The organism is Enterococcus cecorum DSM 20682 = ATCC 43198 (assembly GCF_000407565.1).
Taxonomy (GTDB): domain Bacteria; phylum Bacillota; class Bacilli; order Lactobacillales; family Enterococcaceae; genus Enterococcus_E; species Enterococcus_E cecorum.
Genome location: NZ_ASWI01000003.1, coordinates 1 through 57,671, shown reverse-complemented (window position 1 = coordinate 57,671; position 57,671 = coordinate 1). Strand labels below are relative to the sequence as shown.

Genomic DNA, 57,671 nt, shown 5'->3' with positions numbered 1-57,671 from the left:
ACGGGATTGTCGGTGCGGTTGCGGTGATTGCCGGAATTATCCTGTACTTCAATCGCAAACCGATCCAAAAATTAATGGGAAATATTCATTAAAAATAAAATGCCATTCTCGCAATTACGTGAGAACGGCATTTTTTATTATTTACGATACATATCAAAACGTCCGGTGTGCAGCGAACGAATATTTTCAGCACCAGGCAAAGCAGGCAGATTCTCTATCGAACTTTATCGATACGTCAATTCAAAAGGGGCAAATACTGGTCAATGAAAGCAAACTCTTGTATCATAAAAGAAAAACAGTGAAGAAAAGAGTGTAAGTATGACAAGATTTTATTTTTTACGACATGGTATTACTGAAATTAATGAACAACGGCGCTTTAATGGGGGACGTGTGGATTCGCCATTAACACCAGAAGGCATCGAACAGACGAAAAAATTGCGACCATTTTTTGCTAATTTACGTTTTGATACGATATATGTTTCCCCACAATTTCGAGCCCAAACCACCTTGCAATTAGCTGTTAATCCAAATCAATATGTGGTAGATGAACGTTTGCGTGAGTTTTATTTTGGCGATTGGGAAGGGATCCCGTTTGAAGACGTCCCAAAAGAAACCCGCCAACTTTATCGTAATCATCCAGAAGCTTTCCCGACTGCTGATTATCAGATGGAATCTTATGAAGAAGTTTTCGCTCGTGGTAAGGCTGTTGTTGATGAGTTAGCAAGACGTTTTCCAGATGGTCATGTGCTAATAGCCGGTCATGGTGTTCATTTGACGTTGTTAATTCAATGTTTATTAGGGAATGGTATCGCTGATTTTCGTAAAGATGGCTTACTACCTAATGCGAGTGTGACGATTGTGGATTATCAGTTACACACACCACAGGCACAACTGATTCAATGGGCAATCACGGGTAAATAAAAAAGCACCCTAGCAAGAAAATTTTGTACCGACCCCAAAAAGTTAGACCATAAAATCTAACAATTGGAGGTCGGTATTTTTATGTCCAAATATTCTTTTGAGTTTAAAAAGCAAGTTGTAAATGCTTATCTTAATGGCGAAGGTGGTTATACTTATCTTGCAAATAAGTTCGGCATTCCATCTGATAATACAGTTAAACTATGGGTGGATAATTACAATGCATTTGGTGATGAAGGATTAAAACGTTCTAGAAAAAAAGATTTTTATTCTTTTGAAAAGAAGCTTTCTATAGTAGAGTTATATTTATCAAGTGAAATCTCATATCAAGATTTAGCTCTGCAAGAAGGAATTACTAATCCAAGTATGATCACAAATTGGGTGAGTCGCTTTCGTGCAGCTGGTCCTGATGCCCTAAGACCACGCAAGAAGGGACGAAAGAAAACATTGAATACAACTAATGGCAATACACAAAACAAACCAGTTGAAGAATCTTCTGTTGATACAAGTGCAGAACATGTAAAAGAGCTAGAAGAGGAACTTCTTAAATTGAGAATTGAGAATGCCTTTTTAAAAGAACTGAGGAGGCTGCGTTTAGAGGACGAGGAAAAAATGAGAGAACGGCACTCGTCATCAACAGTCTCCGACGAGAATTCAAACTAAAAGACCTTCTCTCTTATACAGGCATGCCTAAAGCAACATATATGTATTGGCAAAAACGATTTGATAGAGAAAATCCTGACAAAGAACTTGAAGAAAAAATCCAAGAAATCCGTAAGAATAATAAGGATTACGGATATCGTAGAATACATGGAGAGCTTCATAATCAGGGATATCTCATCAACAAAAAGAAGGTTCAGCGAATAGTTCAAAAACTTGGCTTGCAGGTGACATCCTACACACGCAAAAGTAGGAAATATAGTTCCTATAGGGGCAGGACTGGTACCATTGCACCCAACAGAATTCGCAGACGCTTTAATACGCACATACCCCATCAAAAAATCACAACGGATACGACTGAATTTAAGTATTATGAAGTTGATGTCAAAGGACATATGACAATGCATAAGCTGTATTTAGATCCATTTATGGATATGTGTAATGGAGAAATACTAAGTTACAGCATCGATAAGAAACCTTCAGCAAAGAATGTAATGAATGCCTTGGATAAAGCCATTGAAATCACTTCAGACTGCCCTTATAGACGAACATTCCATTCTGACCAGGGTTGGGCATACCAGATGAAGGCATACTCTCACAGGCTAAAAGAAGAACGAATATTTCAAAGCATGTCTCGAAAGGGCAACTGTCTAGATAATTCCGTAATGGAGAATTTCTTCGGTCTGCTTAAGCAAGAGATATACTATGGCGTTATTTACTATAGCTATGAGGAATTAAAAATGGAAATAGAACGATTTATAAAGTATTATAATGAACAACGAATAAAAGAAAAGTTAGGATGGATGAGTCCTGTTCAATATAGGCTCCATCTTTTAGCTGCATAATGAAAACGAGACGACCGGAGTCGTCTCGTAAAAAAGTCTAACTTTTGGGGGTCACCTCATTTTGCTCCTTGCTAGGGTGAGAAATAGCGAATTATCCTTTTTTAGCAAATAAACATTCTTCTAGATAAATTTTTCTTTTTTTACCTACATTTAATGGAATTGTTTCATGAACCACATCGCTATACTGTAAACCAAACCATTTTTCTGGTGCGACGGTAAACTTTTTGATTAAAAGCCTTGTTTGCATGATTTGTCTTTGCCAACGTGATAAGGCGGTCAAATTAGATAATTCCTCGCGAATGAGTACAAAGCGGAAGTCACCCACTTTTCTTCCAGGAGTGAGTGAGTATTTTTGTGGTTGCTCTGGTAATCGTTTTTGCTCCATTAGCTCTTGGATAATTTGGCGTAAGTAAATATTGACTTCCTGAGACACGCGGAACCCTAAAAATAGCTGTACTTTGACTACAAAATTAGTTCCCATCATATCAATAGCATATTTTTTTGTATACGGCTCATCAGTAACGATAACACTGACGAACCAATAAACTTTTGCTCGCTTGACTTTTTTATCAAGAATAGAGTAAAGATATTGTTGTGCAATTTTTTCACCTTGCAGTTGAGGAACCAAAAAGACCAGATTGGTTTGATAAGTCGGAATAGACTCATCTGTAGTTAATTGCTTAAGTTGAGGTAAATAGTCTTTTAGGTTGACTGCACGAATATTTTGTTCTTGAATTTCATTACTTTGATACCAGATATACATGATGCTTAAAATAAATAATGCCAATAAGACAGCAACAAAGCCACCATGAATAAATTTTACGAGACTGGCCAGTAAGAAAATACTTTCAATACTAGTGAAAAATAAAAATACGATGAATGCAAATACTTTATACACGTGCTTAACTAGTAAAAATTGGTAAAGCAAAATAGTAGTCATCAACATTGTTACCGTAATGGCTAATCCATAAGCTGCTTCCATGCGACTAGATGTTTGAAATCCTAAAACAATGCCACTGCAGCCAATTAATAACAACCAATTTACTGTAGGAATATACATTTGCCCAATACTTTTTCCAGGATAACGAATTTGTAATTTAGGTAGTAATTTTAATTTAATTGCTTCAGAAACTAAAGTAAATGAACCAGTAATTAATGCTTGTGAAGCAATGATGGCAGCTAGGGTTGCTAAAATAATCGCTATTAAGCGTGCGTGTTCAGGTACCATAGCAAAAAAGGGATTTTCCATCTGTAAATGTTGCGCATGTTGTAAGATCCAATTTGCTTGTCCCATGTAGTTCAATTGCAAACAGATGAAAACAAAAGGCCAACTTAGCCGAATATTATTTTTACCAACATGTCCCATATCAGAGTACAAAGCTTCTGCACCCGTCGTTGCCAGAAAAACACTTCCTAAAATAAAAATACCCAGATGATTTTCCGGACGATAGAATAGTAAATCCCAGGCATATTTAGGATGAATGGCGGTTAAGATACTAACATCATGGCTGATTTGTAATAAACCACATATGCCTAGAAAACTAAACCATAATAACATAACTGGACCAAAGGCTTTACCTACAATGTCTGTTCCAAATTGTTGAATGAAAAATAAAAATATTAAAATACCTAGTGTAATCAATAAAATTCCTTGCTGATGAAGGTCAAAAAATGAGCTCAGCATAGGGAGTCCTTTTAACCCTTCAACGGCTAAAGTAACGGTTACTGCAGGAGTTAGTATCCCGTCTGCTAAAATAGCGGCACCACCAATCATAGCCGGAACGATTAACCATTTTTTTTGCTTGCGTAAGAGTGTGTATAAAGAAAAGATGCCACCTTCACCATGATTGTCTGCTTTTAAAGCGAGAAATACATATTTGACAGTGGTAAGCAAAGTAACCGTCCAAAAAATAAGTGAAATAACGCCAAAGATAAATGGACGACTAATAATTCCTTGATTGCCATGGATAATTTCTTTCATTACATAAAGTGGACTAGTACCAATGTCTCCATAAACAATCCCTAAGGCTAATAGAATACCTGCTGTTGTACTGGTAGTAGGTCGTATGTGTTGTGCTTTCATTTTTTATTCACGGATACCTAAAATTAGGAAGAATACTTGCATTTCCATTGCTATCCGGCCTTTATAAACTGTTAAAAACAGAATAATTCTACGCTGAAAGAATTCATGTTACAATAGTTTTGAAAACTATTAAGAAAATAAGTGGATTGTCTTTTTGAAACCTGTTTATTTTCATCTTTTGCATAATAAAAATTATTAAATAGAGCTTTATACGAAAAAAATTAGTTTAAAAGAGGAATGTCGATGCAAACAATTAAACAATCAATCATGCAAGATGAAGCCAATCAAATTTATACACAACAGCAAATCGCGCCATTATATCAGGTGAGCCCTACAGCTAAAGTGCTTATTATAGGACAGGCACCTGGTCAAAAAGCCCAAGATCGTCAAAAATTATTTGCGGATGCGAGCGGGAATCGCTTAAGAGCATGGCTAGGGGTAGATGAGGAGCTGTTTTATGAAAGTGGTCAAATTGCGATTTTGCCAATGGACTTTTACTTTCCAGGAGCTGGTAAATCAGGAGACCTTCCACCTAGAAAAGGTTTTGCACAAAAATGGCATCCTCTGCTATTAGAACAAATGCCGGATATTCAACTAACCCTTTTAATCGGACATTATGCGATGGAAAGATATCTAGGCATCAAAAAAAGCACTCCCTTAACACAAGTGGTGCAAGACTATCAGCGTTATTTGCCTACGTATTTTCCATTGATCCATCCTTCACCAAGAAATCAAATTTGGCAGAAAAAACATCCCTGGTTTGACCAAGAAGTGCTGCCTTGCTTAAAAAAACAAGTCGAAAATATTTTGAAATAAAAAAAGTCGCTCAGCCCACAAACTGAGTGACTTTTTGATTAAATTATAGCATCGGCATAATGATTGCTGTCCAGAGATAACTAAAAGGCATCGCGAACACCATCGCAGGAATCATATCAGCGGTTGGGAATTGTTTGATATTGACCATGCGAAATCCAGTAGCTAACATTAAAAAGCCGCCCACTGCTTTGAAATCAGCGATCATTGTTGGATTGGTTAGTGGAAAAATCAGCTTTGTACCAAGGAATAATAAAAAGAAAATGACAAATTGTGGCAAAGCAATCACGGATACTACATAGCCAAGATTACAAGCAAAAATCGCCGCGGTAAAGAAGTCTAAAATCGACTTTGCAATTAATATGGTATGGTCGCCAGTCATCCCTGCATCCAAACTTCCGTAAATCCCAGTACCTGAAGCACAAAACAACACGATGATGGTGACGAGTTGAATTTGAAAAGCTTCTTGACTCATATGGGTTTGCTCACCGACTAGTTTACTGATTGGCTTTTGCATCACACTTGCTGCGCCTCGTAATCGTTGCTCTACATGAAAGGCTAATCCAACAGCAGTTCCGATAATGACCGCAAATACCACAGCGGGCATGTTTTTCATTAAGACAATACTACTGACACCCATTCCCATCGAACATAACCCAAAGATAAGGGTGATTTCTTGTTTGAAACGATCTGATAGCCGTTCTTCTAATAATCCGCCACAAATTCCTCCTAGAAAAATGGCAATACTATTGACGATAATTCCTACTGGCACAAATACCCCTCTTTTCAAAATGATTGAATGAGTAGATTCTAGCAAAAATGATGTCAAGAAACAAGGAGGACTGTAGAGGTAAATTTTCAGTACAGAGCAAGTTTTTGGCGCATAAAAAATCCCCACTACTTTCATTCAAAGTGCGGGGAAGGGTTTATTGAGCTAATTCTTGTTTCGCTACGTTTAAGGCAGCTTCAATGACTTTATGCATATCAAAGTACTGATACATACCCAAACGCCCACCAAAAATCACATTCGGATAATTTTTAGCAAGCTGACAATATTTTTGATACAAGGCGGCATTTTCCGGTGTTTGTACGGGATAATAAGGTTCGTCGCCTTTTTGCCAATTCGCAGGATATTCTTTGGTAATCACCGTTTTTTCCTGTTGACCAAATTCAAAATGCTTATGTTCGATGATGCGCGTAAAAGGATATTTGGCATCAATATAATTAATGACCGCATTGCCTTGATAATTGGCTTCATCTAGCAATTCATGTTCAAAGCGTAAAGAACGATACTCTAAAGGACCGTACCTGTAATCAAAAAACTGATCAATCATTCCGGTGAAAATAATTTTATCGTAATTGTTCAAATAGGCCTCTTTCTTAGCAAAAAAATCTGTCTTGAGATGCACGGTAATGTTTGGTAAATCGAGCATCTTCTCCACCATTTTCGTATAGCCACCAATCGGGATTCCCTGATATTTATCATTGAAGTAGTTGTTATTAAAAGTCAATCTGACCGGCAGACGCTTGATGATAAACGGCGGCAATTCACTGCATTTACGGCCCCATTGTTTTTCGGTATATTCCTTAATCAGCGTTTCGTAAATATCCGTTCCTACTAAATCAATCGCCTGTTCTTCTAAGTTTTCCGGTTTTTTCCCATGAAGGACTTGGCGCTGCTCGTCGATTTTTGCTTGAACCTCTTTAGGTTTGGTTAATTTCCAAAGCTGATAAAAGGTGCTCATATTAAAAGGCAGAGAGTAGAGTTCGCCATGGCTGAAGGCAAACGGCGAATTGATAAAATGGTTAAATTCAGCAAACTGATTCACAAATTGCCAAACTTCTTCATTCGAGGTATGAAAAATATGAGCGCCGTATTGATGGACTTGGATACCCGCTACTTCTTTGGTATAAATATTTCCTGCGAGATGGTCGCGTTTTTCGATGATGGTGACGTGATGCCCAACTTTAGCGAGTTTGTGTGCCATCGTTGCCCCGAAAAGTCCCGCGCCGACAATTAAATAGTTCATGCTGCCACCCTTTCTTTTTTTGGTTTCATTATAGCACAGTTCATAAAGTTTCAATAAGTGAAGTTTCACAAGTCTGAGTTTTCGCAAAGGTATCTTTTGGGAAACTTACGGCAAAAAAAGTGCCTACTTCCTATCTGTTGGCTTTAGGTCTATAGTAAAGAGCAGAAAGAAGGAATAGGTATGTTACAATTAGGTCCCGTTTATCTCAATGTACTTGACTTACCAAGACTATCGCAGTTTTATCAAGAAATTGTCGGCTTAAGTGTATTGTCCAAAACAAAAGCGCAAATCGTATTAGGCATTCAGGCAGATCAGAAGCCACTAGTGATCTTGCAACAAGCCACGCAAGAAGACAAGCAAACAGCCGGACTTTATCATTTGGCGATTTTGGTACCGACACGGCTTGCACTCTCTGAAGTTTTGCATCATTTAATTCAATGTGGGGTGGCATTAGAAGGTGGGGCGGACCATGGCTATAGTGAAGCTTTGTATTTTCATGATTTAGAAGGTAATGGGATTGAGATTTATCGCGATAAACCAAAGACTCAGTGGGATGTGAGAAGCGATGGGCGGATTATAGGCGTCACTGAAGAATTAGCCGCTCAAGAGATTTATGACATGATTTCGCAAGCTCCCGAGCCTTTTTTCTTACCTCAAGGCACTAAGATGGGGCATGTACACTTAGCAGTAGGTGATGCATTGGCTAGTTCCAAACGTTATCAAGCGCTACTCGATATGCAAGAAAAGCACCAATATGCCAAGGCTTCCTGGATAGCGAGTGGGGGTTATCACCATCATCTAGCGTTTAACCAGTGGCAACGACGTCATGCGGTTCATCAAGACAAGCAAGCCGGACTCGCTCAAATCAGTTTTGTAAGTGACCAAGCAGCCGAACTTTTAGCCATCGCCAGTCGCGCCCCTAAGCTAGGGTTTCAAATCAAGCATCAAACCACCCGCCAACTTCAATTGCTAGATACAGACGGCATTGCGATTCAAATCGATTATCAACATTAGATCGCTTTATTGGCGGTCTTTTTTTGTGCTATACATATAGGAAGAAAAAGTGCGTTTTTACCTATATTTGTTTTTTTACTACGACTGAATAAATTGTTTGAATTGTAGATAAATCTCTTTCAATTGTTTGCATCATAAGGATTAACATCTAGGTCTTAAGATGGATTTTTTCCTGTCTTGCTTGAACAGAAAATTAAACAGTGTTATTATACAGGTATAGAACTTAAAGGGATGAGCAAAATGCAAGCACTAATCAATTGGTTAAATCAGTCAATAGCCACCTTACCGGATTTGATGCAAGCTCTGGTGTGGGTAGGTATCATTAGTTTGGGGCTTATCGGACTTTACCTGATTTTTAGTCTAATTTTTGCGCCGTTTATGTATCTTTATAATAAGTGGACCGACCACAATCAAAGCAATTCACTCTCAAAGGAAGATTATTTATTAGGTGAATTGACCGTCAAGATTAAAGGGGATTCGATTGGGGAAGTAATGGAAACAGGTAGTGGTCATGCACGTGCGACTTTTCCTGCCAAATTATTCCGTCCAAAAGATATCAAAGCAAACCTTGAAATTCCGGCTGGTAGTAAGGTCTTGATTGTCGAATTTGATGCTGAAGGTCGGGCACTCGTCGTCAATTATCCGCGTTAAAAAAAGAAAGAAGTGGTGTAGATGTTTAGTTTTTTGGGAAATCCGATTTTTTGGATTGTATTCGTTGTCTTAGCTTTAGTGATCTTCTTGATGGTCCGTTATCGTATAGGAAAACCCGATGAAGCCTTGATTGTAACCGGTTCATTTTTAGGTAAAGAAGGCATCAAGATTTTAAAAAACAGTGGGACTTTCGTGATTCCAATTGTGCAAAAAGCGCATAAATTGAGTTTGCTTACCCACAAATTAGAAATCGGCACACCAGAAGTTTATACCGAACAAGGCGTGCCAATCAAAGCCAGTGCGACCGTTTTAGTAAAAGTGGGCAATAGTACCGAAGCGATTAAAACAGCCGCTGAACAATATTTAGGCAAATCAACCGCTGAATTAGAAGATGAAGCACAAGAAGTATTGGAAGGTCATTTACGTGCAATTTTAGGGACTATGACCGTAGAAGCTATCTACAAAAACCGTGATGACTTTGCGGAACAAGTCCAAGCCGTGGCATCTACTGACTTACAAAAAATGGGTCTAGAAATTGTCTCCTTTACCATTAAAGATGTGAGTGATCCAAATGGCTATTTAGATGCTCTGGGACGTCCACAAATTGCCGAAGTGAAGAAAAATGCTGAAATTGCAGAATCCAATGCGTTGCGCGAAACTCGTATCAAACAAGCCGAAAATGAACAATTGGCGCAACAAGAAGAAATTCGCCGCAAAACCGAAATTGCTGAAGCGAATAAAAACATGGCCTTAAAACAAGCGCACTATAAACAAGAACAAGAAGTAGCTGTGGCACAAGCAGAACAAGTGGCTGTGGGTGAAAAGATGAAGGTTCGTTTGATTGAACAAGAAAAGAATATCGAAATTCAAGAAAAACAAGCCGAATTAACTGAAAAAGAATTAACCGCAACACTTCGTAAAAAAGCTGAAGCCGATAAATATGTGGTAGAACAAAATGCCTTAGCGAAAAAAGCTCAAGAAATTGCCTATGCCCAAGCTGAAGCCGAAAAGATCAAATTAGCTGCCGAAGCTGAAGCCAAAAGAATTGAAAAACTAGGGCAAGCCGAAGCCGAAAAGATTGCCAAAGTCGGTCAAGCACAAGCGCAAAGCAAGGAACAAATGGCCTTAGCTTTACAAAAATTAAACGAAGCTGGGGTATTAGTCGAATTTATCAAAGTCTTACCTGCAATTGCTAAAGAAGTCAACGCGCCAATTAGCAATATCGATAAAGTGGTTAGCTTTGGAGCTGGCGATGGTGTTCATCAAATGGGAGAAGCTGGTTTGGCACGTACTTTTGAAACCATCAAAGAAACCACAGGACTTGATTTAGTGAACTTAATCAACGAAACGATGTCTAGAAAACAAGCCAACCAAGAAATTGTTGCAGCACTTGAAGGACAAAAAGTACAACCAGAAGTAAAAGAAAAGATAGAAGAAGAGGGAGAATAAAGATGATTGTTACAACAACAGAAAGAATTCCAGGAAAAGAATACGAAATTATTGGGGAAGTATTCGGCTTAACGACCCAATCGAAAAACGCGATTTCTGATATTGGTGCAGGATTAAAAAGCTTTATCGGTGGTGAAGTCAAAGCCTACACTAATATGTTAGAAGAATCACGGGAAGTAGCAGTTGAACGTTTGAAAGAAAACGCCAAAGCCATGGGTGCCGATGCGGTTGTTATGATGCGCTTTGATAGCGGCTCAATCATGCAAGAGATGCAAAGTGTGGTCGCATATGGGACTGCTGTAAAATTTAAATAATAAGTCATCTACATCCCGTAAATGCGTTGAATTTAGTTGCTTTTGCGGGATGATTTTATTGTGAAAGTTTTTGCTTATTGCTTGAGAAAAAAGGCAAATAGGAGTAGAATAGGGATGTAGGAAAATTCTGAATTTTTAATTTCCCCTTTTTAAGCGGATAAAATGTAAACGCTTAAATATGTGTGAGCAAAGAAATTCGAAGTGACAGTATAGTAAAAGAGGGGAGGGTTTGTTATGGAAGTATCAGCTGTAAAAGAAAAGGTACATGAGTTGTATAATTTACTAATTGCGCATACGAAGGAAGAACAAGCGACATCATGGTTAGATATTACAGATTGTCTGTTGCAAGTTTACAAAAAAATCGACACTAATCCTTCTCCGCCAGTCTTCATTAGCAAGTTAGTCAACTATATCTATCTAACCGCAGTGGATGCTCGTTTACATTTTACACCGCAAGAAGAAGGGTTGATTAACGAATTGAACCACTATGCAAATGAGGCGGGTATCAATCGGCAATATCGGGCCAATGCAGTGGATAAATCACAGTTCTATGATTTAACCGAGTATTTGCCAATTAGAAGATAGATGAATCATAATAGGATGTGAGGCAAGAATCGTACATTGCTTGACATCCTTTTTTTAGTTTTGTTAAATGTTTCGATTTGTTACATTTTGAGCTATACTAGGATTATTAGAGTGCGATGGAGGGATAAGCATGTTTTCAGTGGAACAGATTAAGCAATTAAACAACCTAGAAAGAGAAGTCTACCAAGCGATTTTACAGCAAAAAGAAGCTGTACTCCACAAGACACTAAAGCAGCTAGCAACAGAAATCCATGTATCACCAAGTACGATTTTACGATTTTGTAAAAAAGTGGGATGCAATGGTTTTACAGAGTTTAAAATTCGTTATCAGTTATTTTTAGCAAAAAAAGAGACCTATCAATTCTCTGATAGTGTCAGTGAAATACTCGATTATTTCTATAAAATGGATAAGGATCAATTTTATGCAAAAGTCCACCAGGCTGCGCTCAAAATATTAGCAAGTGAAGTCGTCATTTTTGTTGGCGTCGGGACAAGCGGTATTTTGGCACAATATGGGGCACGATATGTAACAAATATGGGGAAGATGTGTTTTGCCTTGGTTGATCCGTTTTACCCCATTGTTCAAAATAATAGGACCAAAGCAACCGTGATTGTCTTATCAGAAAGTGGTGAAACAGAAGAAACGCTGAATCAAACCCAACATTTAAAACAGTCAAATAGCTTCATCATCTCGCTAACAAATCATAGTGATTGTACCTTGGCGCATTTGGCTGATTTGAGTTTTACCTATCATCTCAATCGTCAGCGGAGTCTAGAGTATTTTGATATCACATCACAGGTGCCGGTCTTATTTATACTTGAGTCTATTGGGAAAACAGTCAAAAAGCTTGTATTGGAGGGAAATGAATGGTAGAAAAAATAGAATTAACCAAAGCAGAACGAAAAATCGATTTGTTTGTAAATGCCAATAGCGAAAAAGTAGGCTATATGAGCGTTCGAGTTTTGGCTGCAGAAATCGGTGTATCAACAGCAAGTATTTTGCGCTATATTCATAAATTATCCTTTCCGTCTTATAAAGCCTTTCAATTGCATTTGAAAGAGCAAAAGGTACCGCAAACTTTCACTTATTCTTCTAATGAGATAATTAGCTGTTTGCAAAGGTTAGACACAGATTTCTTTTCGGAACAATTGCAAGAGGCGAGTGAATTGATTGATGCTGCAGATGTTGTCTTGTTTGGCGGAATTGGGAATAATGAAGGAATTGCGCAGTATGGTGCACGTTGTTTTTCCAATAATCATAAATTTGCGTTGAGCTTAAATGATCCGTTTTATAATTTACAATCCTTGCCACAAAATATGTTGTATATTGCGATTAGCGTCTCCGGAGAAAGTATCGAAATGGTTCGCTTGGTTCAGAATTTTAGAAGTAATCATGTACCAATATTAACGATTACTGCAAATAGTCATTCTACTATGAGTGCTTTATCTGATTTGACTTTATCTTACTCTTTACCTGAACAAAGAGAAGATGAGTTTTTTGATATGTCTTCTCATATTCCGGTGGTATATATTATCGAAAAGTTAGCCAATTATTTACGAAAGGCCAAAAGTAACAATTCGTGACAATTTTGTTACTTTTTTCAAAGAGTGAGATATTCTGTTTTTAGAAATCAGAAGTATTCAAAGTGGTAAACGGATACAATATAATAATAGGTGAAAATGATCGATTATTTATCGAAGGGCCTAACGAAAAAATATTTAAGGAGCATCACTATGAGTTTCATGAATTCAATGCAGGAAAAAATGGAAGCGACATTAGTTCCATTAGCTGCCAAAATTAATGGACAAAGACATGTGGCTGCAGTACGAGATGCATTCACTTTAGCTTTTCCAATGACCTTAGCGGGTTCGATTATCGTTTTGATTAATTATGCGATTTTATCGCCAGATGGATTTATAGCGAAATTATTACATTTAGGGGCAATTTTCCCTCATTTAGCAGATTATCAAGCATTATTATCTCCGGTTTTAAACGGAACAGCCAATATTATGTCGATTCTTATCGTGTTTTTAACGGCTTATAAATTAGCAGAAACCAATCAAGGCGATAAAGTCTTAGCCGCTGTCACTTCTGTAGGGGTATTCTTTATCATTTATCCTCCTTATGTTGCTACAAAAGATGGCGCCCAAGCATTGTCTACAGGATTTTTAGGGGCACAAGGTTTGTTCGTTGCTTTAATTATTGGTTTATTAGTGGGCGAATTTTTACCACGTTTGCAAAAAAATGACAAACTACGTATCAAGATGCCAGATGCCGTTCCACCAGCAGTATCGCAATCATTTACATTGTTAATTCCGATTATTATTGTGTTGGTGGCTGCTTCTGTTTTAAACTTTGCTTTCAATATGATTGCCGATGGCGGTTTACAATATATGATTTACAATGCGATTCAAGCGCCATTCTCAAAACTTGGCGGCAATATTGTCACCATTTTACTTTTTACGATTGTCCAACAATTCTTATGGGTCTTAGGTATTCATGGACCAAATACGATGACTGCTTTACGTACAGTGATGTTTGCTGAAGCGGGGGTTAAAAACTTAGCTTATTATGGCACACATGGGACAACGATTGGCACACCATTCCCTGTTACTTGGAGTGGAATTAATGATGCATTCGGAAATACAGGTGGTTCTGGGGCTACGCTAGGCTTGATCATTGCGATTTTCCTAGTGGCTAGAAAAGATAAACAACAAATGGAAATTGCTAAACTCGGTGCAGTGCCTGGTTTATTCAATATTAACGAACCACTGATTTTCGGTCTACCAATTGTGATGAACCCAATTTATTTGATTCCATTTATCGTGGCTCCAGTTGCTTGTAATATCTTTGGCTGGTTATGCGTGGCGGCATTTAAGATTATTCCACCAGTAGCAGTTGATGTAGGTTGGACGACTCCAGGGTTCTTAATTCCATTCCTAGGTTCAGGTGGTACGAATTATCTATCCTTGTTAATTGGTATTTTATGTGTTGCTTTAAGTACGATTATTTATTTACCATTCGTGAAGGCTGCAGCAATTGCAAATATGAAAGGTCAAAAATAAGAGAGTAAGGTGAAGGTAAAAATGTCATTTAAAAAAGATTTTCTTTGGGGTGGTGCGGTGGCTGCCCATCAATTAGAAGGAGCATATGATGTTGACGGTAAAGGTTTAAGCATTATGGATTTAGCAACGGCAGGAACAGCACAAAAGCCAAGAAGGATGACTGCGACGATTTTGCCAGATGAAGTGTATCCAAACCATGATGCCATTGATTTTTATCATCACTATAAAGAAGATGTGGCACTATTTGCGCAAATGGGCTTTAAATGTTTCCGTACATCGATTGCCTGGACGCGAATTTATCCAACGGGTGAAGAAGACCAACCAAACGAAAAAGGCCTCCAGTTTTATGATGATTTATTTGATGAATGTTTGAAATACGGCATTGAACCTGTCGTTACGTTAAGCCACTTTGAAATGCCTTATCATCTTGTTGAAAAATATGGCGGTTGGCGTGATCGTAAGCTAATCGATTTGTTTTTAAAATTTGCGATAACTTGTTTTAAACGTTATCAGCATAAAGTGAAATATTGGATGACATTCAATGAAATCAATAACCAAGCCAACTATAATAGTGAAGGCAGCATTTATGGCAATTCGGGTGTTTTGTATCGAGAAAATGAAAATCGTGAACAAACGATGTATCAAGTGTCGCATTATGAATTAGTGGCTAGTGCATTAGCGGTGAAAGAAGGGAAAAAGATTAATCCTGATTTTCAAATTGGTTGTATGATTGCGATGTGTCCGATTTATCCAGCTACTTGTAAGCCAGAAGATATCTTGATGGCTCAAAAAGCGATGCAAAAACGTTATTTCTATACGGATGTGCATGTTTTTGGCAAGTATCCAGAAAATATTACTGCTTTATGGCAACGCAAGCACTTTGATTTGGATGTGACGCCAGAAGATTTGGCTGTCTTACAAGAAGGTTGTGTCGATTATATTGGCTTTAGCTACTACATGTCCTTTGCAATTGCGCATAAAAAAGAAAATGTGCACTATGATTATGATGAAACCCATGATTTAGTTAAAAACCCTTATGTCAAAGCCAGCGATTGGGGATGGCAAGTCGATCCAGTGGGCTTGCGATATGCTTTAAATTGGTTCACTGATCATTACCACAAACCATTATTTATTGTTGAAAATGGGTTAGGTGCTTATGATGAAATTGCTGCAGATGGCGAGATTTACGATGATTATCGTGTGGATTATTTAAGCGCACATATTGAGCAAATGAAGTTAGCTGTAGATGAAGACGGTGTTGATTTAATGGGGTATACTCCGTGGGGCTGTATTGATTTGGTTTCAGCAAGCACCGGGCAAATGAGTAAACGTTATGGTTTCATTTATGTAGATAAAAATGATGATGGCACTGGTACTTTGGCTAGAAAGAAAAAACAGTCCTTTAACTGGTATCAAAAAGTCATCGCAAGTAATGGAGAGATTTTGTAGATGGATGTTTTAACGCTTGATATTGGTGGTAATTTTATTAAATATGCCATGATTGATGAACAGTTGAAAATGCATGGCAAAGGTAAGATACCTACACCAAATGACACCTTGGAAAATTTATTTTTAGCAATAGATGAAATTTTTCAAAAGTTTCATGCACTTGATGGTTTGGCGATAAGTATGCCGGGTGCGATTGATAGTGATTCGGGAATTGCCTATACTGGTGGGGCGTTGGAGTATATTCAGGAGTTGCCCTTAGTCAGCCAGCTATCAGCGAAATATCACATTCCCGTTTGGATAGGTAATGATGCCAAATGTGCTGGATATGCCGAAGTAGGCTATGGCGTTTTACAAGATGTAGAAGATGCGATGGTTCTAATCTTGGGTACGGCGATTGGCGGGTGTATTATACAAAATAAAAAGGTACGTCAAGGCAAACATTTTGCGGCGGGCGAAGTTTCTAATTTGATGGTGGACTACCATGATCCCGAGCAACTTTGGTTTATGCAAGGCGGAAAAGATGGCTTGTTAGCTGTTGTTCAAAAACATCTTGAGACAGAAGAAGTGTATACAGGTGAAGAAATCTTTGCCTTACTTGCTGCGGGAAATGAAAAGGTAGAGGCTGCTTTAGATGAATTTGCTAGAGCCTTAGCCGTTCAGATTTTTAACTTGCAAGTCGTGTTGGATGTTGAGAAAATCGCAATCGGAGGCGGGATTTCGGCCCAAGATATCCTGATTGAAAAGATAAATCAACAATTTACCAGTCTATTTACCAATCCCAATGGCTGTATTGTTGAAATTCCAATCGTGGCTTGCCAATATCGTAATGATGCTAACTTGTTAGGTGCCTATTATCAATTTCAACAAGTCTATTCATAATAAATGATAAAAAGCAATCGTTTGTCTATCAAATGATTGCTTTTTACTGTGTTAAATTTACGGTAAGAAGAAAAGAAAGAGGCGATAAGTGTGTCTGTATCATCAAAAAAACAGCTAGTATTTTTACCAGAGTAACGCCCGAATTAAAAGAAGAAGCTTAAAAAAGTTCTCGATCAGCTACAAATTCCAATGTCAACCGCGTTAAGCATGTTTTTACAACAAGTGGTGAATCAACAGAGAATCCCATTTGAAATAAAACTACCGCAAAAACCAGTAGATTACGATTCCTTAACCAAAGAAGCCTTTGACCGCGAAATTCAAAAAGGCTTGGATGATTATGAAAAGGGTCATATTGTAAGTGCGGACAAAGTAAAACAAAAATATAGTTCTCAAGATCATCGGTAATTGCGCCGGTGCTTTTTTCATGCAAAATTCACAAAAGTAAAGTTAATCTTAAGACTATTAAAAGTTGGCTAAGTTTAAGGCGGACTTATTGAAAGTTTCAGCAAATCGGCGTATAAAGAATAAGAAATCAAAGAAGAGAGGGAAAGGCTTTGAAGAAAGTAGCGCCGATTGTAAAACCTATTGCCGTCTTAACTTTATCGGTATTAATTGCAACCACAACGGGAATTATCAATAGTGAAAGTTACCGTCAACCAAGTGTAAAAACACCAACGAGTACAACGACTACGAGTACAGTTGTTTCCACGCCAAAAACGAGTGCGACTAAAGAAGAAAAAACGCAAACAACGACTAGTTCGACGGAAAGTACCCCAACACAAAAGGACAAAACAACTGATAAAGAGCAGACGGTAACTAGTCAAGATACCGAGAGTCAAAATAACGCAACAGATGAGAAACAAAATCAAAATACCAATAATCCAAACACGAATCAAAACCTAGAAAAAACGGAAAATAGTCAAGAGAAGACCCAAGAATCGACAAATAGCACACAAGAAAATGCCCAAACAGACACGCAAGCAAATGCTAATGAAGCCAGTCAGTCCTAAGAGGTGAACGAAATTGACATTATTAATTGATTTAATTAGTTCTTTTCATAAATTTCTAGGTTATTTGGAAATCAGTCCCAAATATTTAAATCGTGCGTATACGATTCTTAGTATTTTTCCGACCTTGTATATTTTACGGATTATTTATGGCTTGTTTTTAAATCAACACTATCTGCAAATGCTCTTATATAGCTTAGTCTTTTTAGTTTTGGTTTATTTTATCGTATTGAATAGTTTTTATTATTTTCTGGATAAAAATTCTAAATACGATGTGACGCAACTTTTCGCCAAATATTTACCAGAGGATGCGCTGAATATACAAACGAGCAGCTCTAAGAAAAATAATGCTTTTGCCGGCGAATTAGACTTAATGCAAGTACCGATTCACTTTGGTAAAGATTATCAACTCCTAGTCAATCAAGTGGTTGAACAATGTATCCAAGCCAAACAATTGCCACTTGCTGAGGACTTTATCAAGCAGCAACAAGGTTATGCATTGGAAAAAAATACGCTCTTTCCATTTTATGATTTGGCCCAAGTCGGACAAAAAGAATATGTAGTACGCATCGGCTCGAGTTATCAACGTTTATTTGAAGTCGGAATGATTCGCCTAAACGAGGAGGAGGAATTGAAACCAGTGGGATTATTCTTATCTGGTGGCGATTTTTATATGAATGGTCAACTTTTCCACGAACCTTATCAATTAAAATTAATGGCCAAAGATCAAGCGCTCAAGGAAGTGCCGACGATTTCACGCCAAGCAAGACGCCATCATAGTCTATAATTGTGTAGTGGTTTTGTGTATAATGGTTTTGAGGTGAAAGTGATGTTCGAACATTTTTCAGAAATTGATTTACATATTGTCGAATTACCTGTAGAAGTTCAAGATGGCAAGCCTGTCTATCAAGGATTTATCCAAGAATTCCCCTATATGCAAGACATAGCCAACTCCAAGCGCGAACTCAATAAAGCCTTGATGGAGCAGTATTATGCTTATGTCGAGGAGCAACGTCAATTATATGCCCAAGATTTAGAAGAAGAACCGATGACTTCTTCGTTACTTAGCTATGAAGAATTGCTGAAATATTATGACGGCGAACAATTTGACGGCTTTGAGTGGTCTAATGAAACAAAATAATAAAAGGCTCATCTAGTTTCTATAGCTAGATGGGCCTATTTTTTTATTTCATTTTCTGCCAGATTTTGTAAAGTAATACGCACATCACGACTTGTAAAGCGATAGGAACGAGTCCAAATATAAAACTTAGCAACGGTATTAAATTAGTATACATCATCATTGTACTCACACCTTTCATTTTTCGCACTTATAACAACTATTTTCCTGCCTGACTTCCTCTACTAGCTTAAGTATAACATGTAAGCGATTTTTTCAAATGAGAATCACTTGGCTTGTCAAACAGTATAACTATTTTTCATAAAAATCAAGCAAAAATGATTGACGAAAAGGACAATGTTGCGTACACTAAACTTATAAGTTGATTACAAATGTAGACGAAATAGCTTGCAAGTTGTTTGCAAGCAAATATAGATTGTGAGGGATGTTTATGAGTCAGGCAACTTATCCAATTAAAGGCATGCACTGTGCTTCGTGTGCGCAAAATGTCGAACGCACGATTAAAGCCTTGCCGGGAGTAAAGAGGGCCAATGTGAATTTAGCCAGCGAAAAGCTAACCGTTGATTATGAACAAAACCAAGTCAATGTCGATGATATGGCGCAAGCGGTGAAGGGAATTGGTTTTGAACTAGTCAAACCAAGTGATACAGAAGTGTTTGGTATTCAAGGGATGAGCTGTGCATCTTGTGCGGCTAAAATTGAACAAGCGACCCGTAAATTACCCGGGGTTGCCAGTGCTAATGTGAACTTAGCTACTGAAAAATTAAATATTGAGTATAATCATCAAGAACTAACAGCCAATGAAATCATGCGAGCGGTCAAAGAAGCAGGCTATCAAGCGTTTATCTTAAAAAAAGACGATGAAGAAAAATTAGCGCAAGAAAAACAAGCAGCTATTAAACAAATGTGGCGTAGATTTGTTCTTTCGTTCGTCTTTACGGCACCTTTATTATATTTATCGATGGGACACATGGTTGGCTTGCCACTACCTGGTTTTCTTCATCCAAGTACCTCACCGATTGCTTTTGTGACGGCGCAGTTGGTTTTAACTTTGCCAGTGCTGTACTTTGGTCGTTCTTTTTACCTCAATGGTTTTAAGATGTTATTTAAGGGACATCCGAATATGGATTCTTTGGTCGCATTAGGAACGAGTGCCGCTTTTATCTATAGTTTAGTTGGTACATTTGCCGTGTATCAAGGTCAAGTGGAATTTGCCATGCATTTATATTATGAGTCGGCAGCGGTTATTTTGACGTTGATTACGCTTGGTAAAACGTTTGAAGCCATCAGTAAAGGCAAAACTTCGGAAGCTATCAAGGAATTATTAGCTTTAGCACCGAAAAAAGCAGTTGTATTGAAAGATGGTAAAGAAAAATTAGTCGATATCGCACAAGTGGCAGTAGGAGATGTCATTTTGGTCAAACCAGGAGAACGTATCCCAGTCGATGGCGTGATTACAGAAGGTCGAAGTACGGTGGATGAATCGATGTTGACCGGAGAAAGCATGCCTGTAGAAAAACAAGTGGGCGATACTGTTATTGGTGCTTCCATCAATAAGACAGGCAGCTTCCAATTTACAGCAACCAAAGTCGGTGAAGATACCACCCTTTCACAAATCGTTCAATTAGTCGAAGAAGCACAAGGCACCAAGGCACCGATTGCCAAATTAGCCGATCAAGTTTCAGCGATTTTTGTTCCCGTGGTGATGAGCTTGGCCATTTTAGCCGGGCTTGCTTGGTTGATTTTTGGTCACTCTGGTTTAGTGTTTGCTTTAACGATTATGATTTCCGTTTTAGTCATTGCATGTCCATGTGCATTAGGCTTAGCGACTCCTACAGCAATTATGGTCGGTACTGGAAAAGGCGCACAACTAGGAGTTCTCTTTAAAAATGGGGAAGCACTAGAAACCGCTCAAGAAATTCAAACCATTGTCCTTGATAAAACTGGCACGATTACAAAAGGTCAACCAGAAGTCCGCGCCATCCAAACTTTTGCCAATTTCACAACTGAAGAAATGCTTTATTTAGCAGCCAGTGTCGAAAAACGCTCAGAACATCCATTAGCTCAAGCCATTTTACAAGCAGCCAAAGAGGCACAAATTACTCTTGGACAAGCTTTTGAAGTGCATACCGTGACTGGTCAAGGGATTCAAGCCAAAGTCGATGAAAAACAAGTGCTATTAGGAAATGAAAAACTCATGCAAAGTTTTGATGTTGAAATTGAAGCAGTGCAAGCTCAAGTGGCTCAATTATCTAGCCAGGGCAATACGGTGATGTATGTCGCAAGTCAAGGAGAATTGATTGGACTTATTGCGGTGAGTGATCCGGTCAAAACAAGCAGTCCTCAAGCGATTCAAGACTTGCAAAAAATGGGCTTAGAAGTCGTGATGCTAACTGGTGATAATGAACAGACTGCCCAAGCAATTGCCAAACAAGCTGGCATTACGCAGGTGATTAGCCAAGTGTTACCAGATCAAAAGTCACAAGTGATTCAAGAATTACAAGCGCAAGGAAAAAAAGTGGCGATGGTTGGCGATGGCATTAATGACGCTCCAGCTTTAGCCCAAGCAAATGTTGGTATCGCAATAGGTACAGGTACGGATATTGCCATTGAGTCTGCCGATATCGTTTTGATGCGCGGAGATTTAAATGGTGTCGTTTCAGCCTTACGTTTGAGTAAAGCTACCATGCGCAATATCAAAGAAAACTTATTCTGGGCTTTTGCTTATAATGTTTTAGGCATCCCGGTGGCGATGGGCTTGTTACACTTATTTGGTGGCCCGTTGCTTAACCCGATGTTAGCAGGTGCGGCGATGAGTTTTAGTTCCGTCTCAGTATTATTAAATGCCCTACGTCTAAAAAGATTTAAAGGATAACAAAAAGTGAAGCAACATGTTTATTGTGTTGCTTCACTTTTTTTGCTTAACAGGCTGATAAGTTGGCTAAATACAGCTAGGCACAAAGAGAAGATGCCGATGCGGTAAATGATTAGCCCATAATCAAGCCAGAAAATCAGATTTTGCTTATCCCCATCGATACTGCGAAGTGGGGCATACACAAGTAAAAATGAACTAAGTGCGACTAACAAAAAGATAAAGGCAGCCACTTGACTGAGACGATGGATTTTACTCATAATAATCGTATAAACTCCTATGGTAACTGTTTTCTTCATTGTCGCAAAAGCTTAGAAAAAATGCAAATGAAGACCTAAATTTTTATTTTATTTCTTAGATTTTCTTCTCAAAATAGTGTCTTACACGAGGAGCGACTTCCTCACCATATAATTTAATCGCGTGCATGGTATCTTCATGAGGAATCGAACCAACCGGCAGATGCAGCATAAAGCGCTCTAGTCCAAGGGTTTCCATGATACGAATGATTTTGTTCGCGACATGTTCAACATTACCGACAAACATCGCCCCTTCATCGGAAACAGCTTGTAGGTATTGTTCTTTCGTCATTTCTTGCCAATGTGGACGTTCCATAGCCAATTGATCGGTTAAAGTTTTCGTAGGATGGAAATATTGCTCGATGGCCTCCTCATGATTTTCCTTCACAAATCCCCAAGAATGTGCGGCGACTTTTAAGTTTTCAGCAGGATGATGGTAAGCTTTCCCCACGCGATGATAGTAATCAATTAATGGTTTAAAATGCATTGGATTGCCTCCGATAATCGCATAAACAATCGGTAAGCCTAGACTTGCGATACGTAATGTTGAATCTGGTGAGCCGCCTGTCGCTACCCATAATGGTAACTTCCCATTAACGGGACGCGGATAGACTCCCCGATGATCAACGGTTTGCGTGAAATCTCCTTTCCATGTCAGTATTTCACCTTTGTTCAATTCTAGCATCATGGCTAATTTTTCATTGAATAATTCCTCATAATCTTCTAAGTTATAACCAAATAATGGGAAAGATTCGATAAATGAGCCGCGACCAAGCATGATTTCTGCACGACCATTGGATAAAGCGTCCACTGTTGCAAAATTTTGAAATACGCGCACGGGATCGTTGGACGAAATGTTTGTGGTGGCGCTCGATAGCTTGATATGTTTCGTATTCACGGCACCTGCAGCTAGAATGATTTCAGGAGCAGAGACGGCAAAATCTTTGCGGTGATGTTCACCAACGGCATAAATGTCTAATCCGACTTGATCGGCAAGCTCGATTTCTTTAATCATATTGCGAATGCGTTGATCGTGGGATAATACTTCGCCGGTATGTTCAATAGGGGTTGTTTCACCAAAAGTAGAAATTCCTAATTCAATCATTTTATTTCCTCTTTTCTTTTCTTTTTCGTATAATCACTATAGAACATCAAAAAGCATTTGAGAAGTAGGCACTTTTTATTGCCCTAGTTACCAAAAAGATACTATTGGAAGGAATGGCCTATGAACGAAGAAACAATCGCAAATCCTAAAACGCTTAATGTGATGACTTGCCGTGTGGAAGATGGTTTGGAAGTCTTGAGCGGTAAGTGGAAATTGAAAATCCTGATGCAAATATTTAAAAATCCGACCGTACGTTTTTCGGTCCTACAACGAGCGATTCCTGGTATTACGCAGAAAATGTTGACGAAAAATTTGCGCGAATTAGAGGCAGAAGATTTAATTAAGCGTGTCGTTTACCCAACTGTTCCACCAAAAGTCGAGTATTGCTTGACGGAACATGGTAAAGAATTAGCGCCTATTTTGGACCAATTACATTATTTCGGTTTAAAACATCGCGCTTATCTGGAACAAAAAAATCGAGGATAAGAGAAAAGCCCGCTTTCATAGTGGGCTTTTTTGTTGCAAAAACGCATGACTCGAAATGAATGAGTCATGCGTTTTCATTATGAGGTCTTAAATTGTGTGATCAGACAGGAAAAAATTCAGAAGATTATCTTCCGTTGAGAAAGATATAGATGAGAGAACGAATTTTACAACGGGGATTTGTTCAATGCTATGGATTATTTTGTGGCAGATAATCTTTGCGTAAGATAGCATACATCGCAATATCAACAATTCCACAGTTATTTTTTCCTTTTTGTCGCAGAATTCCTTCAAATTGTAGTCCACATTTTTGCATTACTTTACCGGAATTTGGATTGTTCACGTCATGACTTGCTTCAATACGGTTTAACCAAGGGTAGTGTTCAAATAAGTAGGTAATCACTCGGCTGAATGCTTCTGACGTATATCCTTTATGCCACCAAGGGCGACCAATGGCATAACCAATCTCCATTGTGCCAATATTTTCATCATATTCAACCACGGTGATTGTGCCAATTAATGTATTTGTTTCTTTGACCACCAATCCCCAGTCCAGTATTTCTTTGTTTTGGTAGCGTTTTTCCCTAAATCGGAGTCGTTCTTTTACTTCATGCTCGTATTGATAAGCCGCCCAAGTGAGGTATTTTGTCACTTTAGCATCACTGGCCCAATTATGAAACATTTCCTGGGCGTCCTCAACACTGAGTGGGCGTAAGATTAATCGTTGGGTAGTTAGTATTGGGGTAATATATTCCATCAAAATCCTCCTTACCAAAACACACCCTATACCATAGCAATTAGATAAAGGGTGCGCAGTTAATCTGTAACAAATTAGATATATTTTTCTGTTAATTCCATGAAGGTTGCGATATCTTTTAGAACCATATCGATACCTGCTTGCCAGAAAGTTGCTTGGTGTAAGTCGGTATCTAGGTGTTTTTTCGCTAATTCTTCAGTCGTCATACTGGCTGTGTCACGAAGTAGCGCAATATATTGATCTTCAAAACCATCTGCATGTTGGCTAGCTTTGGCATAAATTCCTAAGCTGAATAAGTAACCAAATGTGTATGGGAAGTTATAAAATGGTACTTCATCGATAAAGAAGTGTAGTTTAGCTGCCCAGAAATGTGGGTGATAGCTGCCTAAACCATTGATATAAGCTTCTTTTTGTGCTTCGACCATTAAACGTGTAATTTCATCCGTTGCTACCAAGCCTTTTTGACGTGCTGCATAGAAGTTGCTTTCAAAGATGAAGCGTGCGTGAATGTTCATAAACATCGCAATTGCATTTTGTAATTTCACATCTAGCAAGTTGATTTTTTCTTCATCCGTTTTGGCTTCTTTTAAGGTTGCATCTGCCACGATTAATTCTGCAAAAGTACTTGCCGTTTCAGCAACGTTCATCGCATAGTCTTGGTTCAAAGTAGGTAAATCCCACATGACATGGCTGTGGAAAGCATGTCCTAATTCGTGCGCCAAGGTGGAAACTTCATTGACTGATTCACCATAAGTCATAAAGATACGAGATTCTTGTGACTTAGGTAGACTTGTACAATAGCCACCAGGACGTTTACCAGGGCGATCTTCTGCTTCAATCCAAGCTTTATCAAAGGCCATTTGTGCAAATTCAGACATTTTAGGTGAGAATTTCTTAAAGTTTTCCACGATGAAATCTGCGGCTTGATCAAAAGTATAGCGACGTTCTTCAAAATCACCTAAAACAATCGGTGCATCTTGGTCTTGCCAATCCATTTTATCCTTACCGAACAATTGTGCCTTACGTGTTAAGAAGTCGATAATTGGTTGTTTATTTTTTTGAATGGTTCCCCACATCATGTCTAGCGTTTCTTTATCCAAACGGTTGTATTCCAAAGGTTGTTTCAAGAAATCGTCGACACCGTGTAATTTGTAGTTGTTTAAACGAAAACCATCCAAGTGATTTAAAGTGTCCGCAAAAATATCTGCTTTTTCGCTCCATGCTTTTTCCCATTTTTCGAATAATTCTTGACGGACTGCTTTATCTTGGCTAGACATCATGGTGTTGAAGGCTTGACCAGCTGAAAGCATTTCGCCGTTAAATGGAATTTGGATACTTGCGACGATGGTATCATAGTGTTGACTCCAAGCACTTTGACCATCTAGTGCCAAGGTATTGATAATATTTTCAGATTGTTCATCTAATAATTCTTGGCCATCTCTGCGCATTTCAGATAGTCGGAAAGCAATTTGACTAAAGTGTGTCATTAAGTTTTGCCAATCTTCTTCACTGTAGCTAGCAAATTTCTTATTTAAAATTGTTGCGGCTAGTTGAAAAGCAGGAAGGTTGCTGTAAAGTTGGCCAGTTAACAATTTGGCTTGTTGGTCGTGAATGTTTGCAGAGTTTAAAGCTTCGATAAATGAGCCACATTCGGTAAAGCTTTTTTGAATTTCTTCGTGAACTGCTAAAATATCGGTCAATGCTTCTACTTGATTTTCAGTATTTGGTGTAAAAGCGTCGACTAATTGGTGGAATTCTTTTATTTTTGTGCTGATTTGTTGTAATTCTTGTTGCAAGCTTTCAGAACTACTTCCACCAGCAAAAATTGATTCTAAATCCCAGTTGATTGCATACTTCATTTCAGTCATCCTTTCAATTATGAAATCATTCTCATTATAATGTTATTTTCTTGAAAAAGCTAGGAAAAGGAAAATTATAAATTGGTTGGGTAAATTTTCGTCCAATTGGTTGTAGGGGAATCATCAAAAATCGGTATAATAAAAGAAAAGAAGTGAGGTGTATGGATGAAGCGATGTTTATTAACCATTGGCGGGCTAGATGTGCTCGGCGGTGGCGGTATTGGTACAGATATGAAAACGATGGAGCATTATGGTTTCTTTTCGTTGAGCGTGATTAGTCTAGTGGCTGGTATAGAGCAAGGAGAATTTGTTTTTCACGAAATGGATATTGCGACCTTTGAGATGCAACTGGCTACGATTGCGCAAAATTTTCAAAATCGATTGGCGGGCATTAAGATTGGACTGCTAGCAAATCCTGAACAAATAAAAGCAGTTTATCAATTTTGTCAGCCGTTTATTGGAAAAATTCCGATTGTCATTGATCCGGTGTTGGCTTTTAAGGAAACTCTTCAGCAAGCGAATCAAGACTATCTTGCTGCTTTACAACCCTTATTGGCAATTGCGACTATCCTTACGCCGAATTTGCCAGAAGCTTGTTTATTATTAGACGAAAAGATTCCCGATGACCTGGATAGCGTGCAGAATTTGGCCCAACGTTTGCAAGCGCGATTTCAGTGTGCGGTTTACTTGAAAGTTGGCGCGCGTTTGTCAGGCAATCAAGCGGTGGATTTTTTGGCTTTGGATGATGTGGTCCATGTTTTACAGGCACCCAAAATCAAGCAGGCGACAATCAATGGTGCGGGTTGCTGTTTATCCAGTGCGTTGTGTGGGGCATTGGCACAAAATCATTCACTTCTTGGAGCCAGTCAGGAAGCTAAAAAATATGTGTATCAGGCCATTCAATCAGGATTTTTTGTCACAGAGGAAAGTGGCAATGTTTGGCCGCAAATAAAAGGAAATTAGGTGAAGAAAATGAAAGTAAAAAGATTAGCACAATTGGCGATGATGACAGCTTTGACCGTCGCCTTATCAATGATGGTGATTATTCCAATACCTGCGACAAAAGGAATTGTGACATTGTGTGAAGTGGGTATTTATTTGAGTGCTTGTTTATTTGGTGGCACAGGTGGTTTGATTGTTGGTAGTTTAAGTGGCGGGCTCATTGACTTATTATCAGGATATCCACAGTGGATGATTTTTTCTTTTGTAATTCATGGACTTCAAGGATATATTGCCGGTCAACTCTTTCATAGTGGTCTACCCTTTGCCAAAGTTTGGAGCTTACTTTTAGCTAGTGTGTGGATGATTGTTGGTTATTTTTTTGCGACCAGTCTGCTTTATACATGGCCAGCAGGGATTGCCTCGATTCCAGGAAATATCGTTCAGACGGCATTTGGAATGGGTGTGACCTATTTAAGCTATGGAGCTATTTCGCGCAGTAAGAAAATGCTACATCTGGGGGTAAAGTAAATGATTGAAAAAGAACAATTAATCTGTGAGTTAACGACGATTACGCGAGAGGTTTTGGCTAAAGCACAGCTAAAAGCCGGAGATATTTTTGTCTTGGGTTGTTCCACGAGTGAAATTGCTGGTGGCGTGATTGGCAAAAATTCGAGTCAAGAGATTGGAGAATGGGTCGTTGAAACTTTACTTGCGATTTTGTCTGAGCAGCAAATTTTTCTAGCAGTCCAAGGGTGTGAACATTTAAATCGTGCCTTGGTTGTGGAAAGAGCCGCGCAAGAACGTTATAATCTAGAAGAAGTTGCCGTTGTCCCTCAGTTACATGCAGGTGGTGCTTGTAGTGTGGCTGCTTTTCGCTATTTTAACGAACCCGTCGAAGTGGAGCATCTCGTGGCCAAAGCAGGAATCGATTTAGGCGATACCTCAATTGGCATGCATATCAAACACGTCCAAGTACCGATTCGCCCAAGCATTCGCGAACTCGGTGGCGCACACGTAACTGCCCTTTATAGCCGACCAAAATACATCGGCGGCCCACGTGCAAAATATGAATAAAGGTTGTGAAGCGGCTTGTTCAGCCACGAGCGGATAAGGTTGTCCAGAACGTCGGGAAAGTCCGAAGAGTAAAGACTTTCCCAGACGGACTTGCTCAGCCACGAGCGGTTTGCCTAGTCCTCTCTACATTTAAAGCTGCCGACTATTCAAAAGTTGTCATTCGTGTTAAGCTAGAAAAAGAAAAGAAGTGGCATAGTACCTCTTCATAAAAAATGACAGAAGTAGAGGGCGAAGATGTTTAAACAATCTAGAAAAAATGGGAACTTTTATCTTATTATTACGTTAATCATGATGGCAATCTTATTTTACAGTTCATCGCAGACTTATGAGCAACAATCTCAAATATCCTTGCTGACCAAACTATTAAAAGACGAGCCGCTACGTGATTGGTTGAGTAAGATTTCTTTTGATTATGCCGGTTCAACCGTGAGTATTGCACATTCGGGTTATTTTCATTTTGTGGAATTTTTTATTCGCAAAGCTGCGCACTTTACCACTTACTTTATTTTAGGTGGGAGTTTATTTTTAGGATTAAGCGCCAAATTAAATTTAGCTTGGCTGTGTGCCCCGGTTAGTGTTTTTGCGGCTTTGGGTTATGCGGCCAGCGATGAGTTTCACCAAATGTTAACTGGTGGACGGACACCATTATTCCAAGATGTGATGCTAGATGGTGCTGGCGCTTTGTGTGCCGTAGTAATTGTATTGTTGTTTCGTGCATGGAAGAAAAGATAGCAAACTGTAAGACCTTATCTTTGAAGCAAAGTCAGAGATAAGGTCTTATTTTATAGTTCGATGATTTGGTCGCATCGTTCTTTTAAGGCAGTCTCAAGATGGTGTGTAATCATTTGTTCACAAAACTATCAAACTTCTGGATGAACCTTTCAACAAAATTCTTATAGGAACTTTGTCAGATAAGGTTAAGATAATAATGAAGAAATATTAGGAGTAGTCTATACAGTCTATTTCATTGTACAATAGTTAAGTAAAGATTATTTTGCTTATTATTGTGTCTAATTTAGTTTAAATCTGAAAATAATCTGATGTTATGGTGAATTCGTTGATTTCAAGGAGTCTTTATTTATGAAAAAAAGTGTTGACTGGCTGATTTTGTTGCTATATGCGTTTGTTCTTTATCAAGTATACCAGATTTGTTTTAAGGGAGGTCTTAGAAGTAGACTGCCTCTTTTACTGATTTGCTTGGGGATACTCATTGTATTTTTGCTTGTAAAGTTGATTCTAAGAGGCCTTGGAAACTGGCCTTCTTTTAGTCGGATTCGCCTGATTACTTTTCTAGCAATTACGCTGCTTTTTGGTGGCTTGATTACTTATACAGGGATTCCTGGGCAACTCTCCTGGAAAATTATGCAACTCTTAAATGAGAAGCAAGTCGAATTCGTCCATCGTAATCTTTATCAGGATGGTGTATATGGCTTGTTAAAGGATATCAGGAAAAAAATGAACGTACCAGACACATTGTATGTGCTGGATGATTTTTCTGTGCAGTTTAAAAAGAATGGCACCATAACAAAGGTGGATGGTTTTTTATACGGACGCGATACTTCGGGAAAGGTTCAGACTTTTTTGCTTTCCTACGATGAAGCACAATCTAAAAAGCTCATTATTCAGATGAATGGCAAGGCAAACACTACTTTTGATGAAGCTGCCTCATTTGCGCCCTTACTTCAAATGTTCAATCAGGTGGATATTCGGGCAACAATTTCTCCATTGACAGTTACAAATGATGCCGATGTATATGGCCTTCTTTACACTGGGAAACGCCAATTTACAACAGCAGAAGGTTTGGAATCCATAGACGAAAAAGGAAGAGAAGAACTCGCTAAACTCAACAATGGAGGAGCTGTCGAAGGTTTTGCCGTTTCCTTATTTATTCCACAGCGTGAAGATATTTTGCCATTACGCTTAATTATGAATCCAAAATATATCACTCCAGATACAATCGAGCAATCTCAAGAAAAGCAAATAATCAACCAATCACAGCAAAGCGAAACATGGACTACAGATTCACAGGATGGTAGTGTGTATTATTTTGTTCCTGAACAGAAATCTATTGGGTATCGCTTGAAAGTGGCAGATGCAGCAGCCGGATCTAGATACTATGTGCTAGAAAAAACAGAAGATAGCGGAACGCACTGGCAGACGATACATGAAAATCCGTTTGCTGGAGTAGCTGGTGTGGCAGAAGGGATCGAATTTTTTACGAGTGACTTTGGTTTTATCGGTGTGACAGGTGCTTCACAGACACATTCTCAAATATTTATGACCAAAGATGGCGGAAAAACATTTACAGAGGTGCTTCTTCCCTTTAATCAAGTGAAAGAAATGCCAGAAAAAGTAAAGACCTATGGATTGAAATTGGAGGATTTTCAATATCTTTCTATGCCATTTTATCAAGAGGGTAAACTGGTCATTCATGTATCTACAAGTGCCGGCGAGACAGAATACTTAAGCTTTTATTCTCAAGATGAGGGTGTTACATGGACTTTTGAAAATAAATGAAAAAAACAGGTCAGAATTCATGTCGTTTCTGGCCTGTTTGCTTATAATTTATTTTTCGCTGGTAAAGGTTGCTTCGAATACTTCGCCGATCAATTGTACTCTGATAAGATGATAGGTGTGGTTTGCTTGTGTAATCGTTTTAGGAATAGCTTTGAGGTCCGTGTATTTTTCGGTCCATTCGTCTTTTGCTTGCGTATAATCAGTTTCAGGAATGAAGGTGGCTTCTAGCTGATTCTCGTTTTTGAAATGAACGGATAATGATTGCCACGTTTGCTTTTCCTCTGTTAAGGTTTTAGAAATATCACTTAGACTTTGATACGTTTTGCTGATTGTTTGCGTGGTAGCCTGTTGCGTACTGGTTGTTGTCGAATTACTCAGGGCAGTACTTAAACTTGTCTTTTGGGTGCTTTCATGAGTTTCAGCAGATTTACTGGCAGTACTTTGGCAGCCTGTAAGTATAAAAAGTAAACCAATCGATACTAGGAATCTTAGAAATTGACGCATACCAATCACCCTTTGAATTGTCAGAATATTTATATAATTAATTGTAGCACGTCATGAAAAAAAGTAAATCAACATTGGTAGCGAATTCTAAAAAAAAGAGCCACTCCATTTTGAGTCGCTCTTTATACGATTATTTACTTTTTTTCTGTTAAGTCACTTAGCCAACGAGTCAAGAACTGACCCTTAAAACCAAGCGCACCCAAAACGAAGACAACAACGACAATTTTTAATACATCTAACAACATAAAATCGCCTCCATTTCTTACCCTTATTATATCATGAAAAGGGCGGCTAGGATAGTAATTTCACTACTAATTGGGCGAAATCAGAATCAGCATTAAAGGGTGGCAAATAGTAAAAATGTTGGCCGCCAGCTTGTAAAAAGTACGCCTTATTTTCTTCTTCAAGTTCTTCAATGGTTTCCAGACAGTCCACGACAAATCCCGGCGCTACGACTAAGAGATTTTTGATGCCTTGTGTCGGTAGTTCTTTCATCAGGGCATCAGTAGCCGGAGTGAGCCATTTTCCGGGACCAAATTTGGATTGGAAACTTTCAAAATACTGAATAGGACCGACTTTTGCCATGATTTCTTGCGTGGTGCTATGACATTCATCTGGATAGGTGTCCCCTTTTTGTACATAGCTTTCAGGTAAGCCATGGTAAGAAAACAAAATGGCATCTACCTGATGATGGGTCAGGAAGTTCTTGATTTTTTCGGCAAAGTACTGAATATAATCGGGATGATCATAATAAGAACGAATAAAGCGCGTAGTAACAATTTTATCGCTCCCTTTAAAATAATTCATCACGCTATCAAATACCGAACCGACCGTGGTACCAGAATATTGTGGATACATCGGTACAATCGTCAAGTCCGTCACCTCTTTGGCCAACATTGCATCTAGGGCGTCTTCAATACTTGGATCGCTATAACTCATAGCAAACCCGACCTCATAATTAGGTAAGAGTTGCGCTAAGTGTTCTTTTTGCGCTTGCGTATAATGAAGCAATGGAAAACCCTGGTCTGTATAAATTTGTTGATATAATTGTGCTGATTTTTTGGGACGCGTCTGTAAAATAATACCATTTAAAAGCGGCAACCAAAACCAACGCGGCATTTGAATCACTCGTGGATCGCTTAAAAATTTCTTTAAATACTTTTTTACATCTTTCACCTCAGGGCTTTTAGGGGTCCCAAGATTGATGATGAGTACACCTTTTTTCAAATTATTCACCTTTTCTACAATTGAATTACTGGACAGAATAAGTAAATTATAGCATAATTTTGTTATAAATAAAGGCGAGGTGTGCGATATGGCGGAAAAGAAACAACGTAAGCTAGTCTCTATGATTCTAAATATCCTGACAGTTATTTTATTAGTTGTGGGCTTGGTTTTAGTTTTTAATAAGCCGATTCAAAAATATTTACTCCATCAAAAAACCAACAGCTATCAGGTGACGAAATTAGATAAAAAACAAGTGAAAGCCAATGAAAAAGCTCGGGCAACTTTTGATTTTGATCAGGTCGAGCCGATTAGTTTAGAAGCGATTATGAAAAACCAAGTAAGCGCTAAGGATTTACCGGTGATTGGTGGGATTGCTATTCCAAGTGTGAAAGTGAATTTGCCGATATTTAAAGGACTAGCTAATGAAGTTTTGCTTTACGGAGCTGGGACGACAAGTGAGCAACAGAAGATGGGCGAGGGAAATTATGGCCTTGCTTCCCATCGAATGTTTGATGAAAGTTTGTTATTTACGCCGCTTGATCATGTGAAAGTGGGCGACAAAATTTATTTGACAGATTTATCTAAAATTTATGTCTACCAAGCGATTAATAATCAGCGCGTTTCTCCTGATCGGGTGGATTTACTAGATGTGGTGCCAGGGAAACGCTTGGTAACACTGGTGACTTGTGGTGAAATGAGTGGGGAAACCAGACGCGTCATTCAAGGTGAATTAAAAAAAATTGTCGATTTTGACCACGGAACTAAGGCGATGAAAGAAGCATTTGAAATGAATAGCAACCACTAAAAAAAGGATGTGCGGCAGCTTGGGCAGACATGAGAAAATTCGTACGTACCCACCGATGTGAAAATCAGTTAGTTTTAAAGACTTTCACAATCGTTTGGGCGAATTTTCAAAATGACTAGCTGCTAAACGTGGATTAAAAAAAGATTGACTTTTGATGAGAATTGAGTGATAATGAAGTCGTAAATACGAGCGCTAAGTTAGCTGCTCCAAAAAGAAAGGACTGTTGTGCATTGGCTACTTTTGCTAAAAACAAGATAGATGCGTTATTAAACATAGAGTTTTGCACCATCAAATTTAGCAATCGTAGTAGGAAAGCCCAATAGCTGCAGTCATCATCCTATATATTTGCATGCAAAGATACTTACTCTTGTTGTTTAATAACAAAAGTAAGTATCTTTTTTGCATTAAGGATGTGAAGCGACTCGGTCAGCCACGAGCGTATAAGTTTGTCCAGAACGTCGGGAAAGTCCGAGAAGTAAAGACTTTCCCAGACGAGCTGGCTTATACGCCGAAGTGGCTAGTCGCTGAACACAGATTTAGGTCGTGAAGCAGCTCGCTCAGACATGAAGAAATTCGTGTGCTTACCTTCCGTTGAGAAAATCGGATGAAAGGAGATTTTCTCAAACGGGAGGGCGAATTTCACAATGTATAGCTGCTGAACGCCGATATTAAGGATGTGAGCTGGGTTGATTAGCTCCAAGCAGCTAAGTTTTCCGGAATGTCGGGAAAATCCATCGAGTATTAAGATTTTCCAAGACAGGCCGGCTTAGATGCACCGGAGCTACCCAGCGAACACAGATTGCATTAAGGATGTGAAGCGACTCGATCAGCTCCAAGCAGCTTGGTTATAAAATGCATTCGTTTAGAAAATACACGAGGAGGGATGTTTATGTTGCAGTTTCAAAACTTAACCTTAATTCATCAAAAAGACCAATTTCGTTTGGTAGATGGCTTAACGGGCGTTGTTCATGCGGGGGATAAAGTCGCTATTATCGGCGAAGAAGGAACCGGTAAATCATCGTTACTTAAGTGGCTTTGTCGATGTCCTGAAGTCAATGATTATTTAGAAGCGCAAGGCAGTTATCAATGTACCTTTCAGCAAATTGGGTATTTGCCGCAATTTTTACCTAGCAAAGATGAACCATTAAGTGTTTATGATTTCTTATTTCATGATTTAGATGCCAATGAAATTGATTATTCCTATTTAGCAAAGTTGGCGAGCGATTTTCAATTGGATCAAGATTTTCTATATTCAAGCCAAAAGATGGGTACACTTTCTGGTGGTCAAAAAATAAAAATCCAGCTAATGAAAATTTTATTACTTCATCCGGATATATTATTATTAGATGAACCTTCGAATGATTTGGATTATGAAAGTATCCAGTGGTTAGAACACTTTATTCGAACGAGTGATTTAGCAATACTTTATATTTCGCATGATGTAGTGTTATTAAAAAATACCGCGACAAGTATTCTTCATCTGGAAAAAATTACGCATCAACAGCGTGCCGTCGTCCATTTTGTCAAAGAAGATTACCAAACCTATATTGAACAAAGAAAAAGTGCGGCAGATAAACAGTTGCAAATCGCTCTCAAGCAACGAAGCGAAGATAAAAAACGTAATGCTCAACTCCAGCAGGTCAAGCAAAAGGTCCAACATCAATTGCGAACCACTAAGTTGGATACGAAGGGGCGATTATTAGCGAAAAAAATGGCCAACTTAAAATCTCGTGAAAAACGGTTTGAAAAAGAGCGCGCTCAATTTGCCGAAATGCCGCAACAAGAAGAAGCAATTGGTTTAAAATGGCAGACTGTTCAAGCGGTACCTTCTAGCAAAACGCTCATTCACTTAGAAAATGATCAGCTAAAAATTGCAGATAAAATATTGGTTGAACCGCTTGATTTTATATTTTTTGGTCAAGAAAAAGTAGGTATCGTGGGTAATAACGGGATTGGTAAGAGCCTATTCTTACACAAAATCGCTGAAATGCTACAAAAGCGAACCGATATCCAAATGAAGTATATGCCACAAAATTATTTTGAAGAGTTGGATACTACACAAACGCCTGTCGCATATTTGTTGTCCCAAACCAAGCAAGATCAAGCAACGGTGATGACTTATCTAGGAAGTTTGCAGTTCTTTGTTCAAGAGATGCAGCGCCCTATAGCTTATCTATCTGGAGGTCAGAGGGCAAAATTGGTGATTTTAGGCCTACTTTTATCCCAAGCCAATGTATTATTGCTAGACGAACCAACGCGTAATTTATCGCCAACTTCCAACCAAGTCTTAACACAACAACTTCAGCAATATAACGGCGCCTTGCTGACGGTATCACATGATCGTTATTTTCTAGAGCAGGTTTGCGAGAAAATCTATCAACTTGATAAAACCGGCTTACAGCGTATCTTTTAAGCAAATATAAAATTTAAGCATATGTTAAAACTTTTTGGGGGAAAATGTGGTATGATAATTGATACAGAAAGTAAATAGGGGAAGAGTGTTTATATGTCACAAGTTTCAAATAGAAGAAAACGTCATAAAAAAAATAAAAATACCAAACTCATCCTTGGCTCCATTGCTGCTGTTGGGATTGTAGCAGTTGGCGGTTATGCACTGGGCAGCAATTATTATTCAAAACATTTTTTACCTAATACCCAGGTAGAAGCCGTTGAAATTAGCAATATGTCCTTAGAGCAAGCACAAAAAATCGTGGATGATCAACATAAAAATCAATCCTTCCAAATTAAGTTAGACAATCAAGTACTTAAAGAAATCAAGAAGTCTGACTTTGGGATGGAATCAAATTCAAAAGCGACTTTGGAATCTATCTTAAAGGCGCAAAATCCTTGGTCTTGGGGTAGATCATTCTTTTCAAGTAAGAAAGCCACTGTGAATAAAACAACTTTTAACCAAGAAGTGTTAACACAACAGTTAAATAGCTTAAAGACTGAGCTAGATCAAGTCAATCAAGGGCGTACGCAAACACAAGACGCCGGAATTGCCAGAGAGGCTTCAGGTTTTGTGATTACGCCAGAAGTTCAAGGAAATAATTTCAATGTAGACCAAGCGATGAAGGCCATTGAAAAAGGTTTAAAGAGTGGTCAGACATCTGTAAGTTTAAATGATTTTATTCAAAAACCAAGTGTAACTTCTAAAGATGCGCACTTACAAGAAGAATTAAATACAGTAAATAAAGTGATTCAAGTCCAATCAAATTATTCGATTAATGGCACCACTTTCCAAATTCCAACTGAACAGATTGCGGATTGGGTGACTTATGAAAATAAACAAGTAACGTTGAATCAAGAAAAAGTGCAAGCATATGTGCAACAGTTGGCAGATCAATACAATACTAGCACGAACCCAACAAGTTTTAATAGTACCAAACGTGGCACAGTGAGTGTACCTGCAGGAACGCTAAGTTGGAGTATTCAAGTGGCAGATGAAGCAGCCGCCCTTACTGAACAAATTTTAGCTGGGGAAAACTTCACACGCTCACCAATTACAAAAGGGAGTGCTAAAGCGAGTCAACCACTTGTAGGAAACACCTATATCGAAGTGGACTTAACGAATCAGCACATGTGGTACTACAAAGATGGCGCTGTAGTCATTGAAACGGATGTCGTCACAGGAAAACCAACGACCCCTACACCTAAGGGAGTCGACTACATCTGGAAGAAAGAACGTAATGCAACTTTACGTGGTACCAATGATGATGGTAGTAAATACGCAAGTCCAGTAAGTTACTGGATGCCGGTGGATTGGACTGGTGTAGGTATTCATGATTCTGATTGGCAACCGGCTTATGGGGGCGATTTATGGAAAACCCGTGGTTCTCATGGCTGTGTGAATACACCACCTAGTGTGATGGCACAACTATACAATGCGGTTGAAGTCGGTACACCAGTAGTGATTTTCTAAAATAATAATAGGCACCTACTTATGGTATTTGCTCCATAAGTAGGTGTTTTTTTGTTAGAAATATAAAAAACGCCTATCCTGAAGAATCAAGATAGACGTTTTTTTAACTTATCTATATTTAGTGCTATCTATATTTAGTGCTTATTCAGCATCTAATTTAGCAAATGCTTCATCAATGATTTCTTTTAATTGTTTAGCAGAAGCATGCATACGTTCACGTTCACCATCAGTTAATGGGATTTCGATTACTTGTTTGATACCTTTTGCGTTGATAACAGCAGGGGCACCTATGAAGATATCTTCTAAGCCATATTCGCCGTCCATGTAAACAGATAATGGTAATACCGCATTTTCATCATCTAAGATAGCTTTAGTGATACGAGCTAAGGCAACAGCGATACCGTAGAAAGTAGCACCTTTTTTCTCAATGATTGTGTAAGCAGCATCACGAACGCTGAAGAATAAGTCAACGATTTCTTCTTCGTTGATGTCAGGATGGCTTTTAACCCAATCGTAAATTTGTAAACCAGCAACGTTTGCATGAGACCATACTGGGAATTCTGAATCTCCGTGTTCACCTAAGATATAAGCGTGAACGTTACGGGCATCAACACCTACTAATTCAGCAAGTGCTTGACGGAAACGAGCTGAGTCTAATGAAGTACCTGAACCGATAACACGTTCTCTTGGGAAACCTGAGAATTTCCATGTTGAGTAAGTTAAGATATCTACTGGGTTAGCAGCGATTAAGAAAATACCGTCGAAACCTGAGTTAACGATTGATGTTACGACTTCACGGTTGATTTTTAAGTTTTTGTGCACTAAGTCTAAACGAGTTTCACCTGGTTTTTGAGGGGCACCCGCAGTGATGACTACAAGATCAGCATCATGTGCATCTTCATAAGTTGCTGAATAGATTGTTTTTGGAGAAGTGAAAGCTAAAGCGTGAGATAAGTCAATGGCATCTCCTTCAGTTTTTGCTTTGTTAATATCAACAATCCCAACTTCTTGAGCAATATTTTGAGTAACTAACGCAAATGCATAACTAGAACCTACAGCACCGTCTCCAACTAGAATAACTTTTTGATGTTTCTTTTCGTTTGACATCTTGTGTACCAATCCTTCCAAAGATTTTTATTTCTATGTATATGCTACCATTTTCACGAAGGTTTGTCATTACTTTTTTCAAAAAATGTAACAGAATTTCGAACTGTTTTTATGCAAATGTTTTCTTTGGCTTTAAATCGGCTTTGTTCAATTGTGAAAATGTACACTAAAATGAGAAAAATTCTCATTCTTCGTTTGTTGCTTCACGAACAAGAAGGAAAAGGAGATAAAAAAGGTCGTTTCTTGATTTTTATGTGTTTGAAAGTAAGGTTCAAGATTGTTTGTTGCGATAGATGAAAAGGATAGAGAATGATATTTTGCTAGCATATAATGAAAAAACACTCTTTTCATTTTTATGTTTTCATTTTCATAGAGTGGTACAGATGAGAAAATTCAGTTTTGGTGTTTTTCGTAAATGATTTTCATAAAAAATAGAAAACAAAAATCACGAAATATTCGCTATCATTAGGAAGTATGATATACTAAAAAGGCAAACTATTGATTTTTTTGATAATTAATAGTAGGATAATGAAGATTTTTTGTTAGTTTGAAAGGAAAATATTCATGAAAATGATTGTAGGCCTGGGAAATCCGGGAACAAAATATGAAAAAACCAAGCATAATGTCGGCTTTATGGTTATTGATGAATTGGCGAAAAAACATCAGGTAACCTTTAAAAAGAATGCCTTCCAAGCGTTGGTCGGCGAGTATTTTGAAAATGGGGAAAAGATTCTACTCGTGAAGCCGCAAACCTTTATGAATGAGTCAGGAAAAGCAGTTGGACCGTTGATGACTTATTTCAATATTTATCCAGAAGAGTTAGTGATTGTTTATGATGATTTAGATTTGACACTAGGGAAGATTCGTCTGCGTCAAAAAGGAAGCGCCGGGGGTCATAATGGGGTCAAAAGTGTGATTTCACATCTGAATAGTCAAGTTTTTAACCGCATCAAAGTCGGAATTGCTCGGCCAAAACAAAATCAGACGGTCATTCACCATGTATTGACCAATTTTGATAAGGATGAACAGCCTGTTATCAACCAAGCGATGGATAAAACAGTCGAAGCTCTGGAATATTTTATCCAGACCAATGATTTTATGAAAACCATGAATCAATTTAATTAATCATCAGCCATTTTTACTGATAAAAAAGTAAAAGTGGCTAAGTCTGTTTCAAAAATAATATGAAGGAAGGATTTTAATGAGTTTAGCAAGAATCGTCGGAAAAGATCCGGCCATTGCGTCTTGGCAAGCAGGATTACAAGAAAGCTTATCGCGTCAACTGGTCTTAGGGTTAGCAGGTTCGGCCAAGACTTTAGCTTTAATCGATACATTTCAACAGCTAAAAAAATCAATTGTGATCATCTGTCCTAACTTGTTTTATGCCAACCAGTTAGCCGATGATTTACGTACGCAGATAGATGAAGTGTTTGTTTTCCCAGTGGATGAAGTATTATCTGCGGAGATGGCTTTTGCGTCCCCTGAAGCGAAAAGTCAGCGTGTCGCTACGTTAAATGCGATTAGCTCAGGGCAAAAAGGAATTTATATTTTGCCGGTTGCAAGTTTAAGAAAAGCTTTGCCAGCAAAAAGTACTTGGCAAGATAGTCATCTCGCTTTAAAAATCGGGGCAACCTTGGATTTAGAAGCTATCACGCAAAAATTAACTTTAATGGGCTATACAAGAGAGCAAATGTTAGCCAAACCGGGTGAATTTAGTATTCGTGGCAGCATTATTGATATTTATCCGCTTGACCAGACATATCCATGCCGTATCGAATTATTTGATGATGAGATTGATTCTTTACGTTTATTTGATGTAGAAACCCAACGTTCGATTGAAAAGATTGAGGAAGTCTTGATTTCGCCGACGAGTGAGTATGTATTTCTTCCGCAAGATTTTATCCGCGGAATTGAAAAAGTAGAGAAGTTATTACAAAAGCGTTTGGCCGTAACCAAGCATGAAGAAGATCAAGTGCGTTTAACCGAGTATTTCCAAGAGTTGATGGAACGCTGGCGCCATTTGGAAGCCACTGATGTCGTGCATTACTATGTCGATTTACTTTACGAAAAGCAAGTCACGATTTTAGATTACTTTAGCGATGATCATTATTTTATCGTGGATGACTATGCCCGTGTAATGGAATCAGCCCGTCAGTTAGAGCAAGAAACGATGGAATGGGTAGCCCAAAAATTAGAAGAAATGCGCATTTTTTCAAGCCAAGAATTTTTCAGAGAGATTCAACCCCTCTTAACCAAACACAAGGCGCCAACTACCTTTTTCTCCCTTTTTCAAAAAGGAATGGGGAATTTGCGCTTCAAGGCGATTTGTCAGGTACAATACCGTCCGATGCAGCAATTCTTTGGACAAATGGGCTTGTTGAAGGCAGAAGTAGACCGCTTTGAACGCCAACAACAAACCGTTCTTTTTTTAGTCAGCAGCACGACCCAACAAGAAAAGCTGATGCAAGCCTTTAAAGAGCACGAAATTTATGCGGTAGAAACCACACCAGAGAAGATTTTTACTAACCGTAGTCAGATTATTGTTTCTGAATTACAAGCTGGTTTTGAGTTGCCAGAGAGTCATTTGGTTGTAATTAGCGAGCGTGAAATCTTCCAAAAAGTCGCGAAAAAACGAGCACGCCGTCAAAATATTACCAATGCTGAACGCTTAAAGAGCTATAATGAATTAAAAGTGGGCGATTATGTCGTTCATGCCAATCACGGTATCGGGAAGTATCTAGGGTTGCAGACTTTGGAAGTAGATGGCGTTCACCAAGATTACATGACGATTCAGTACCAAAATGATGATAAATTGTTTATCCCGGTGACGCAGCTGAACTTAATTCAAAAATACGTCGCTTCAGAATCTAAGCAACCTAAGATCAACAAATTAGGTGGCAGCGAATGGACAAAGACGAAGCGTAAAGTAGCCAAAAAGATTGAAGACATTGCCGATGATTTAATTGAACTATATGCCAAACGAGAAGCACAAAAAGGTTATGCGTACCTACCAGATGATGGCTATCAACGAGAATTTGAAGATGCTTTTGCTTATTCAGAGACACCAGACCAGTTGAAGAGTGCCGCTGAAATCAAAAAAGATATGGAAAAAGCTAAACCAATGGATCGCTTGTTGGTAGGTGATGTCGGTTTTGGTAAGACAGAAGTAGCCTTGCGTGCAGCCTTTAAAGCAATTAAAGAAAGTAAGCAGGTCGCCTTCTTAGTGCCTACTACGATTTTGGCACAGCAACACTACGAGACGATTTTGGAACGTTTTGAAGGATTTCCAGTAAATGTTGGCTTGCTGAGTCGTTTTAGAACCAAAAAGCAACAAAACGAAACCATCGAACAGCTTAAACATGGACAAATTGACATTATCGTTGGCACCCATCGTTTGCTTTCTAAAGACGTGACTTTTAGTGATTTAGGTCTGATAGTCATTGATGAGGAACAACGCTTTGGAGTCCGTCATAAAGAACGCTTGAAACAATTGCGTACCCAAGTGGATGTATTAACCTTAACTGCAACTCCTATTCCGCGAACTTTGCATATGTCGATGTTAGGGGTGCGTGATTTATCAGTGATTGAGACGCCACCTGCCAATCGCTATCCTATTCAAACTTATGTGATGGAGTATAATGCCGGGGCGATTCGTGAAGGCATTATGCGTGAGATGGCTCGAGGTGGACAGGTCTTTTATCTATATAATCGGGTGGAGAGTATCGAAAGCAAAGTAGCAGAACTCCAAGCTTTAGTTCCTGATGCTCGGATTGCCTTTGCGCATGGACAGATGACAGAAGTTCAGCTAGAAAATACGCTATTTGACTTTATTGAAGGGCAATACGATATTTTGGTCACGACGACGATTATTGAAACTGGGGTCGATATTCCAAATGCTAATACGTTATTTGTCGAAAATGCGGATTATATGGGGCTTTCTACCTTGTATCAATTGCGTGGTCGAGTGGGCCGTAGTAATCGTGTAGCTTATGCGTACTTTATGTATGAGCAGCAAAAAATCTTAAATGAAGTCAGCGAAAAACGACTCCAAGCAATCAAGGACTTCACTGAATTAGGTTCTGGCTTTAAGATTGCGATGCGTGACTTATCGATTCGTGGTGCAGGAAATCTCTTAGGGGCGCAACAACACGGCTTTATCGATTCGGTCGGTTTTGATATGTATTCGCAAATGCTAGCTGAAGCGGTCAATCGCAAGCAAGGGAAAAATACCCAATTGGAAAAAACGATGGTCGAAATTGATTTGGGCTTGGATGCGTACTTACCAACGAGCTATATTGAAGATGAACGGCAAAAAATCGAGATTTATAAACGGATTCGCGAGTTGGATAGTCAAGAGGCACTGGACGAGTTACAAGATGATTTACTCGATCGCTTTGGAGAGTATCCAGATGAAGTCGCGCATTTATTAGCAGTCGGTGAGTTAAAAATGAATGCAGAACGTTCTTTAGTAGAAGCTGTGAAAAAACAAGGCCTAGCTGTCAAAATTACCTTGAGCAAAGTCGGTACCCAGCAATATGTGGTGCAAGATTTGTTTAAAGCATTAACGGCTACCAAATTAAAAGCAAATATGAACCAAGCCAAAGATAAGATGGAAATCACTTTAAGCTTGACACCAAAAATGCCGGCGATGGTCTGGCTGATGGAATTAAATCAATTTATGCAAGCTTTACGTGACATAAAATACGAAAAACAAGTCGCACAAAAACAAACAGATGTGCAGAATTGAGGAGCCAATGTCCGATAAAAGTATGAAACAATTACTCAAAGGGGCGTTTATATTAACATTTGCGGCCTTTTTATCAAAAATATTAAGTGCAGTTTATCGTGTTCCTTTCCAAAACTTTGTGGGTGATTTGGGCTTTTATGCCTATCAGCAAGCTTATCCCTTTTACGGAGTAGCAATGACTTTGGCGTTAACAGGTTTTCCGCAATTCTTATCCAGGTTTTTAGCGGAAAGTTCAAATGATTTAGAAAAACAGAAAAAAGCTGCGAAAATCTTTCCGTTATTGGTGATTTTATCTTTTATGATGGCGATTGGTTTGCTGTTACTTAGCCCGGTGCTTGCCAAGTGGATGGGAAATGAACAGTTAACCGGTGTATTGATGGTGAGTGCTTGTACCTTTTTCTTAGTACCGTTGCTTTCTATTTATCGTGGCGCTTATCAGAGTGAATTGGCGATGCTAGCTAGTGGGGTCTCTCAGGTTTATGAGCAGCTGATTCGCGTACTCATCATCATTTTGGCAGCTTTGGGCTTTTCTCACGGATATTTTGATGTCTATCAGACGGCACAATGGGCGATGACAGGCTCAGTGGTTGGTGGGATAATAGCTTTATGCATTTTAAAGAAATATCAAAAGCAACAGTTATCTTGGCTATACTTTGCTTGGCCGACTGTGGCACAAATCAAAGAACTTTTCCGAACCGAACGCTATCTGTTATCACGCTTATTAATTGAAGGTGGCTTACTTACGCTTTATACCGGACTATTGATTGTCTTTCAGTTGGTGGATAGCTTTACAGTTGCCAACGGGTTGCATCAGGCGGGACTTTCCATGCTGGATGCGCAAAATTTAAAAGGCATTTACGATCGCGGGCAACCTTTCGTACAATTAGGATTAGTCGTTTCGACAGCTTTGTCAGCGAGTTTTCTTCCTAATCTGACCCGTTATCAGATGCAAGAGAAGGAATTTTCTCACCTACGTTCTAGCAAGATGTATTTGCGGTTGATTGCTACCTTGGCGAGTGCGGCTACAGTGGGGCTGATTTTAATCTTACCTTTAATGAATAAAGCCTTGTTTAGAGATGCGTTAGGAAGTAGCGCTTTAAGTATTTTTGCCATTGCGATTTTTATGATGTCGATGATTCAGAGTTATCAGGCCATTGAACAAAGCAAAAATCATTTTCGCCTGGCTTTTTATGCTGTTGTAGGTGCGATTGTGCTAAAAATGATTTTATCTTATCCGCTCACCATTTTCTTTTCAATTAATGGTGCGACTCTTTCCACTATTCTTGCTTTGGGATATGCTTTAGGCTATTTCATGCTAAAGACGAGTCGCGCAGTGAATGGATTTTGGAAAGAAGATAAATTTGTGCTAAAATTAGGTGTGTGTTTATTAGTGATGAGTGTAGGATTAGTAGGCTATTTACAGCTTTTACCGACTGACTTATCACGGTTGGCTTCATTAGCGGTATGTATTCTCGGTGTGATAATTGGTGCGACATTATTTTTAGTAACAGCCGTAAAAGTCCGTTTGTTGACGATTCGCGAGTGGCTTTTATTACCAAAAGGAAAACAAATTTTAGTATTGATGCGAGGGAAAAAATGAGATTAGATAAATTTTTAAAAGTATCCAGAATTATTAAACGTCGCTCTGTTGCCAAGGAAGTAGCAGATAAAGGACGGATTCAAATTAATGGCAAATTAGCCAAATCAAGCAGCACGTTGAAAGTAGGCGATGTATTGCAAATTCAATTTGGCAATAAAACGCTCGAAGTGAAAGTGCTCGCCTTGCAAGATTCTACAAAAAAAGAAGATGCAAGTAAAATGTATGAAATTCTTTCTGAAAAAAGGATAGAAGCTTAAAAGAAAATGGTCTTTCTCTAAAAAACAGAGGAAGGCTATTTTTTTTGTCTGACTTTCAAAATAGCTATCTAGACATTGTTTTTAGATATTGGTATAATTGACAAGTATGAAAGAATCAATAGGAGGCAAGGGTGTTGAAAAAGGCAAAAAAAGATAATGTACATATGTTGGATAATGATGCAACCAAACAATTTCATGCAAGCACTAACTATACACAGCGACAGTTAATCTTTCGCAGACGTCGTTTAACCCTCCTGTTCACGATTGCCTTTATTTTGTTTGCTAGTGCAGGTGTGGTGCTTTTCAAAGATCAAATGCGTTTGCGTGAATTAAAGACTTACGCACAAGAAACAAAGGAAAAGAATAAAACGACGAAGGAAGAAAAGGCTGCTCTAGAAAAAGAAGTGGCGCAATTAAAAGACGATGACTATGTGGGTAAGCTTGCAAGAAGTCGTTATTTTTATACAAAAGAAGGAGAGCTAGTTTATGTGTTGCCGGAGACTAGCGATTCAAATGATTAAGGATCCATCGTGCAAGTCACGTTGAATTATATACAAGGGTTATATTAGGAGGAACTATTTTTTTATGTCAATCGAAGTTGGAGCAAAACTACCAGGAAAAGTATCAGGAATTACCAATTTTGGTGCTTTTGTAGATTTGGGAAAGGGAAAAACCGGCCTAGTGCATATTAGTGAAGTTTCAAATGGTTTCGTCAAAGACATTAATGAAGTACTCAAAGTTGGCGATGAAGTGACTGTTTTGGTAACTGCTATAGGCGAAGATGGGAAGATTGGTTTATCCATTCGTAAAGCAATTGACAAGCCAAAAGAAGAAAAGAAGGAACATTCACACAAAAAACCATTTAACAAAAATCATAATGGCCGCAAAGAAAATGCACCTAAGCAAGACTTCGATGCGCTGATGAGTTCATTCTTAAAGGATAGCGATGATCGCCTAGCTTCTTTACGCCGCAATACAGAAGGCAAACGCGGTGGACGTGGCGGACGTCGTAGCTAATTCAAATTATTATTTCTAAGCATCAGTTAAGTACTCATTATTCCATACGAGACTTAATTGATGCTCGTTTTATTATAAGGATGTGAGCCAGGTCGATCAGCTCCAAGTAGCTAAGTTTTCCGGAATGTCTGGAAAATCCATCGTGTTTTAAGATTTTCCCAGACAGGCCGGCTTAGATACACAGGAGCTACCCGGCGAACACAGATTGTATAAGGTCGTGAAGTAGCTCGGAAAGCCTCGAAGAAATTTATGTGCTTACCTACCGCTGAGAAAATCGGATGAAAGGAGATTTTCTCAAGCGGGAGGGCGAATGTCACAATGTCTAGCTGCTGAACGCCGATTAAAAGGATGTGAGGCGGGTCGGTCAGCTCCAAGCAGCTAGGGTCTGTCCGGAGCGTCGGAAAAGTCCGAGTGATGTCGCCAAATAAAGAAAGGGGTGTGCTATGGATTTAGCTAAACAATTCTATCAACATTGTCAAAAAAATGCTTTTTTCCAGCCGACTGATTATTTGTTGATTGCTGTATCTGGCGGTGTGGATTCGATGGTCTTGCTCGATTTGATGCAGCGATGTTTTGCAAAAATCCCAATGGCCGTGGTGCATTTTAACCATCAACTAAGAGAAAGTGCAGCGATAGAACAAGCCTTTATAAAAGAATATTGCCAAACACACCAATTACCTTTCTTTACAGCAAATTGGCAAGAAAAAGCGACCACAAATCTTGAAGCGCAGGCAAGAAAAGCGAGATATCGTTATTTTGCCCAAGTGATGAAAGCACAAGGATTTACCTGTCTATTAACGGCCCACCATGGCGATGACCAACTGGAAACCATGCTGATGAAGTTAGTCAAGTACGGTAATTTTCAAAATCTGGCTGGTATGAAAGCCAAAAGTGTGCTTCCTGAGACTACCTTGCCATTGTGCCGTCCTTTACTATTTACGGATAAAAAGACACTTTATGATTATGCGCACGAAAAGCAATTAACCTATTTTGAAGATGAAACCAATCAAAGTCTTGCCTATGCGCGTAATCGTATGCGTCATCAGGTACTGCCAGTGCTAAAAGGCGAAAATCCACAAGCGTTAAATCAAGTGGCACGTTTGAGTGAGCAGTTGTACTGTTTACAGGAAATCTTGGAAGAAATGCAAGATACATGGTATGATACACTTGTCAGACAAAGGTACGATACTTATCAGATTTTGCTTGAACCCTTTTTTCAACTTACACCGGCGAAACGCTATTTTGCTTTACAGGGGATTTTTCATCGCTTATCACTTAAAGCGCAGATTCCCTTAAAAGAAGCCCATGTAGCGCAAGTGTTAGACCTACTTGCCGATGAGCGAACGGCTTTTGTACTCTCGGTAGAAAATCATTGGCAAATTCAAGCCAGCCAAGACAAGCTAATCATTACGCGTCAAAAAGAAAAAGTGACGAGTCAAGATTTTTGCTACACGCTCAAAGTGGGCGAGTCAATCATGATTGATGCACATCGCTGGGTGGGGCTATTTGTCGCAGGCGAGGAAAAAATTCCCAAAAAAGTCAAACATTTCTCAGAATTTCGCCATGAATTTTTGGCAGAATTAAATCCGGTTTTAACGTTACGCCCGAGAAAACCTGGGGATAAAATCGCATTAAGTACAAGTTTAACAAAAAAGGTTCGGCGGTATTTTATTGACGAAAAGATACCGACAGCACAAAGAATGCAGGCAATTGTGGTCTTAGATGCGTCAAAAAATATCATGAGTTTGCTTCCTTTTGTGAATTCTTATTTGAGTATTGATGCTAAAACTGATAAAATACGTTACATACTGGTCTATCGATACATAGAGTAGCATTTAAGGAGGATAAGGTCATGTTGATGAATGACATTGAAAAAGTATTGATTACAAAAGAGCAAATCGCCGCTCGTTGTGAAGAACTAGGTAAGGAATTACAAGAAAAATTTGCAGGAAAAAATCCTTTAGTCGTAGGTGTCTTAAAAGGGGCTGTTCCTTTTATGGCTGATATTATTCGTGCGATGGATAGCCATGTGGAAATCGACTTTATGGATGTTTCAAGTTACGGAAATGCCTTAGTGTCATCTGGTGAGGTCAAAATTGTGAAAGATCTTGATACCAATGTAGAAGGCCGTGACATGTTAATCGTGGAAGATATTATTGATAGCGGTCGTACTTTGGCTTATTTAGTAGACCTATTCAAATATCGTAAAGCAAATTCGATTACCATTGTGACCCTTTTAGACAAACCAGAAGGACGCGCGGTGGATATCGAAGCTGATTATGTTGGCTTTGATGTGCCGAATGAATTTGTGGTCGGCTATGGTTTAGATTACTGCGAACGTTATCGTAACCTACCTTATGTTGGGGTATTAAAACCTGAAATTTATCAAACAAATGAGTAAAAAAATATTGATACTTATGTTAAAATATATAGGTCAATAAAAGACAAATAAGGGCAAGGAGGAGCTCGATGAACAGGAAAAATAATAATGGTATGTTAAAAAATACCTTATATTACATCCTTGTGCTTCTTGCAATGGCGGGGATTTTAATCTTCTTTGTCGGCAATGGTAGCAGTCAGTCACCATCGATTGACTACTCGAAATTTACTGAGCAATTAGAAGACGGTAAAATCAAGTCATTTTCCGTACAACCGGCAAATGGCGTCTACAAAATTAGCGGGAAATACAAAGATGAACAAACAGTAAGTAATAACAGTGGACTTTCGATTCTAGGTTCAACTAGCACGAAGTCAACGAGTTTTACAACGATTGTCTTGCCAAATGATTCCACATTAAGTGAAATTACATCTTTGGCAGCAACACATAATGTAGATACAACCATTAAGGAAGAATCCAGCAGTGGTGTTTGGATTTCATTTTTAATTAGCATGGTGCCGTTTGTCATCATGATTTTCTTCTTCTACATGATTATGGGTCAACAAGCCGGTGGTGGCGGTGGTGGCCGTGGCGTGATGAACTTTGGTAAATCAAAAGCCAAAGAAGCCGATAAAAAAGCCAACCGCGTGCGTTTCTCTGACGTAGCTGGGGCTGAAGAAGAAAAACAAGAATTAGTCGAAGTGGTGGAATTCTTAAAAGATCCACGTCGCTTCTCAGCATTAGGTGCACGTATTCCAGCTGGGGTGTTACTAGAAGGACCCCCAGGAACCGGTAAAACTTTATTAGCTAAAGCAGTTGCCGGTGAAGCAGGCGTACCATTTTACTCTATCTCTGGTTCAGACTTTGTAGAAATGTTTGTCGGGGTCGGAGCAAGTCGTGTACGTGATTTATTTGATACTGCGAAGAAAAACTCACCAGCCATTATCTTTATCGATGAAATTGATGCGGTGGGTCGTCAACGTGGTGCTGGTATGGGTGGCGGACATGATGAACGTGAACAAACCCTTAACCAATTGCTTGTTGAAATGGATGGTTTCAGTGGAAATGAAGGCGTAATCGTCATTGCTGCTACCAACCGTTCAGACGTCTTGGATCCAGCGTTATTGCGTCCAGGCCGTTTTGACCGTCAAATTTTAGTCGGTCGTCCCGATGTCAAAGGTCGTGAAGCTATTTTACGCGTCCATGCGAAAAATAAACCATTGGCTGATGATGTCGACTTGAAAGTAATCGCCCAACAAACACCAGGATTTGCCGGGGCTGATTTAGAAAACGTCTTAAACGAAGCGGCTTTAGTGGCTGCCCGTCGGAATAAAACGAAAATTGATGCTTCAGATATTGATGAAGCTGAAGACCGCGTGATTGCTGGTCCTGCTAAGAAAGACCGCGTGATTAGTAAACGTGAACGCGAAATGGTGGCCTATCACGAAGCCGGACATACCATCGTTGGTTTAGTGCTTTCTCGTGCGCGTGTTGTACACAAGGTAACGATTATCCCTCGTGGACGCGCCGGTGGTTACATGATTGCTTTACCAAAAGAAGATCAAATGTTGTTAACCAAAGACGATATGTTCGAACAAATTGTTGGTCTATTAGGTGGACGTACAGCTGAAGAAATTATCTTTGGTGTTCAATCTACCGGGGCTTCCAATGACTTTGAACAAGCCACAGCCTTAGCGCGCAGCATGGTGACTGAATATGGTATGAGTGACAAGCTTGGACCTGTGCAATACGAAGGTAATCATCAAGTCTTTATCGGTCGTGATTATGGTCAAACTAAAGCTTATTCTGAACAAATTGCTTATGAAATTGACCAAGAAGTTCGCCGTATCTTGATGGAAGCTCATGATAAAGCACGCGAAATCATCGAAACGCATCGTGACAAACATAAATTAATTGCTGAAAAATTATTAGAGTTTGAAACATTAGATGCTAAGGCAATCAAGTCCTTGTTTGAAACAGGGAAAATGCCTGCACAAGATGAATCTGAATTTCCAAGTGAAAAAGCGCAAAGTTATGAAGAAGCAAAACGTGCCCTAGAAGAACGTGATGCGAAAAAACAAGCGCAAGCGGATGATGAATTAACAATCACACCAGATGATACAACTGAAGAATAAGAAAAAAGCGGCCGGTTCAAGTAATCGGTCGCTTTTTAGAATTATGGGAGGTTATTATGCAAATTAGAAAAGAAGAATTACCAGACTACGACACAGTCTATCATGTCGTCCAGCAAGCCTTTGAGCAGGCAGAACACGCAGACGGCAATGAAGCGGATTTGGTCACTGCCTTAAGAAAAGGTTCAGCTTTCATTCCCGAACTTTCGCTAGTTGCTGAGATAGAGCAATTAGATGTGGAGTAGATAATAGCGAGTCGGTGTACGATAATAGAGAGATTTTATTTCTTTAAGATATGTGTTGCTATATGCGATACAAATCCTTATAATTAAGTTAAAGGAAGGTGAGTATTATGGCAGTAATGAAAACAGCAAATGTTAATGTAAGAATACAAGAAAATATTAAAGAACAAGCAGAACAGATACTGGATACCCTAGGAATTTCTAGGGCAAGTGCTATTGATATGTTCTACAGACAAATCATTTTAAAACAAGGGATACCATTTCCTTTGACTGTTTCTAAGACTATTCCTATAAGAGAAGAAATGGATGGAGACACCTTCAATTCAATGATGGCAACAGGCTATACTCAGGCAATCCAAGGGGATAGTTATCCAATAGATGATGTTTTTGATGAATTAGAGCGAGGTCAATAATGGGGTGATTTAGGGTTTCGTAAACTTAGGGTAAAAAATTACTATATCTATTTTAGAATAGATGAGGCATTAAAAGAGGTTCAAATTCTCGCAGTGATCTATACAAAAATGGATCAAGAAAAGCAATTAGAAAAACTATAATAAACTCGTTGCGCTATTTGAAAAATACTGAAAAAAATAAAGGATTTCGCATAAAGTAACCAGAACTTGGTTTTTGTGTAATGATAATCAATTGAAGTGGCTGATGTGATTGAAGATGATAATGACCATCTATATGTTTTTACATTCGTGGGTGTAATAGTTGTACTTGGGCGGGTGCTTAAGTGCTAGCCTAAGTATTTGCAACATCAATCTGATCCAATTGAGGAAATGAAGCAAGTTTTAAAGGTTTTAGAGAAGTACAACTCCAAGGGGCAGATTATTCGTATGTTTAACGATTTTTTCCACACTAGCACGTATTCAGGCAGTTTCCTATTTTTAGGGTGCTGTCTTTTTCCATCTAAACTTTAAATTTGAATTTTTCCCATGAATTCGGTATTATCTTTAGGTATCGAGGAAAAAGTGAAAAGAGCCAAAGGAGGAGAAAGATGGCTGATTATTTAGTAAAAGCGCTGGCCTATGATGGTGTGGTACGTGCCTATGCGGTAAATGCGACGGATACTGTGGCTGAAGCGCAACGCAGACATGAAACATGGCATACGGCATCGGCTGCTTTAGGTCGTGCCTTAGTGGGAACCTTGCTTTTAGGATCGACTTTAAAAGGGAAAGATAAATTAACCGTAAAAATCTTAGGTGACGGTCCAGCAGGGGCAATCATTGTCGATGGAAATGCCAAAGGAGAAGTTAAAGGATATATCCAAAACCCTAAAGTTGCCCTACCATTAAATGCGCAAGGTAAGATTGACGTGAGAGGCGCTGTGGGTACGCAAGGGTCATTTGTCGTGATTAAAGATTTAGGCTTGAAAGAACCATTTACCGGTCAAACACCTATTGTATCTGGTGAGCTAGGGGAAGATTTCACCTATTATCTAGCCTCTTCTGAACAAATCCCTTCAGCAGTTGGACTAAGTGTTTTGGTAAATCCAGATAACACCATTCAAACCGCTGGTGGATTCATGCTACAAATTATGCCTGGTGCAAGTGAAGAGCTGATTTCACGCTTAGAGCAAAAATTAGCCAGCCTGCCACGTGTATCTAGTCTTTTAGATAGTGGGATGACGCCAGAACAAATTTTAGAAACCATTTTGGATGACACGACCATTTTTTATCTTGAAACCCAACCAGTCTGCTTTAAGTGCGATTGTAACAAAGACAAATTCGCCACAGCACTGATTACTTTAGGGACCAAAGAATTACAAGAAATGATAGATGAAGATCATGGTGCAGAAACAGTTTGCTCATTTTGCGGGAATAAATATCATTTCTCTGAGCAAGACTTACAAGGATTAATCACAGAAATTGAGGAAAACAAATGACAAATACTTGGAAAATAGGCGATATTGAAATTAAAAATCGAGTCGTAGTGGCACCGATGGCAGGAATTTCTAATGCGGCATTTCGGGTGACAGTCAAAGAAGCAGGGGCCGGTCTGGTCGTGTGTGAAATGATTAGTGACCAAGGCATTCATTTCCGCAATAAAAAGACTTTAGACATGCTTTACATCGATGAGCGTGAATATCCATTAAGCGTGCAAATCTTTGGTGGCAATAAAGATAGTTTGGTGGAAGCGGCTCAGTTTGTTGAAGCAAATACCAAAGCAGCCATTATCGACATTAACATGGGATGCCCGGTCAATAAGGTAATCAAAGCTGAAGCCGGTGCCAAATGGTTATTAGACCCAGATAAAGTCTATGAAATGGTCGATGCGGTATCTTCTGCGGTAAAATTACCCGTAACTGTGAAGATGCGTACAGGCTGGGATGAAGCCCATTTATTTGCTGTGGAAAATGCCAAAGCGGCTCAAGCAGGGGGTGCAGCGGCTTTAGCAATGCATGGTCGAACTCGGGTGCAAATGTATGAAGGTCATGCAAACTGGGAAATCTTGCGTCGAGTCAAAGAAAACATCGACATTCCATTTATGGGCAATGGCGATGTCCGCACACCAGAAGATGCAAAGAAAATGTTAGAGGAAGTCGGCTGCGATGCGGTGATGATCGGTCGGGCTGCTTTAGGTAATCCATGGATGATTAAACGCACAGTGCATTATTTGGAAACGGGTGAATTATTACCAGAGCCAACCCCACGAGAAAAGATTGATATTGCGAAAATTCACTTCGACCGTTTAATTGATTTAAAAGGGGAAAAAGTTGCTTCACGTGAATTCCGTCAACATGCGGCTTATTATCTAAAAGGCATCCCACGGGCGGCTAAAGTCAAAGCAGCGATTAACCAAACGGAAGATAAAGCGACAATGATTCAATTATTGGATGACTTCTTGAAAAAAACGGAGGAAAATCCTGTTGTGCGATAATAGATAGATGAAAAAAATCAAGCAATTCCTAAATTTCGCTTGATTTTTTCGCCTTTCATTGGCAATATTATGGATGAGTGCAAATTTTGAAACGGAGGAAAATATCTTGACTGAAATTGAAAGACAAGAAGAGTTGAATGACCAAATGTTGGTTCGTCGTGAAAAAATGGAACGACTAATCGAACAAGGCATTGATCCATTCGGTAAACGTTTTGAGCGTACCCATAACTCAAAAGAATTACACGAAGCTTATGATGACAAAACAAAAGAAGAATTACACGACTTAAACTTAAAAGCTAGCGTTGCCGGTCGTATGATGACCAAACGTGGCAAAGGGAAAGCTGGTTTTGCGCATTTACTAGATCGCGAAGGCCAAATCCAAATCTATGTGAGAAAAGATGAAGTCGGCGAAGAAGCCTATGAATTATTCAAACAAGCAGACTTAGGGGACTTTTATGGTGTGACTGGTCAAATTATGAAGACCAATACCGGTGAAGTGTCCATCAAGGCAGAAACTTTTGAAATTCTATCTAAAGCATTGCGTCCATTACCTGATAAATATCACGGACTAACCAATGTCGAACAAAGATATCGTCAACGTTACTTAGATTTGATTAGTAACCGCGAAAGTTTCGACCGCTTTATGAAACGTAGCCAAATCATCAGTGAAATCCGTCGTTACTTAGATTCTCAAGGCTATATCGAAGTTGAAACACCAGTCTTACACAATCAAGCAGGTGGTGCAGCGGCTCGTCCATTTATCACGCACCATAACGCTTTAGATACGGACCTTTACCTACGTATCGCTTTAGAGTTACACTTAAAACGTTTGATTGTCGGCGGTATGGAAAAAGTATACGAGATTTCTCGCGTGTTCCGTAATGAAGGGATTGATACAACTCATAACCCTGAATTTACCATGTTAGAAGCTTATACTGCTTACACTGATTATAAAGATGTGATGGACCTAACAGAAGGCATTATCCGCAATGCTGCTCAAAAAGTATTAGGTACGACTGAAATTAGTTACGATGGAGAAGCGATTGATTTGACTTCACCATTTAGACGTTTACACATGGTAGATGCCGTGAAAGAAAAAACAGGTGTCGACTTCTGGCAAGATATGACACTTGAACAAGCTCGTCAATTGGCTAAAGAACATAATGTAGAAATTACTGATGCGATGGAAATCGGTCATATTATCAATGAATTCTTTGAAACATTTGTAGAAGATACTTTACGTCAACCTACTTTTGTTTATGGTCATCCAGTGGCTGTTTCTCCACTTGCGAAGAAAAATCCTGAAGATCCTCGCTTTACTGATCGTTTTGAATTGTTCATCGTGGGTAAAGAGTTTGCTAATGCCTTTACGGAATTGAATGACCCAATTGACCAAAGAGAACGTTTTGAAGCGCAAGAACGTGAACGCGCAGCTGGTAATGATGAAGCACATGGTGTGGATGAAGATTTCCTAGAAGCGCTAGAACATGGTCTTCCACCAACCGGAGGCCTAGGAATCGGTATCGACCGTCTAGTGATGTTACTAACTGATTCTCAATCAATCCGTGACGTCTTATTATTCCCAACCCTTAAGAACGTCGAAAAATAAACATATCATACACAACGCCTAGAAGTACAGGATTCAAACCCTGATACCTCTAGGCGTCGTTGTGTATAAAGAATGTGAGGCGGCTTGTAAATTCTTGCTTTGTAGTAAAATAAAGAGGACATTAAAAAAGGGGGCTTGGCGGATGGCTTATAGTGAATTAATAAAAAATTTTAGCAAAATTCGTAGCTATATGCGCGAGTTTTATGTATATGGTTTTAAAAGTCGTGAGGAATTTGTGCAAAAAAGTAGCCGTTCTTATGATGATGAGCGCAGAAGAGTAGCTAGCTGGCTGGATGAATATATGCAGTTTCATCAGGATAAAGAAGGTAAGCAAGTATTTATAAGCATCGATAGTCGCCAAATTGTCCATAATCCTTTTTATCAAGCATGGAAAGCTAAGAGTTTTACGCCAGGTGATATTACCTTGCACTTTTATCTGATGGTTATCTTGAGTCAACAGGCACGGTTAAGTTTGTCCGAAATAATGGATAAGCTGGATGAAATTTTGCAACATTTTCCCAATACACGGCTTTTTGATGAATCTACTGTGCGCAAGAAATTAAAAGAATATGTCGCTTTGATGATTTATTGACTTGTTTGGATACCCCTTGTGAAGAAGCTGCCCTCACTTGTTTGTTTGAGCAATTTCAAGCAGACCAACAACGTTTAGCTAATGGGGAAGCTATCTCGTTATTAGCTAAATGGTTGCCTTCGATTAATGCTTCTAATGCACAAACGATTAAACGGGCTAAAAAGATTGCGCGTTTCTTCCAATTAAGTGATAAAGAATATCGCCAAAGTTTATCCGCGATGAGAAAATCCTTACATTTAATTGAAAATCATTTACGCGAGCAAGATTATTCCTTTGATTATGCCAAACAACCTTCACGTGCGCTGTTTAAATATCGTAAGGCTTTTTTGCATAACGATGAATTACGCTATCAAGCTTATTTAGACTAGGTAAAAACGGGGCAGAAAAAATGAATACGAGTCAAGTGATGCCCTATGAAGTAGTGCAGCAAGGGTTAGATTTACTTGGACCTCGTCATTATTTTTGGGAGGATGCTCCTAAAGTTCCTGTCGATGTAGCACAAAAAGAACTACTTAACACCATTTGGGAACAACTACCAAATTATGAGACCATTGAGGATACGTTAGCGGTTATTGATACTTCAGGGTCAATGTATTTCGATTGTCAAAATCCTATCCCTGCCAGTGTCGCTTTATCTTTAGGGTTATATTTTGCCCAACATAATCAAGGAGCTTTCCGTAATCATTTCATCGAATTTTCGAGAAAACCACAACTCATCGAAATAAAAGGTCAGACATTTATGGATTAGTTGGAATATTTAGCGGCCTTTAATGAAGTGGCTAATACCAATCTAGAAGGTGTCTTTGATTTGATTTTACAGACGGCACTTGAGCATAAACTACCACAAACTGCCTTGCCAGCGAAATTATTAATTATTTCTGATATGGAGTTTGATGCATGTGTGGACAATCATGAAGTAACCAATTTCGAACGTGCCAAACAAAAATTTGCTTCATCTAGTTATCATTTGCCGAAAATTGTTTTTTTGGAATGTAGCTAGTCGCCATAATCAGCAACTAGTTACCCAAAATGAAGCAGGTGTCTACTTGGTTTCAGGTGTCACGCCCAAAATTTTTGAGTTAGTCGTTTCTGATACCTTAAATCCTTATCAATTTATGTTGGAGGTAGTTGAAAGTCCTCGTTATCAAACAATCACAGCTTAATGTATAGAAAGTAGGTTGGCCCAAACGATGAAAGTTAACCTACTTTTTTTAGGCTAAACCAATAGAAATGATGAACGAAAAATACTTGATTCAAGAAGAAACAGTCTGATTTTTCTTAAAAAGCGAATAATAAAACAAAGATAACCGTGAATATTCCAGTTTTTACAAAAGTTTTAAAAATGACAAAAAAAGTTTAAATTTCTTGTTGACCGAAAGCTGAAATCTTGGTATAGTATTACTTGTCTTTGAGAACAAGCCTTGATTTGATAAAGGTTTTCTCAAGTTAATAAAGAATTTTCAAATCACTCAAAAAAATATAAAAAAACTTGTTGACAAAAAAGTTTCAAGATGATATATTGATTGAGTCGCTGAATTGAAAAACATTCAGAAAATTATTTGAAAAAAGTTGTTGACAAACGAAATATAGAGTGTTATACTTTAGGAGTTGTCAATGCAACGCAGTAGACCTTTGAAAACTGAACAAATAAATGCAAACAACCAATGTGTAGGGTCTTTAGTTTGTTGCGAACTAAAGAAAAATACATGCAAGCAATAGCTAGCAAAATCAATTTTGAGCTTAAAGTCATTTATGACTTATCAATACTTTTTATGAGAGTTTGATCCTGGCTCAGGACGAACGCTGGCGGCGTGCCTAATACATGCAAGTCGAACGCATTTTCT

At 38.8% G+C, this 57,671-nt stretch carries 55 protein-coding genes, 1 rRNA gene and 1 pseudogene (1 of these 57 running past the window's edge); 47 read left to right on the top strand and 10 right to left on the bottom strand.

All coding sequences use genetic code 11. The features are described from left to right. The 3 genes from I567_RS00955 to I567_RS12250 form a co-directional block, all read left to right on the top strand. Nucleotides 1–92, top strand: partial view of a peptide MFS transporter gene (locus I567_RS00955; RefSeq protein ID WP_016250382.1) — the end only. The gene continues 1,372 nt to the left of window position 1, outside the view; the window shows 92 of its 1,464 coding nt (coding positions 1,373–1,464); the start codon falls outside the window, past its left edge; the stop codon is at nucleotides 90–92. 226 nt (nucleotides 93–318) lie between these two features. Continuing rightward, a complete protein-coding gene (locus I567_RS00950) occupies nucleotides 319–921 on the top strand; it encodes a histidine phosphatase family protein (RefSeq protein ID WP_016250381.1) in 603 nt (200 codons plus the stop codon). Nucleotides 922–1,002: 81 nt separating this feature from the next. Continuing rightward, nucleotides 1,003–2,423 (top strand): IS3 family transposase gene (locus tag I567_RS12250; RefSeq protein ID WP_111736127.1). Its coding sequence is split into 2 segments (ribosomal slippage): nucleotides 1,003–1,570 and nucleotides 1,570–2,423, totalling 1,422 coding nucleotides; the frame shifts between segments, so codons are not numbered across the junction. Between the two features lie 91 nt (nucleotides 2,424–2,514). On the opposite strand, the gene I567_RS00935 is transcribed toward I567_RS12250, so the two are convergent. Further along, a complete protein-coding gene (locus tag I567_RS00935; RefSeq protein ID WP_016250378.1) occupies nucleotides 2,515–4,506 on the bottom strand; it encodes a KUP/HAK/KT family potassium transporter in 1,992 nt (663 codons plus the stop codon). Nucleotides 4,507–4,749: 243 nt separating this feature from the next. Between I567_RS00935 and I567_RS00930 the strand changes: the two genes are divergently transcribed. Continuing rightward, entirely contained in the window at nucleotides 4,750–5,322 is a 573-nt protein-coding gene (locus I567_RS00930; RefSeq protein ID WP_016250377.1) for a uracil-DNA glycosylase family protein, read from the top strand. Nucleotides 5,323–5,365: 43 nt separating this feature from the next. Here the strand turns inward: I567_RS00930 and I567_RS00925 are convergent, their stop codons facing one another. Together I567_RS00925 and glf are read right to left on the bottom strand one after the other, a co-directional pair. Beyond that, nucleotides 5,366–6,091, bottom strand: a complete 726-nt coding sequence (locus I567_RS00925; RefSeq protein ID WP_016250376.1) for a DUF554 domain-containing protein — start codon at nucleotides 6,089–6,091, stop codon at nucleotides 5,366–5,368. A gap of 154 nt (nucleotides 6,092–6,245) precedes the next feature. Next, nucleotides 6,246–7,349, bottom strand: coding sequence for a UDP-galactopyranose mutase (gene glf / locus I567_RS00920; RefSeq protein WP_016250375.1), 1,104 nt, complete (start codon nucleotides 7,347–7,349; stop codon nucleotides 6,246–6,248). Nucleotides 7,350–7,529: 180 nt separating this feature from the next. On the opposite strand from glf, the gene I567_RS00915 reads away from it, so the two are divergent. From I567_RS00915 to I567_RS00845, 15 genes are all read left to right on the top strand, one after another. Continuing rightward, a complete protein-coding gene (locus tag I567_RS00915) occupies nucleotides 7,530–8,363 on the top strand; it encodes a VOC family protein (protein ID WP_016250374.1) in 834 nt (277 codons plus the stop codon). Nucleotides 8,364–8,603: 240 nt separating this feature from the next. Then, nucleotides 8,604–9,014 (top strand): hypothetical protein, encoded by a 411-nt coding sequence (locus I567_RS00910; RefSeq protein WP_016250373.1) that lies wholly within the window; start codon nucleotides 8,604–8,606, stop codon nucleotides 9,012–9,014. Between the two features lie 21 nt (nucleotides 9,015–9,035). Further along, entirely contained in the window at nucleotides 9,036–10,463 is a 1,428-nt protein-coding gene (locus I567_RS00905; RefSeq protein WP_016250372.1) for a flotillin family protein, read from the top strand. Nucleotides 10,464–10,465: 2 nt separating this feature from the next. Then, nucleotides 10,466–10,777: a heavy metal-binding domain-containing protein gene (locus I567_RS00900; RefSeq protein ID WP_016250371.1), complete on the top strand. Its 312-nt coding sequence runs from the start codon at nucleotides 10,466–10,468 to the stop codon at nucleotides 10,775–10,777. 234 nt (nucleotides 10,778–11,011) lie between these two features. Continuing rightward, the gene (locus tag I567_RS00895) at nucleotides 11,012–11,362 is read left to right on the top strand and encodes a bacteriocin immunity protein (protein ID WP_016250370.1); all 351 of its coding nucleotides are present in this window, start codon (nucleotides 11,012–11,014) and stop codon (nucleotides 11,360–11,362) included. A gap of 130 nt (nucleotides 11,363–11,492) precedes the next feature. Then, on the top strand, nucleotides 11,493–12,236 hold the full coding sequence (locus I567_RS00890; protein WP_016250369.1) for a MurR/RpiR family transcriptional regulator: 744 nt from the start codon (nucleotides 11,493–11,495) through the stop codon (nucleotides 12,234–12,236). Beyond that, nucleotides 12,230–12,946: a MurR/RpiR family transcriptional regulator gene (locus I567_RS00885; protein WP_016250368.1), complete on the top strand. Its 717-nt coding sequence runs from the start codon at nucleotides 12,230–12,232 to the stop codon at nucleotides 12,944–12,946. The genes I567_RS00890 and I567_RS00885 overlap by 7 nt, the downstream gene beginning before the upstream one ends. A 150-nt stretch (nucleotides 12,947–13,096) precedes the next feature. Beyond that, on the top strand, nucleotides 13,097–14,428 hold the full coding sequence (locus I567_RS00880) for a PTS sugar transporter subunit IIC (protein ID WP_016250367.1): 1,332 nt from the start codon (nucleotides 13,097–13,099) through the stop codon (nucleotides 14,426–14,428). A 21-nt stretch (nucleotides 14,429–14,449) separates the two neighbouring features. Then, complete coding sequence (locus tag I567_RS00875; RefSeq protein ID WP_016250366.1) at nucleotides 14,450–15,877, top strand: 6-phospho-beta-glucosidase; 1,428 nt, start codon at nucleotides 14,450–14,452, stop codon at nucleotides 15,875–15,877. Further along, complete coding sequence (locus tag I567_RS00870; RefSeq protein ID WP_016250365.1) at nucleotides 15,878–16,756, top strand: ROK family protein; 879 nt, start codon at nucleotides 15,878–15,880, stop codon at nucleotides 16,754–16,756. Between the two features lie 189 nt (nucleotides 16,757–16,945). Continuing rightward, complete coding sequence (locus I567_RS12865) at nucleotides 16,946–17,161, top strand: type II toxin-antitoxin system RelB/DinJ family antitoxin (protein ID WP_016250364.1); 216 nt, start codon at nucleotides 16,946–16,948, stop codon at nucleotides 17,159–17,161. 149 nt (nucleotides 17,162–17,310) lie between these two features. Then, the gene (locus I567_RS00860; protein ID WP_016250363.1) at nucleotides 17,311–17,766 is read left to right on the top strand and encodes a hypothetical protein; all 456 of its coding nucleotides are present in this window, start codon (nucleotides 17,311–17,313) and stop codon (nucleotides 17,764–17,766) included. Nucleotides 17,767–17,779: 13 nt separating this feature from the next. Next, a complete protein-coding gene (locus I567_RS00855; RefSeq protein WP_016250362.1) occupies nucleotides 17,780–18,550 on the top strand; it encodes a DUF6681 family protein in 771 nt (256 codons plus the stop codon). Between the two features lie 42 nt (nucleotides 18,551–18,592). Then, on the top strand, nucleotides 18,593–18,904 hold the full coding sequence (locus I567_RS00850) for a hypothetical protein (RefSeq protein WP_016250361.1): 312 nt from the start codon (nucleotides 18,593–18,595) through the stop codon (nucleotides 18,902–18,904). Between the two features lie 427 nt (nucleotides 18,905–19,331). After that, on the top strand, nucleotides 19,332–21,776 hold the full coding sequence (locus I567_RS00845; protein WP_016250360.1) for a heavy metal translocating P-type ATPase: 2,445 nt from the start codon (nucleotides 19,332–19,334) through the stop codon (nucleotides 21,774–21,776). 20 nt (nucleotides 21,777–21,796) lie between these two features. Here I567_RS00845 and I567_RS00840 read toward each other — a convergent pair whose 3' ends face one another. Next, on the bottom strand, nucleotides 21,797–22,033 hold the full coding sequence (locus I567_RS00840) for a hypothetical protein (RefSeq protein ID WP_016250359.1): 237 nt from the start codon (nucleotides 22,031–22,033) through the stop codon (nucleotides 21,797–21,799). Between the two features lie 94 nt (nucleotides 22,034–22,127). Next, nucleotides 22,128–23,174 (bottom strand): LLM class flavin-dependent oxidoreductase, encoded by a 1,047-nt coding sequence (locus I567_RS00835; RefSeq protein WP_016250358.1) that lies wholly within the window; start codon nucleotides 23,172–23,174, stop codon nucleotides 22,128–22,130. Nucleotides 23,175–23,294: 120 nt separating this feature from the next. Here I567_RS00835 and I567_RS00830 point away from each other — a divergent pair, with 120 nt between their 5' ends. Next, complete coding sequence (locus I567_RS00830; RefSeq protein ID WP_016250357.1) at nucleotides 23,295–23,660, top strand: winged helix-turn-helix transcriptional regulator; 366 nt, start codon at nucleotides 23,295–23,297, stop codon at nucleotides 23,658–23,660. A gap of 187 nt (nucleotides 23,661–23,847) precedes the next feature. On the opposite strand, the gene I567_RS00825 is transcribed toward I567_RS00830, so the two are convergent. Further along, on the bottom strand, nucleotides 23,848–24,414 hold the full coding sequence (locus tag I567_RS00825) for a GNAT family N-acetyltransferase (protein WP_016250356.1): 567 nt from the start codon (nucleotides 24,412–24,414) through the stop codon (nucleotides 23,848–23,850). Between the two features lie 74 nt (nucleotides 24,415–24,488). After that, nucleotides 24,489–26,273, bottom strand: coding sequence for a M3 family oligoendopeptidase (locus tag I567_RS00820; RefSeq protein WP_016250355.1), 1,785 nt, complete (start codon nucleotides 26,271–26,273; stop codon nucleotides 24,489–24,491). Between the two features lie 165 nt (nucleotides 26,274–26,438). Between I567_RS00820 and I567_RS00815 the strand changes: the two genes are divergently transcribed. The 5 genes from I567_RS00815 to I567_RS00790 all read left to right on the top strand — a co-directional run bounded on the left by I567_RS00815 (nucleotide 26,439) and on the right by I567_RS00790 (nucleotide 30,806). Beyond that, the gene (locus I567_RS00815) at nucleotides 26,439–27,236 is read left to right on the top strand and encodes a hydroxymethylpyrimidine/phosphomethylpyrimidine kinase (RefSeq protein ID WP_016250354.1); all 798 of its coding nucleotides are present in this window, start codon (nucleotides 26,439–26,441) and stop codon (nucleotides 27,234–27,236) included. A gap of 9 nt (nucleotides 27,237–27,245) precedes the next feature. Then, entirely contained in the window at nucleotides 27,246–27,743 is a 498-nt protein-coding gene (locus tag I567_RS00810) for an ECF transporter S component (RefSeq protein ID WP_016250353.1), read from the top strand. Next, the gene (locus I567_RS00805; RefSeq protein ID WP_016250352.1) at nucleotides 27,744–28,289 is read left to right on the top strand and encodes a TIGR01440 family protein; all 546 of its coding nucleotides are present in this window, start codon (nucleotides 27,744–27,746) and stop codon (nucleotides 28,287–28,289) included. 234 nt (nucleotides 28,290–28,523) lie between these two features. Next, nucleotides 28,524–29,021 (top strand): VanZ family protein, encoded by a 498-nt coding sequence (locus I567_RS00795; RefSeq protein ID WP_016250351.1) that lies wholly within the window; start codon nucleotides 28,524–28,526, stop codon nucleotides 29,019–29,021. Nucleotides 29,022–29,369: 348 nt separating this feature from the next. After that, nucleotides 29,370–30,806, top strand: coding sequence for a WD40/YVTN/BNR-like repeat-containing protein (locus I567_RS00790; protein ID WP_016250350.1), 1,437 nt, complete (start codon nucleotides 29,370–29,372; stop codon nucleotides 30,804–30,806). Nucleotides 30,807–30,854: 48 nt separating this feature from the next. Here I567_RS00790 and I567_RS00785 read toward each other — a convergent pair whose 3' ends face one another. Continuing rightward, nucleotides 30,855–31,310, bottom strand: coding sequence for a hypothetical protein (locus I567_RS00785; protein WP_016250349.1), 456 nt, complete (start codon nucleotides 31,308–31,310; stop codon nucleotides 30,855–30,857). Between the two features lie 291 nt (nucleotides 31,311–31,601). Further along, on the bottom strand, nucleotides 31,602–32,537 hold the full coding sequence (gene hemH / locus I567_RS00780) for a ferrochelatase (RefSeq protein WP_016250347.1): 936 nt from the start codon (nucleotides 32,535–32,537) through the stop codon (nucleotides 31,602–31,604). Nucleotides 32,538–32,625: 88 nt separating this feature from the next. On the opposite strand from hemH, the gene I567_RS00775 reads away from it, so the two are divergent. From I567_RS00775 to I567_RS00765, 3 genes are all read left to right on the top strand, one after another. Next, nucleotides 32,626–33,342 carry a class A sortase gene (locus tag I567_RS00775; RefSeq protein ID WP_016250346.1) on the top strand — a complete coding sequence of 239 codons (717 nt, stop codon included), beginning with the start codon at nucleotides 32,626–32,628 and terminating at the stop codon, nucleotides 33,340–33,342. An 889-nt stretch (nucleotides 33,343–34,231) separates the two neighbouring features. Continuing rightward, nucleotides 34,232–35,755, top strand: a complete 1,524-nt coding sequence (locus I567_RS00770) for an ATP-binding cassette domain-containing protein (RefSeq protein WP_016250345.1) — start codon at nucleotides 34,232–34,234, stop codon at nucleotides 35,753–35,755. A 93-nt stretch (nucleotides 35,756–35,848) separates the two neighbouring features. Next, the gene (locus tag I567_RS00765; protein ID WP_016250344.1) at nucleotides 35,849–37,264 is read left to right on the top strand and encodes a L,D-transpeptidase family protein; all 1,416 of its coding nucleotides are present in this window, start codon (nucleotides 35,849–35,851) and stop codon (nucleotides 37,262–37,264) included. 141 nt (nucleotides 37,265–37,405) lie between these two features. Here the strand turns inward: I567_RS00765 and I567_RS00760 are convergent, their stop codons facing one another. Next, nucleotides 37,406–38,371, bottom strand: coding sequence for an L-lactate dehydrogenase (locus I567_RS00760; RefSeq protein WP_016250343.1), 966 nt, complete (start codon nucleotides 38,369–38,371; stop codon nucleotides 37,406–37,408). A 564-nt stretch (nucleotides 38,372–38,935) separates the two neighbouring features. On the opposite strand from I567_RS00760, the gene pth reads away from it, so the two are divergent. The 19 genes and pseudogenes from pth to I567_RS00675 all read left to right on the top strand — a co-directional run. Continuing rightward, nucleotides 38,936–39,496, top strand: coding sequence for an aminoacyl-tRNA hydrolase (gene pth, locus I567_RS00755; RefSeq protein ID WP_016250342.1), 561 nt, complete (start codon nucleotides 38,936–38,938; stop codon nucleotides 39,494–39,496). Between the two features lie 76 nt (nucleotides 39,497–39,572). After that, nucleotides 39,573–43,118, top strand: coding sequence for a transcription-repair coupling factor (mfd, locus tag I567_RS00750; RefSeq protein ID WP_016250341.1), 3,546 nt, complete (start codon nucleotides 39,573–39,575; stop codon nucleotides 43,116–43,118). A gap of 7 nt (nucleotides 43,119–43,125) precedes the next feature. Then, nucleotides 43,126–44,718, top strand: a complete 1,593-nt coding sequence (locus I567_RS00745; protein ID WP_016250340.1) for a putative polysaccharide biosynthesis protein — start codon at nucleotides 43,126–43,128, stop codon at nucleotides 44,716–44,718. Further along, on the top strand, nucleotides 44,715–44,975 hold the full coding sequence (locus I567_RS00740; RefSeq protein WP_016250339.1) for an RNA-binding S4 domain-containing protein: 261 nt from the start codon (nucleotides 44,715–44,717) through the stop codon (nucleotides 44,973–44,975). The genes I567_RS00745 and I567_RS00740 overlap by 4 nt, the downstream gene beginning before the upstream one ends. 131 nt (nucleotides 44,976–45,106) lie before the next feature. Continuing rightward, nucleotides 45,107–45,496, top strand: a complete 390-nt coding sequence (locus I567_RS00735; protein WP_016250338.1) for an FtsB family cell division protein — start codon at nucleotides 45,107–45,109, stop codon at nucleotides 45,494–45,496. Nucleotides 45,497–45,560: 64 nt separating this feature from the next. Continuing rightward, nucleotides 45,561–45,992, top strand: coding sequence for a S1 domain-containing RNA-binding protein (locus I567_RS00730; protein WP_016250337.1), 432 nt, complete (start codon nucleotides 45,561–45,563; stop codon nucleotides 45,990–45,992). Between the two features lie 443 nt (nucleotides 45,993–46,435). Continuing rightward, on the top strand, nucleotides 46,436–47,824 hold the full coding sequence (gene tilS, locus I567_RS00725) for a tRNA lysidine(34) synthetase TilS (RefSeq protein WP_016250336.1): 1,389 nt from the start codon (nucleotides 46,436–46,438) through the stop codon (nucleotides 47,822–47,824). 20 nt (nucleotides 47,825–47,844) lie between these two features. Further along, a complete protein-coding gene (hpt, locus tag I567_RS00720; protein ID WP_016250335.1) occupies nucleotides 47,845–48,393 on the top strand; it encodes a hypoxanthine phosphoribosyltransferase in 549 nt (182 codons plus the stop codon). A 68-nt stretch (nucleotides 48,394–48,461) separates the two neighbouring features. Next, nucleotides 48,462–50,504, top strand: coding sequence for an ATP-dependent zinc metalloprotease FtsH (gene ftsH / locus I567_RS00715; protein WP_016250334.1), 2,043 nt, complete (start codon nucleotides 48,462–48,464; stop codon nucleotides 50,502–50,504). A 56-nt stretch (nucleotides 50,505–50,560) separates the two neighbouring features. Then, on the top strand, nucleotides 50,561–50,746 hold the full coding sequence (locus I567_RS00710; RefSeq protein WP_016250333.1) for a hypothetical protein: 186 nt from the start codon (nucleotides 50,561–50,563) through the stop codon (nucleotides 50,744–50,746). Nucleotides 50,747–50,853: 107 nt separating this feature from the next. Next, entirely contained in the window at nucleotides 50,854–51,156 is a 303-nt protein-coding gene (locus tag I567_RS00705) for a type II toxin-antitoxin system RelB/DinJ family antitoxin (RefSeq protein ID WP_016250332.1), read from the top strand. 587 nt (nucleotides 51,157–51,743) lie between these two features. After that, a complete protein-coding gene (gene hslO, locus I567_RS00700) occupies nucleotides 51,744–52,631 on the top strand; it encodes an Hsp33 family molecular chaperone HslO (RefSeq protein WP_016250331.1) in 888 nt (295 codons plus the stop codon). After that, nucleotides 52,628–53,626, top strand: a complete 999-nt coding sequence (dusB, locus tag I567_RS00695) for a tRNA dihydrouridine synthase DusB (protein WP_016250330.1) — start codon at nucleotides 52,628–52,630, stop codon at nucleotides 53,624–53,626. The genes hslO and dusB overlap by 4 nt, the downstream gene beginning before the upstream one ends. Nucleotides 53,627–53,732: 106 nt before the next feature. Beyond that, nucleotides 53,733–55,235 carry a lysine--tRNA ligase gene (gene lysS / locus I567_RS00690; protein ID WP_016250329.1) on the top strand — a complete coding sequence of 501 codons (1,503 nt, stop codon included), beginning with the start codon at nucleotides 53,733–53,735 and terminating at the stop codon, nucleotides 55,233–55,235. A gap of 142 nt (nucleotides 55,236–55,377) precedes the next feature. Next, on the top strand, nucleotides 55,378–55,827 hold the full coding sequence (locus tag I567_RS00685; protein ID WP_016250328.1) for a hypothetical protein: 450 nt from the start codon (nucleotides 55,378–55,380) through the stop codon (nucleotides 55,825–55,827). 41 nt (nucleotides 55,828–55,868) lie between these two features. Then, on the top strand, nucleotides 55,869–56,195 hold the full coding sequence (locus tag I567_RS12205) for a hypothetical protein (protein ID WP_145960260.1): 327 nt from the start codon (nucleotides 55,869–55,871) through the stop codon (nucleotides 56,193–56,195). A gap of 20 nt (nucleotides 56,196–56,215) precedes the next feature. Further along, nucleotides 56,216–56,827 (top strand): annotated as a pseudogene (locus tag I567_RS12860) (DUF7788 domain-containing protein). Next, nucleotides 56,805–56,990, top strand: a complete 186-nt coding sequence (locus tag I567_RS12800; protein WP_051074558.1) for a hypothetical protein — start codon at nucleotides 56,805–56,807, stop codon at nucleotides 56,988–56,990. Before I567_RS12860 ends, I567_RS12800 begins: the two are co-directional and overlap by 23 nt. A 605-nt stretch (nucleotides 56,991–57,595) precedes the next feature. After that, nucleotides 57,596–57,671, top strand: a 16S ribosomal RNA gene (locus I567_RS00675); the annotation flags it as partial.

Bases quoted from the DNA above. Each gene is read 5' to 3' on its own strand.
- I567_RS00950 (WP_016250381.1), top strand. From the start codon at position 319: ATGACAAGATTTTATTTTTTACGACATGGTATTACTGAAATTAATGAA.
- I567_RS00935 (WP_016250378.1), bottom strand. From the start codon at position 4,506: ATGAAAGCACAACACATACGACCTACTACCAGTACAACAGCAGGTATT.
- I567_RS00930 (WP_016250377.1), top strand. From the start codon at position 4,750: ATGCAAACAATTAAACAATCAATCATGCAAGATGAAGCCAATCAAATT.
- glf (WP_016250375.1), bottom strand. From the start codon at position 7,349: ATGAACTATTTAATTGTCGGCGCGGGACTTTTCGGGGCAACGATGGCA.
- I567_RS00915 (WP_016250374.1), top strand. From the start codon at position 7,530: ATGTTACAATTAGGTCCCGTTTATCTCAATGTACTTGACTTACCAAGA.
- I567_RS00910 (WP_016250373.1), top strand. From the start codon at position 8,604: ATGCAAGCACTAATCAATTGGTTAAATCAGTCAATAGCCACCTTACCG.
- I567_RS00905 (WP_016250372.1), top strand. From the start codon at position 9,036: ATGTTTAGTTTTTTGGGAAATCCGATTTTTTGGATTGTATTCGTTGTC.
- I567_RS00900 (WP_016250371.1), top strand. From the start codon at position 10,466: ATGATTGTTACAACAACAGAAAGAATTCCAGGAAAAGAATACGAAATT.
- I567_RS00895 (WP_016250370.1), top strand. From the start codon at position 11,012: ATGGAAGTATCAGCTGTAAAAGAAAAGGTACATGAGTTGTATAATTTA.
- I567_RS00890 (WP_016250369.1), top strand. From the start codon at position 11,493: ATGTTTTCAGTGGAACAGATTAAGCAATTAAACAACCTAGAAAGAGAA.
- I567_RS00885 (WP_016250368.1), top strand. From the start codon at position 12,230: ATGGTAGAAAAAATAGAATTAACCAAAGCAGAACGAAAAATCGATTTG.
- I567_RS00880 (WP_016250367.1), top strand. From the start codon at position 13,097: ATGAGTTTCATGAATTCAATGCAGGAAAAAATGGAAGCGACATTAGTT.
- I567_RS00875 (WP_016250366.1), top strand. From the start codon at position 14,450: ATGTCATTTAAAAAAGATTTTCTTTGGGGTGGTGCGGTGGCTGCCCAT.
- I567_RS00870 (WP_016250365.1), top strand. From the start codon at position 15,878: ATGGATGTTTTAACGCTTGATATTGGTGGTAATTTTATTAAATATGCC.
- I567_RS12865 (WP_016250364.1), top strand. From the start codon at position 16,946: ATGTCAACCGCGTTAAGCATGTTTTTACAACAAGTGGTGAATCAACAG.
- I567_RS00850 (WP_016250361.1), top strand. From the start codon at position 18,593: ATGTTCGAACATTTTTCAGAAATTGATTTACATATTGTCGAATTACCT.
- I567_RS00845 (WP_016250360.1), top strand. From the start codon at position 19,332: ATGAGTCAGGCAACTTATCCAATTAAAGGCATGCACTGTGCTTCGTGT.
- I567_RS00840 (WP_016250359.1), bottom strand. From the start codon at position 22,033: ATGAGTAAAATCCATCGTCTCAGTCAAGTGGCTGCCTTTATCTTTTTG.
- I567_RS00835 (WP_016250358.1), bottom strand. From the start codon at position 23,174: ATGATTGAATTAGGAATTTCTACTTTTGGTGAAACAACCCCTATTGAA.
- I567_RS00830 (WP_016250357.1), top strand. From the start codon at position 23,295: ATGAACGAAGAAACAATCGCAAATCCTAAAACGCTTAATGTGATGACT.
- I567_RS00825 (WP_016250356.1), bottom strand. From the start codon at position 24,414: ATGGAATATATTACCCCAATACTAACTACCCAACGATTAATCTTACGC.
- I567_RS00820 (WP_016250355.1), bottom strand. From the start codon at position 26,273: ATGAAGTATGCAATCAACTGGGATTTAGAATCAATTTTTGCTGGTGGA.
- I567_RS00815 (WP_016250354.1), top strand. From the start codon at position 26,439: ATGAAGCGATGTTTATTAACCATTGGCGGGCTAGATGTGCTCGGCGGT.
- I567_RS00810 (WP_016250353.1), top strand. From the start codon at position 27,246: ATGAAAGTAAAAAGATTAGCACAATTGGCGATGATGACAGCTTTGACC.
- I567_RS00805 (WP_016250352.1), top strand. From the start codon at position 27,744: ATGATTGAAAAAGAACAATTAATCTGTGAGTTAACGACGATTACGCGA.
- I567_RS00795 (WP_016250351.1), top strand. From the start codon at position 28,524: ATGTTTAAACAATCTAGAAAAAATGGGAACTTTTATCTTATTATTACG.
- I567_RS00790 (WP_016250350.1), top strand. From the start codon at position 29,370: ATGAAAAAAAGTGTTGACTGGCTGATTTTGTTGCTATATGCGTTTGTT.
- I567_RS00785 (WP_016250349.1), bottom strand. From the start codon at position 31,310: ATGCGTCAATTTCTAAGATTCCTAGTATCGATTGGTTTACTTTTTATA.
- I567_RS00775 (WP_016250346.1), top strand. From the start codon at position 32,626: ATGGCGGAAAAGAAACAACGTAAGCTAGTCTCTATGATTCTAAATATC.
- I567_RS00770 (WP_016250345.1), top strand. From the start codon at position 34,232: ATGTTGCAGTTTCAAAACTTAACCTTAATTCATCAAAAAGACCAATTT.
- I567_RS00765 (WP_016250344.1), top strand. From the start codon at position 35,849: ATGTCACAAGTTTCAAATAGAAGAAAACGTCATAAAAAAAATAAAAAT.
- I567_RS00760 (WP_016250343.1), bottom strand. From the start codon at position 38,371: ATGTCAAACGAAAAGAAACATCAAAAAGTTATTCTAGTTGGAGACGGT.
- pth (WP_016250342.1), top strand. From the start codon at position 38,936: ATGAAAATGATTGTAGGCCTGGGAAATCCGGGAACAAAATATGAAAAA.
- mfd (WP_016250341.1), top strand. From the start codon at position 39,573: ATGAGTTTAGCAAGAATCGTCGGAAAAGATCCGGCCATTGCGTCTTGG.
- I567_RS00745 (WP_016250340.1), top strand. From the start codon at position 43,126: ATGTCCGATAAAAGTATGAAACAATTACTCAAAGGGGCGTTTATATTA.
- I567_RS00740 (WP_016250339.1), top strand. From the start codon at position 44,715: ATGAGATTAGATAAATTTTTAAAAGTATCCAGAATTATTAAACGTCGC.
- I567_RS00730 (WP_016250337.1), top strand. From the start codon at position 45,561: ATGTCAATCGAAGTTGGAGCAAAACTACCAGGAAAAGTATCAGGAATT.
- tilS (WP_016250336.1), top strand. From the start codon at position 46,436: ATGGATTTAGCTAAACAATTCTATCAACATTGTCAAAAAAATGCTTTT.
- hpt (WP_016250335.1), top strand. From the start codon at position 47,845: ATGTTGATGAATGACATTGAAAAAGTATTGATTACAAAAGAGCAAATC.
- ftsH (WP_016250334.1), top strand. From the start codon at position 48,462: ATGAACAGGAAAAATAATAATGGTATGTTAAAAAATACCTTATATTAC.
- I567_RS00710 (WP_016250333.1), top strand. From the start codon at position 50,561: ATGCAAATTAGAAAAGAAGAATTACCAGACTACGACACAGTCTATCAT.
- I567_RS00705 (WP_016250332.1), top strand. From the start codon at position 50,854: ATGGCAGTAATGAAAACAGCAAATGTTAATGTAAGAATACAAGAAAAT.
- hslO (WP_016250331.1), top strand. From the start codon at position 51,744: ATGGCTGATTATTTAGTAAAAGCGCTGGCCTATGATGGTGTGGTACGT.
- dusB (WP_016250330.1), top strand. From the start codon at position 52,628: ATGACAAATACTTGGAAAATAGGCGATATTGAAATTAAAAATCGAGTC.
- I567_RS00685 (WP_016250328.1), top strand. From the start codon at position 55,378: ATGGCTTATAGTGAATTAATAAAAAATTTTAGCAAAATTCGTAGCTAT.